The organism is Chryseobacterium sp. IT-36CA2 (assembly GCF_949767875.1).
Taxonomy (GTDB): Bacteria; Bacteroidota; Bacteroidia; order Flavobacteriales; family Weeksellaceae; genus Chryseobacterium.
This window is the reverse complement of record NZ_CATKPG010000020.1, coordinates 115,343-173,013: the sequence shown is the minus strand read 5'-3', so window position 1 is coordinate 173,013 and position 57,671 is coordinate 115,343. Positions and strand designations below refer to the sequence as shown.

The window sequence follows — 57,671 nt, the reverse complement described above, 5'->3', positions numbered from 1 at the left end:
GGCAAGTGCGTTAAACACATTATTCGCATTCACATTCAGTGTCAGATTATGTAACAGTCTGTATGAAATGTATGGATTTATAATGATATAGCCCGGCATAATTAATTTATTGCTGTCCTGAGTAAATGCTTTTGTAGATCCTACAGCAAAGAAACCAAAGCTCAGCTTTTCTATATTGACATTAGGATTGAATGAATACATCAGCTTGGGAGTTCTTCTCGGCATATTCCCGATTATTGTCGGATCGATTGCATTTTTAATTTCTGCATGAGTATAAGTAAGACCTGCTTTGATATCGAAATATTTATTGATTTTATAAAATCCATCAAACTCAATTCCCCAGGACTGGTATTTGTTTTCTGTTCTCAGCTGGGTGGTTGCTTCGTAATTGGCCTCAATGGTTTTTGCATAAAAGAAAGTAGTATTCAGAAAATAATTAGCACCTCTTAATTTATAACCGGCTTCAATCTGATTGAGTTTATTCACTTTTACAGCATCTAAAGCGGGATCATCATTATTGGTATAATTGTATCCTGCAAAAAGAATTCTATCAGCAGAAGCACTTCCCCCCTGGCTTACTCTGGCAAAGACTGCATGATGTGAATTTAGGGCATAATTTGCTCCAAATGAGTATCCGAAAATAGTATATTTATAGTCAACAGGAACCGTTCCGTCTACCACAGCCACTGAAAGTTCAGGAGTTTCAATAATTCCGTTTTGATTTACATCAATGATACGCGTAGTATTTTTTGTTCCGGAAAAACTTCCTGATACATTTCCAAAATCATATCGTACTCCAAGATCAAAGGTTAAGTTTGTGATGGGATTAATTTCCACTTGAGCATGAGGTGCAATCACAGAATACTTAGTGTCATAATTTCTATTCACGCCTCCCCAATCCGGAACACCATAGTGAAGCAGGCCGTTATCTGTAATTTTCGTTCCTGTATTGCTGATAATGTCTACCAATCTTGCATTATTATCGGAAACTTCCATCAGATAGGTATTCCAGTTCCAGGACAGATTGATGTTTTGTCTGCTGTTATAGACTCCGGCATTGAGCTTTACTTTATTCCATTTTTTACTGATATTCAAATCACTGAAAAAGTTGTTCAGATTATTCAGTTTGGTATTGAATAAAACTGTTTTCATATACTTTTTATCATTATCTACGGGAGTACTGGTTCCTGCATAGACTGCGCTTGCATATCCGGGAACCGATTCCAAAATTTCGGACTTACTGCCCACTGCAGCTGGAAAAGGTGCTAAAAACTGTCCGTCATTTGCTGCATATCTTGCCTTGGCATCCAATTTCCATCCGGCACCCAGATCATAATTAAATTCCAAACCTACCGTCTTGGATACAGAATGCATTCCATCTCGGATATCACTCTTAAGAATCTGTCCATTCCCTCCAAAAGTAAGATCATTTTTAAAATTAGAAGACTGAAGGGATCCTGTTAAGATATTATAATTGCTCAGAGAGCTGTAATCAGGATTGGAATCTGAGCCTGAAACTGTAATCGGCATCGGCATATAAGCGGCAGTTCTGTCATCGAGATATTTACCATAAATTCGGATACTTCCTTTTTCGAATTTCTTTAGTAAAGATAAACGAAACTGGCCTCCGTTATTAGAAGTATATCCTGTTTTTCTAGGACCGTCTCCACCTCTGTAAAAACCACCTACTCCGATATAAAAATCTTTTCCAAGAGGAGTTCCGTAGTCTACATCTGTTCTGAAGTTGTTATAATTCAAACCTACCTGCTGGGTAATGCTGCCTCCTCTCTTTTCTCCTGTTTTGGTAATAAAATTAATAATCCCTGCCGGAGAATTGGATGCAAAAACTGATGCAGACCCTCCTCTCAATGCTTCAACTCTGGATACAAAAGAATCAAATCTTGTAAACTGATCCTGCGTTCCAAAAGCAATATCTCCAAACTGCATTACGGGAAGACCATCTTCCTGAATCAGAAGATATCTGGACCCTCCTGCAGAAACAGGAACTCCTCTTACCGTAATATTTGAGTTTCCTTCACCACCTGAAGATTCACTGCGGATTCCCGGGATGGTTCTAAAAATTTCAGCGGTAGTTCTTGGTGCCGCATTGATGATATCAGCTTGTTTTAATGTTGAAATTGAAGTACTTGTCTTAATGGAAGATTTAGGGTTGGAATTACCTGTAATAACAACTTCATCTATGATCTTATTTCTAGCTGATATTGTATCATGAATCGTATCCTGCGAGAACATAAAAGCGGCTGTATTAATAGTACCTAAAATCAGCAATTTCTTTATCACTTGTGCTTCCATAGTATTTCTAATTTTTTGTTATGTCTCAAAAGTATTTTTTTTAGACTTTCGAAAAGGGATTTTGAACAGGGTATGAACACTATATTAATTTCAAACGATTGCGCAAACGATTGCGGTTGATAAGTTTTCTTCGAATTAACTTTTAATTAACAAATAACAAGTGTTTATTTAACAAATATTAACAAAATGTTTTACTACAATTATTCTTAATTTCTCCCAATAATTGACACGACCTTCTTAAAATGAAAAGAACGACCATAAAAGATCTTGCGAAGATGCTCAACATTAGTACTTCCACCGTTTCCAGAGCATTAAAGGATCATCCTGATATAAGCAGTTCTGTTAAGCTCAAAGTGAAGGAAGCCGCCGAGATGTTTAATTACGTTCCGAATGATTTTGCCATCAGTTTCAGGAAAAATTCTTCTAAGGTGATTGGTCTTATTGTTCCGGAAATTTCCATATTCTTTTTACCATCAATCATTAATGGTATTTCATCAGTTCTTAATAAAGAAGGATATCGCTTTTTCATATTATCATCCGATGATTCTTATGAGACAGAAAAAGAACATATAGAAACCTGCATCAATTCCAGAGTGGATGGCATTCTGATTTCATTAACAAAGGAGACAAAAGATGATGAACATTTGAAAAAACTGAAGGAAATGGAAATTCCGGTTATTATTTTCGACAAAACTGTTCCTCAGCAGAGTTTCGAATCTGTCATTTTTGATAATATAAAAACAGCCGAACGGTGTGCCGAAAAGCTAATTAATCAGGGCTGTAAAAATATACTGGCTATTTTTGGTGATGAAAATCTTGAAATTACCCAAAGCAGGCTCAGGTCATTTAAAAACAAAATCAGCCAATCTCCTGCTATCCGATTGGAAATTATATTCTGCAAATCTGCTGATATTGTAAAACAGAAACTTGATATTTTGTTAGATGATCATTCATTTGATGGTTTTTTTGCCATGAGTGATGAAACATTAATGGGGCTTCACAGCTCACTAATCAAAAGAAGCCTTAACAATACGAATAAAAAGGTGGTTGCGATAAGTGAAGGAACTCTTCCGAAATATCTGGATGAAACGTATGAATATCAAATCAATGATGGATACGAAATGGGAACATTTGCTGCCACAAAGCTAATGGAAACCATCAAAAAAATAAATACTGGTCGCCCAACAGAATCTGATAACTGCTATTATTTATAAATTTCGGGCTTAAAAAAGCTCTGTCTGCATTTTATCCGAAATCAAATCAATCCTTTCAAATTCGGAAAGAGGAAAATTACTTTATAAAAAATTATCCAATAGAAAAATCTCTGACCTAGAGACCCCAACTATTGGATAAATGAAAAACTTATTTCAAATCTAAGAAAAGATTTATCCGGCACTTTATGAGTATAATCATAATCAGACGTTTTCTTTATCATTGAAGAACTAATTGATAATTTTCCCTTCATTGTTATCTAATTTTTCACGAAATCTTTGAAGATCTTCAGAACTTGGTTTCGTCCATTCTGTAATCTCTCCAGTGATTTTCAGAGGCATTTCGGAGCGGTAAGAACGGGTGGGATTTCCGGGAAATTTTTTATCTGTCACATTGGGATCATTTTCAAAACTCCCTGTAGGTTCCACAATATATACATGTTCTGCTCCATCCCCTTTTGCCAGTGCTGCAGCAAGTCCTGCCCCATTGGGTAAAGCGGTGAAATAAATATGGTTCATTTTTAATTCCGATTGATAATTAGAATTTCCGCCTGCTGTCAACAGGTCTCCAATCTGTAAATTGGCTTTTGTACCGTGGTAAAAAGGACCTTTATCAGACGGATGATTTTTAAGTAACAATGATAACTCAGCATTCTTTTTTGATTTTTCCCTATCTCCCAAATCCTCATAGCATTTGGAAATATTCAGATAAAGAGAAGGCAAAGCACTTTTAACGGTGTCATCATTTATTTTCAAGGCAAATTCTAAAGAAGTTTCAAGCCATTTTAACTGACCAGCTGCTGTTTTCTGATGGCGTGATACATAATGAGCCGCCAAAAATTTTTCATGGTCATCTGAAGCTTCTTCCCAGGCTTGCAAAAATAGTTGAGCCGCTTCCTCAGGCATTCTTTTATCTTCAAAGCTCATTCCTTGCAGACAAAGTTTGATCACAGGATTAAATGGTGAAAATTCCATGTTTTATTTTTTTTCCAAATCTAGGGTATTCTTCTGGAATTCTTGGGGTTTAAAATTAAATAGAAAAACCTCCCGAAGGAGGCAAACATAAATTAAGTAGAACTGAATGTCCAAGATAGTAAATATAAAAAATCCCCGGATTTCTCCGAGGACACAACTAATAACCATGAAAACTCAATTAAACATGAGCTATATTTTAATATACGATACAAATGAAAGTACGGTTTTTATAAAGACCAAATAAAAAACCTTCCGAGCAACTGGAAGGTTTAAGTGAAAAATGAATTATAAGTTAAATGATGTAATGTTAAAAATTCTCTTAAAAACTCTCTTAAAAACTTGATTTATAATAAACAATGCATATGCCAATTACATCACCATTTGATGAAATCACTCTTTTTGTGGTATTATTTGTTTTTTACAGAAAATCCTTCCCGAAGGAAGGACATTAAAAAACTTCGTGTACTTGTCGTTTAAAAAAACTCCGTAAATATACGGTAGTGCCATAGTAATAACTCTACGGGAAACCGTAATTAATGTATTGGGATTGTTTGTATATTGAAAGTTTAACAAAAAATATTTTCCATGGACAACAAAAATGAATTATTGAGAATGATTTCTCAGGCTCTTCAGCAAAATCAGGCTATAAACCAAGAGCTTTTAAGACTGATTAATATGCAAGGTACAATACCTCCAACTCAACTTAAGGAAATTAATCATCTTTTATCATTACAAGCATCTACATTACGCTTTATTTCGGAAAACACTCCGACTGAATAAAACTATCTTATAGTACTTTAGTTTATTGTAAACCAGAATATTCTTTCTTGGCATCAAAACTAGGACAAGCTTTGTGAACGTTTGGAAAATCTCTATGTCCTTGAACTTTAGCTTTAGGAAATTTTGATTTCAATTCTCTTAACAGCTTCAAAATAGAAGCTTTTTGGTCTGGTGTCCTTGTATCCTTGGGATTGTTGTTTTTATCAATACCTCCGATATATGATATGTTGATAATTTGAGAATTCCACCCTGCAACTCCATTTGAAATTTGCTCAATTGGTAAAGTATTTACGACCACTCCATCTGCCTTGATCATGAAATGATAACCTGGATTTTTCCATTTCAAATTATCTCTCCAATATTTTTTAATGCTTTCTATTTTAGCATCTGGTTGTGTTGCTGTACAGTGTACAACTATATAATTGATTGTTCTCATTATATTAGTTTTAATTATTGTTGAGCAAAATTAAACTTGCAGCTCCCAAAATAACACAGGAAAAACCTCCTATTTTAATTCCATTCCATAATCCTTTTCTTTACTTTAAAAAGCAGTTTTTATTACTTAATTAAGCCCTATTTTTTTTTATTTTTATATTTTGAAATACAAATTAATACTATACTATGTTTGATCATGTAGAACTTACCAGCACAAGACCTGCAAAAAGTGGGTACTATTTTGTTAAATGGAGTGAAAATGAAGAAATGCTTCTATTGTACATCGATTATTTAATTCGAGATGGTATAGAATTTTGGTGTTGGAGATACACACAAAATGATGATTCTCCAAATGATATATTTTTTGATGCTCAAGAATCAGAATATCCTCTATTTTCAGAAGAAATTCCAGTCAAATAATAAATGAACTGCAGATAGATGTCTTTTTCTGCAAGAACTTTCTTATTCGAAATGTTTTCCGGATTGGGGTAAATGAACAGACCGGAGTAGATGCATCCGTTCGGGATTTGATTTTTAAACATAATTGTATTAATTTATTAGTACGTGATTAATACAATTACAAGAATAAAAAAATACGGCAAACCATTTATTGATAACGGTTTGCCGTAGTGGAGAATACGGGATTCGAACCCGTGACCTTTTGACTGCCAGTCAAACGCGCTAGCCAACTGCGCCAATCCCCCGACTTTTATTGTAAAGCGGTACAAAAGTAAGTATTTAAATGATATTTCCAAATATTTTATAGTTTTTATTGAATTAAAATTACAGGAAACAGGCTCAGTGATTATAAAAGCCACTATTCTCCATTGAATAACTTCACAATAAATCCTATTTTTGTCTGAAATAATAGTACAATCATGCAACTCTATACAGAAAGACTCCTGCTGCGGGATATTATAATGGATGACAAACAGGACATTTTCGATTACCGTTCAGATGCAGAAGCGAATAAATTTCAAGGATGGATTCCTGAAACTTTGGAAGATGTAGAACATTTTATCCAAAGAAACACTCAAGAATTCAATCAGCCTGAAAGCTGGTACCAGCTATTGATTACCGATAAAGAAACAAAAGCTGTCATTGGAGATATCGGAGTTCATTTTTTGGGAGATGAAAATATACAGGCAGAACTGGGAATCACATTAAGTTCATCATTTCAAGGTAAAGGCTATGCTTCTGAGGCTTTAAAAGGTATTATTGATTACCTTTTTAATGATGTACATAAACATAGAATTACAGCTTCCGTAGATCCTGACAACACAGCTTCTATTCAATTGATGGAAAGAATCGGTTTAAGAAAAGAAGGACATTTCGTGAAAAGCCTGTTCTGGAAAAACAACTGGGTAGATGATGTTATTTATGCTGTTTTACGTGAAGAGTGGCCTAAAAAATAAATATCATATTTAATAAACATTGATCTGAAAACCATGAACACAGACTATAAAAAAATGCTTTCGTTTGAGTTAGGAAATGACGAAAACTGGGTTGGCAATACAGTCAGTCTCCCCGAAGATGTAGTAGAATATATCAATATTACCTGTCTGGAAATTGGTTATAATAAGATAGAGCATTTACCTGTTGATATTTTCAGCAATTTTGGAAAATTGACAGAGGTTTATTTTAATCACAACAGGATCTCTGAAATTCCAACCTCCATAGGCTTTTTAAAAAAGCTTGAAATTCTTACCATTAATAGCAACCCTATAAAACATATTCCTGACGAACTTACTGAATGTTTCAGCTTAGAAAGTTTTGCAGCCAGTGATTGTGAATTGGAATCTATCCCGAAAGACCTGGGAAATTTAAAAAATCTTGAAGTGCTCCTCCTGAATGATAATCACCTTAGCGCGCTGCCTGAAACAATTGGTAAATTAAACCGATTATACAGATTAGAATTAAGAAACAATAAGTTGAAATATCTTCCCGATAGCTTTTTTAATCTGACTTCTCTGAAACTATTAGATCTGAGAGGAAATTATATTGATAAAATGTCTTTAGAAAAGTTGAAAAAAATGCTTCCAAAATGTGAAATTAAACAATAATAGAATGAATTGTTTCATGTTAGTTTTATTTAATTATAAAGCTTTTACCTATTCAAACTGGTATTTCAATAATCATTTCTAATTATTATATAGTTATATTTTATTCAGAAAGAAAAGTCCAAATCATTATCAGAAGGTCTGAAATTGGAATGCATAGCCGCAGTAAAATAGTCACAAAACACCTGATATACTGCAGAATTGGTATCAGTTGCCCGAATTCCCAGCTGTGTATAAACAGTAAGGATCTGATGGGATAATTTTTGAACCAGCTCTACTCCATATTGGTGAATTTCATTCTGTTGATCCTCCGAAATCTCTTTATTTTCACTCAAGATATTTTCTACTTCTCTGGCAATGGTTAAAACCTTTTCCAAATGTTTTTCAACAGATTCTTCAAAACTTTTAAAATTAATCTGAGGGCGAATAACCTCAGCTTCTTCAATAAAATGAGATGCTATTCCCAAATAATTGACCAAAAGCGTCAAATCCGCAAAAATCCGGAACGGAATGCTGTCCAGAATATCATTCGTGAAAAAAGTATCATAAACAAAACTGTAATCTTCGCTAACGAGAACATTTTCAACAGTGAATGAATAGGTTCCGCTGGCTTTCATCCCCATAGATTTCCAGTTGGGAATAACCTCAGCATGCTCTTTCGAAATAATAAATGATCGAATTATTTCATTGCCATTGCCATCCATTACAGGCTTTCCATTTTCTGTAATTTTAGCATTCAATGTAAAATGGGTCAGATGTGGTGCTCCTGTTGCAAAATTCCACAAACCATTAATCAGGTAAGTATAATCATTTTGTTTTTCTGCTGTGCCGCCAACCATTCCGCTTCCGCCAAAACAGGTTTCAGAATGAGTAAACAGGAATTGAGCCACTTCAGGTTTGATGTTTCTGGAAAAATAATTAGCTCCGGCACAAAGTGTCAGCATCCAGCCAAAGCTTCCATCAGTTTCAGCCCAACCGAATAATGCTTTCAACCCTTCTTCAAAACGATAACCCAATCCGCCGTATTTTTTGGGAACCCAGATCTTAAGTAATCCTTCTTCGTGAATATATTGCATCACCTCATCAGAAATGACAGAAGTTCCGTGAAATTGTTGCCTGATGTCTTTAGTACTGAGCATTCGCTTTAGATTTAATAATTTTCTGCCATTCTATATATCCGGAAATAGCCACTAAAAATAAAAATGATGTTAAAACAGCATATAGATATAACTCCTTATGAATCATTAAGGGGATTGAAATAATATTACTGACATTGAGTATCACCCAGTTTTCAATTTTCCGTCTTGCCATCAGCCACATTCCTGCCCAGGCAAAAGCACTTACCAGAGAATCCCAGACCGGAACATCCGAATCGGTAAAATGCGTAAGAAAAGACCAGAATAAAATAAAGGTTCCCAGAACAATTCCTCCGGTAATCCATTTTTCTGTGGTGGTGGTAACGGAGATTTCTATTTCAGATTTTTGCTTTCCGAATTTCCAATACAGCCATCCATAGATGCTCATGATCAGATAATAAAGATTTAAGGTAAATTCAGCATAAAGCTTTGAAATGAGCATCACATACAATGTAAGCAGAATCCCTGCTATTCCGAAAAGATAGTTGTTGACATTGTTTTTACGAGCCAGTAAAACCTGAATGACTGAAAATAAGACTCCGAACCATTCCGGTAAAGTAATTTGTTTTAAAATGTCCTGCATCATATTAATTATTAGAAATCAAATGATGAGATGATAAGTAAGCAATCCCTACGCCGGCATTATCCGGATCAGGTGTGGAAGTATATTCCTGGGTATCATCTCAGCCACTGTTATCTGTAGCACCCCATTGTGGGGCAAAGGTGCAGCTTTTTTGTGGAAAAAGAAAGGGCTTCAGGTTTTTATTTTGAAATACAATACTTCTGTTTATCCTTTAAAATAAATAATCTATGCTTCTTGCACCAACCGAAATGTAAGATTAATACGCTCTTTCATAGAAGTTACAGATTTAGCAATCCGATGTTCCCAGTTTTCCTGAAGATCTCCTTTCATAATCAATAAAGAACCGTGAGGAAGTGGCAGGCTGTATTTGCTCTGATGATGATCCTTTTTCCGGAAATCAAAGTTTCTGGTTTGTCCTAAACTTAAAGATGCAATCACAGGACGTTTTCCATATCTGCTCTCTTTATCCCGATGCCATGCAACCGAATCATTGTGATCCCTGTAAAGATTAAGCAGTACAGAATTGAAACGATAACCAAATGTATCTTCTATTCTTTGTTTTAAAGAAAACAGTTCAGGTGTCCAGAGGTTATTATCCACTTCCCCATTCCCCAATGGGTAATCTGTTTTCGGATCACCATACCAGGCTGTTAAACGGGGTGTCAAAACCATTTTATCATACATTTTCTGGGTTCGCTGTTTCCAGGGAGCTGTTTTAAGCAGATAATTTTTAAGATTATCTGCTTCATCCTTACTCAGAAAATGTTCTCTGTATTCCAAAAGGTCTTTTGGAAATTCATACAAATCTTCTGAATCGAACAAGCTTAGCTGGGTCATATTTTTAGTTTTTAAAATAATAGAAAACCTTATGTTCTCTGACAAAATGAATTTGATACAAATAATATCCACAAATATATTAATAATGATACAAAATAAATCAAACTACAAAGGCCATTAGAAAAAAATACACAATGATAGATTTTTAGAGAAGCAGCATCATTATTTTTATTCGTTAAAAACAACCCTGTTTTTTATATAATTCACTTTTATAACAAATTGTAAATTAAATATCTGAAATAATTAATACGTTCAAAAAAACGAGTAATAATGCGTTATATGAATACAATAGGATGTCACTTCAGGAAGATTTAATACTTAATTCAAAAATAATTATCCATCTTTGCAGCCTTAAAATCAAACACGCTAGTTTATTTCATGAGCATTACTTTTAAAAAGCGACTTATTATAGCGCTTGTATTACCTACGGCCGCCATATATTATGGACAGAGTACGAAGGATTCATTAGACAAATCAAAATCTATTGATGAGGTTATGTTGGTAGGTAGAAACCTTTCCCAAACAGCCAAAGAGAGAAAAACACCTGTTGCAGTTTCCAACATTAAAGCAGCAGAAATTCAGGAGAAACTGGGAAACAGAGAATTTCCTGAAATTATGAAGTCTACTCCATCCGTTTATGTGACCAAAGTAGGTGGAGGATTCGGAGACAGCAGAATCAACATGAGAGGTTTTGACGGGGCTAACATTGCAGTTATTATCAACGGACAGCCGGTGAATGATATGCAGGGAGGTACTGTATACTGGTCTAACTGGACTGGACTAGCTGACATTGCCAGCAATATCCAAATTCAGAGAGGATTGGGAGCTTCTAAATTCGTGGTTCCATCTGTAGGAGGAACCATTAATATTGTAACCAAAGCTACAGATTCTGAGCAGAAAGCAATGGTGAAAGGAGAAGTTGGTAACGACAACTACTCCAGAATATCTGCAATGTACTCTTCTGGGTTAAAAAACAAATGGGGAACAACCGTATTGCTTTCCCGTTGGCAAGGTGACGGTTATATCAATGGAACACAGGGAGAAGGTTATTCCTGGTTTTTCTCTACAGGATTTAAACCTAATGAAAAACATGCGTTCAATTTTATCGCAACCGGAGCACCACAGGTACACGACACAAGAAGATCTTCTGCAACCGGAGCGAATGTAGCTACTTTGCAGCAACTTGATATGTACGGAAGAAGATACAATCCACAAACAGGAATGTTGAACGGTTCACAATTCAATCTTGCACCTAACTTCTACCACAAGCCTATCGCTTCATTAAACTGGGACTGGAATATCAATGATAATCTGAAACTATCTACAGTTCTTTATGGTTCTTGGGGACGTGGCGGTGGAGGTACCGGACTTAACGGTTCTATCAAAAATGCGGCAGGACAAACTATGAATTTCATGAATTCTGGTGCAGGCGGAGATGGTACGATCAACTGGGATATGATTTATCGCTATAACAGAGGAGGTATGGTAACAGATTATAATGGAAACAGCTTCCAAAAATCAACCTTCACTGCACCTGCAGGCTCTCCTACTGATTATAACGGAAAATATGTAGCTACGCTGAACGGAACCAATGGTATTGTAAGAAAACAAAGTATCAATGCTCATGACTGGTATGGAGTAATCGCCGACCTTAATTATAAAAAGAATAACTGGACCTTTAACGGAGGTATTGATCTTAAAACATACAAAGGAGCACTATACGACATCGTAACCGATATGTTAGGATCAGATGCATTATATGTTCCTAGTACAGCCAATGCACCAAAGGGATATTTTATCAATCAAACCGTAAAACCGGAACCTCTTACTAAACTTAAAGATGCTCAAAAAGTATCTATCCACAATGAAGGTTTGGTAAAATGGGCTGGTATTTATGGAATGGTTGAATATAGCTCTGAAAAGCTAAGTGCATCTGTTCAGGGATCCGTTTCTGAGCAATACTATAAGAGAGTGGATTATATGCTGTATACTCCAGGAAATCAGGAAACAAAATGGTACCACAAAACCGGATATATCGTAAAAGGAGGTGCCAACTATAATATTGATGACCACCATAATATATTTTTCAATACAGGGATTATTTCAAGACAGCCATTATTCAACGCTTTATTCCCGTCTAACCAGAATATCTACAACGATGCAAAGAATGAAAGAATCTTCTCTGTAGAGTTAGGATATGGTTTCAAATCGCGTTATATAGATGTAAACATCAATGCTTACAGAACGCAGTGGGATGACAGATTTATTTCAAGAACATTCAATGCTACAGCAGCAGATGTTGCAAAATTCGCCCAGTTAAGCCTTGGAAACGCTTATTTCTATAATGCATTGAACGTAGGCCAGTTACACCAGGGACTTGAATTGGAGGCAAAGGCAAGACCGTTTGCTAACCTTAAGCTTAGAGGAATGGTTTCATTCGGTAATTGGAAGTACAAAGGAAACGCTAACTTCAACATCCTTGATGTTCAAACCAATCAGGAAATAGCTGGAGCTACAGGAGTAATCAACATCAAAGACCTGAAGGTAGGAGATGCTGCACAAACTACGGCAAGTATCGGAGCTGATTATAATATTACAAAAGCATTCAGTATTGATGCTAACTGGGAATATTATGATAAGCTTTATGCACAATTCAACCCGATCAACTTCCTTACTGAAGCAGCAAGAGAAAAAGGAATTGTAAAATTGCCAAGCTACCATTTATTTGATGTAGGAGCTTCTTACAAATTCACATTGGATGCAAAAAAATCTTTAACATTGAGAGCGAACGTATATAACTTATTCAACAAATATTATATTTCTGAATTAAGCTCTAATATTTTCGCTGGTGATAAAATTGCTAATGGTCCGGATGCTGGAAAAACCTATCAGGACGCAGGTAGAGTGTATCAGGGTGTTGCAGATGGTAATACAGGATTCCTTGGTTTTGGAAGAACCTGGTCTGTTGCAGCCACTTTGAGATTCTAAGATACTATATTTCAATAATGAATCAATTGAATAGGCTGTCCCATTTTAGGGACAGCCTATTCTTATTTTAATCAAAAGTGTCGAAAAACAGGGACGTTAGGATTTAAAAATTTTTAGGTTTCCTATTCTGAGCAGCCTGTATAGCAATTTCATCAATACGGTTTTTTCTGGTTTCGGGTCTTTTGGCAAGTACAATCCATTGAAGCAGTATTTTTCTTATGGATTTACTCAAACTTAGAAAATACGTTTCAGAACCTTTATGCTGCTTAAATGCTTCATTCAGATCTTCAGGAATAGTAAGATCTTCTACAGAATCCAAAATATTCCACGAGCCATTCTCTTTGGCAATTCGGATGGTTTCAAATCCTGCTGCTGTCATCAGATTATTTTCTATCAGCTTCTGAACCTTATCTTTATTAATTTTTGACCAGGTACTCTTCGGCTTTCGTCTGCTGAATAACTGCATAAATGAACCTTCATCAATAGTCTTCCTTGTACTGTCGATCCAGCCAAAACAAAGGGCTTCATCTACCAGCTCAGTCCAATGAACAATTGGTAAATTTGATTTTCTGGTATTACATATCAGCCATACGGACTGTTCTATATGATGATTCTCTGCCAGCCATTGTCGCCATTCTGCCTTTGTATTAACGTAGAAGGTTTGTTTCTCTGCAATTTTTCCCATAGCTTGTTTTTTTATTGATAGTGTAAAATTAAAATACTTTAGTGACAATAGTTTGTCAGTATTAAATTTCTATTTCTTAATTATCACATTCCATAATATAGGGCTATTGTGAAGAAATATATCATAAATTAGACAAGTTAAATCATTAAAAAGGTTTTACTTTTTTTAGTTGGATATGGACAGAGAAACTATAAATTATATTATCAGATATTTTGGGAAATTATTGACCAGGGACGAAGCGTTAGCACTGAATCATCATATGTATACTTTGAAGAGTTCTGAAAGTGAACATATAAGAAATGTAATGATAAAGCAGGGCTGGATAAATTCTGATCCTGAAGTCATAAAACTATTAGAACATGGATATGAAGTTTTTGAACAAAATGTTGTAACGCGGATATTGACTGAAACTCCTGAGAAAGTTTTTTTCAATAATTGCCCGAAATGTAATAAACTTGCCCGCACTCCCTATGCAAAGCAGTGCAGACATTGTGGATACAGCTGGCATGATGTTACTGCTAAATTTAGGATTGCCAGTGCTTTCCAACTTACCAACAGAAGCTTTTATCTGCTTGGGGAAATTATAGAAGGGGAAATAAATCCAGGTCAATTGATGGATTTAACGATACTAGAACTTCATAAAAAAATTAAAATTGGATCTATTGAATTGGCTGATGGAATGGATAACGGAAAACCCTGGAACAGGATTGGCCTTGGGACTAACGACCTAACGGAAGACGAAAAACAGCATTTAAAACAAAAATCTTTTCTTAATCCTATTATCAATATTTCCCAATCATAGTGTATGAGTCTTGAAAGAATTGATTGTTAGTACTATTTGTTTAAAGCTAATTATTTGCTATGTAAATCCATATCAATGAAATAAGCTAAATGTTCATGCATTTTTTCTACAAAGTGAAGTTCCGCGTTCAGGATCTTAGCTGTTGATTTTTCAAAATTGTATTTGGTTTTGATACTGAATTCAAACTCGTCAACAGAAAAATCTTTCTCCTTCTCATAAAGCTTTTTGATATGGCTTTTCATAAGTTCATCCTGGTTGTTCAGTACCGAATGAAACTGTACAAAAAGGTTGTTGTTTTCTTCTTCAAGTTTTACCAGTTTCAACTGATAGTGATATTCTACCCCATCAATCAGCCTGGAATGAATATTTGACAGGCTGAATAGAAAACTGTAATATTCATTAGGAGGAAATATAAGGTTATAAACTTCCGGCAGTAAAAGAATGTATTGCAGATTTTTCTTTAATTCAACATCAAAGTTTTTCAATCCCTTTTCATAATTTGTAATCAACTTATTTTGATCCTTTTCCTCCGGGAAAGCACTCGCCAGCTTATTCTCTTTCCATTCTTCCCAACTTTTCCAGAGATCAGGTTTATTCTCAATAGAAAGAATTTTCCCGCTAAGATTTCTTTTCAACTGAATATTACGGGAAATATCTGCAAGGGCAAGACTTTGCAACAAAAAAGGCTTCATCAAAGTATCATCAGTATCACCCGTGATTTCCTGTAGTTTTATGGTGGTATTTATATCATGATCTCTTTTTTCCTGTTCAATAATAATATCTGATGAGGTTTTTAATGAGATTGGTTTATTCTCTTTACCCATAATAAAAGTATTCTCTACCTTCAGGGTGTATTCCTGCGAGAACTTTTCCAGTTGAAAAAGAGGAATATTTTCCCCGAATAAAAAATTTGAAATACTCATTTCATTACTATTGTATACTCTGAATGCCTTTATTGCTGATAATGAATTTTATATATTTTATGATTCCAACTTTAGTCAGATCATCATTTTAAGCTGGTACTGATGGAAGCTGATTAAATAGATTCTCATAATCTAATAATACTTCATAATCTAAATAATCTTTAGGCGTATCAAACCAATGTTTAGATAAATCTGCAGTTCCAAATTGTTCGATGAGTACTGTTTTTTCATTTTCTTTTACAAATTCCTTCAAAAAAACATTGTCTTTCTTCTTATTTGAATAGAATAATAGTGTTTTTCCAAGATCACCATACCAGGAAATTTGTTTTAAAAAAATTTTATTGTTACTATATCCCTTAAAATCTCCTTTAACGATGTCACCTTTGGAAAAGACTATCATTAAATTATGCTTAAGTATATTGTTATCATAAAAATTTAATATTATACTCATAGAATCAATGGTAACCTGGCAATAAGGTTTTTCATCTTTATAATAGTTAATACTATATTCAAGTTCATTTTCAAAAGCATATCTGGCCCACTCATCAGGGGTATATTTTAGAAACTTCTTTGGAACATTCTGGCTAAACTCTGTAGATAAATGAACTTCTAATGTAGTTTGTTCATCCATTATCTTTTCCATAAGTCCATTATACTTCGAAAATTCTGTTTTATACATTTTTATAATAAATTTTTAATTAAATTAATCCAGAAATATTATCCACTATTTCTACTCCTTTTTTTCTTGCATGCTCAATAACTTCTTTACTTAAGTTACCAACTTTTTCAACATGTAATATTACTTTACCTCCAGCTGAATTTATTACTTGGCCAGTCTGTGTCATAGGTTTACCATTATATTTTGCTGCATCATCAATATAACTTTTGATTGTTTTATCTGAAATTTGACTTAGATCACTAGCTTTACGTTCAATAATTTTAAAAGTTCCGTCAGCATTTTCTATTAATCCATCTATTTTTCCAACTTTCCCTTTCTTTAATAAGACTTCAACTTCATGAGAATATTTAAAACCTTTTTCTAATGCTTGTTTTCTTAATTCGCTATTCCATACTAAATTAAAAAAATATCCACGTCTAACTTTCTGAAACCATTTCTGAGATTCCAAAATCATTTGGGACAAGCATCTGCCAGAATTATGAACCAGTAAAGCCAGCAGGCCTACAAAATAGGTATGAAAATGAGCTACCGTAAAGTTATAAACTTTTTTAGGTTCATAGCTATATTCTATCCTTTCAATGACAACTTTCGTATCATTTTTCGTTAGAATATTTTTGCCTATTTCTAATTCTGAAGCATCTTTCCAGCCTTCCTCAGTATAAAAAGGATGTATCGCAGTTGTTTCAATCACTTCAGCTTCAGTATAAATACTAATGGTATGGTCACTTTCATTGACGATAAGATCAATCACCGGCTGAAGGGCTACGATATCCGTATCTTCATCATAAGCCCACACCTGATCTCCGATTTGGACATCTTCAATATTTTTAATTCCGTGTTCGGTATGCACAGGTGTTCCGGCTGGAAAACAGGCAAAAACACAGGTCTTAAGCAGTTTTTTGGCTACATCATCCACACTTTTCTTTAAAGCTTCTTTGCTCAACTTTTTTAGTGCCGCTTTTCCCATCTGTTGCAGAGCTTCTTTAGATATGGCTTTTGCCCCTGCTTTTATAGCTCCTTTTACTCCTGCTTTTGCTCCCTGCATGGCTACTGTTCCGGTTCCGAAAGAAACTACACCTACGGCTATAGAAGCGACATCCCAGATTAAAAATCCGGCATTCATAAGACCACCGCCAACATCTCCGGTTTGTATATCATTGATGAGGTCACGACCGCTTCCCCAAACCGGGATCATACCTTCTACAAAACCTGCCTCACCTACACTATCGCCATGTCCACTATCGTCAAGTTCACGCTGTGCCTGATCCTGCATATCTTTTACCTCCTTGGCCGCATCATCCGGAAGTGGAACCTGTCCACTGGTCATAAACTCTATCTTCCCGCCTATAGGACATTGACAGGTACTTTTCCCTATCAAAGAACGGATCCCGTTAATTTTTACCTGCCAGGTATCCTGCCATGTCATAGGAACAGTAGTAGGTGTACAAGGTCCTCCACTGATCTTACACACTTTAAAGGAAGGGATATTAATAAGAGGAGTAGCATCCTGATTGGTCGCTACAAGACAGCCATGGATCTTCACCTTCGTATTGAACGTAGGTTTAAAGAAATCCGGAGCTGCCCCCTGGTCACACATCATCAGGGCATTGAGGGTTATGTATTCTAACTCATCCATGATTTCGGTTTTAGAATTACATAATATTGGTATCTCCTGAAGACATCACAGCGCTTGGTCCGCCGGTAATAGTAAGTGGCGAATCTGTGCTGATATCCATAGGGCCGCCTTTACTTGACAATCCTAGAGCTCCGGTAAGTGCCGTGATATCAATTATTCCTTTTCCTGCTGAAGCCATAATACCTTCTTCGGATATGGTGATAGAATTATCTCCTACCTGTAGGGTAATACTTGTTTTTCCGTCAAGGGTAATATTTCCGCCAGCATCCATTTTCAGCAATGATTGTGGCGGAGCATCTTTTTTGCCCCCCACATTGATGACATTGGAACTTCCTGCATTCACAGTATGGTTGCTATTTGCATTGGTAGTTGCGTTTCCGGTTCCGTCAAAATTCATATTGGCACCGCCCTGATCTTTAAGATTCATAGATCCGGCTCCATTGTCATATTTTAATTCTGCGCCGCTTCGTCCACTGAAACTCATAACATTATTTCCAGTGCCACCACCAGCTCCAATTCCGCCATGATACATTCCACCCATCACAAAAGGACGATCGGGATGAAGATGTACAAAATTGATAATGACCTGATCTCCCACTTCAGGAATAGACATAAATCCTCTGTTCTTACCTACCTTCTCACTGCTTCCGGCATCAGGAGACATTACACGGATAAATTCTGTGGTGTCCTGACCGGTTTGCCAGTCAAGCTGAACCTGCACGCGGCCTTGATTTTCAGGATCGGTATTGGAAACTACTTTTCCAAACTGGGGTTCCGCCACAGGAACTGTAAATTCTGGTCTTGGAATAAATCCGGTATCAGAAGCTATGGCCTGGAAAGATCCATCATAGTATCCACGGGCATCCACTTGATGGGTTACCTCTATAAGCATTAATTTAGTGAAATAAGAGGTTTCGTTAGTATCCGTTTTACGCATCTGGATATCTGCAATACATCCCGGATAAAGAAAAGGAACGGTTGTATTACCGGAAGTTACAAAAACTTCTGAAGCTTTACTTCCTGCAGTTCCCTTTTGAGAAGCATCAATATCCATAAAAGATGATGCTTTGATAGGAGCTACTCTTAAAGATGGGGTTTGAAAAGTTTTTTCTGAAATTTCATAAGCCCTCTTCGCAATATCTGAGGTATGTGTTATTTTTGAGCTTCCGCCTTTAAATTTTTCGTTTTTACTACTGTTATATCCATAAAATGAAGGATTCACATGTTGAGCTTTCATTTTAATTTTAACATCCGTCAGATTACTGCCATAGGTTAACAACACAGGCTTTTCCTGTGGTGGCAATTGTCCGAAATGTAAAACTTCTCCATCATAGAAAAATTGTTCTCCATAAGCTTCAGCAATTCTAGCCAGATAGTTATAATGGGTTTCTCCGTATTGAGAACTGTAAGATACATTGCCATGGCGGGCATCTATTCTAAAGTCAAATTTCCCCAGCCCTAATCCTTCTTTAATCACTTCATTGGCGATACTGTTCAAGCTAATGGGTTGTGCTCCACCGAAGCTTTGAATATGTGGGGCAGCATCTAACAAAATTGTTGGACTGAAACCTGACAGCACAAGATTACCCAGGCTTCCTTGTTCCTGGCTGAATCCAACTTCCGTGATAACTCCTATAAAATTCCGCTCAGCTCCGCCTTCCACATCTTTATATTTGAAAATCACCGTAATCCTTTTTCCCAGGAAATTCTGTATTTCTTCAAGATTATGGTTTTCTGCACTTCCTAACGTATCATGAGCAAGAATAAGCTCAAACTCGTGATGTTTAGTAGCACTTTGAGTAAGGCTAAAATGTTTGAAATACTTTATAGATTTACCTTCCACATGGATATCAAGCTTTACTACCCGGTTGATTCCTACGATGGCACTCTCCGGAATACTGTCAGCATTGAATATTTTAGAAGTAGGCTGTTTGACCCAAAGCTTATCCTTACTTATGGATGGTTCATTGGGCAGTAAAGGCTGGTTTAGGAATTGCTTTCCTGTATTCACCATATTGACTGCGTTATTCACTTTTGAAACAGCTTTCTTTACTTCTTTAACTTTTTTATTGTCTTTGATTTTGCTTACAAAATCTGTCTTGTCTGAATCTGTTTCCGGTTTGGGAAGATTATTCTGTTCCTTAAACATGACATCTTTTTTTTGGTGTATGACTTAATTGAATAAGGTGAGACCCTTCGGTTCAAGGAATCAATCTACAAGCATGTAACGGTCTCTTGAACAAGCTTTTCAATGATTGACCTGAGATGGGTACAGTGGGAATTTTCAGAAAAAAAATTCCGCTTTAGATACTTAGTAACACTGTAAAAAGTGGTTGATTTCGATATTTTTTCATAAGTTTTTTTAGTGATTTTGGTATTGCAATATATAACCTTAAATATTCACTCCAAAATGAATTACCTATTATTTGGAAAATTGTCGTAGTTCTACGACAATGAGTTTTCAATAAAGCTTTTTCACATCTTGAACAAAAAGACTTATTATGATTGGATGATCAGTGAGAAGGAATTAATTTTTTTATTTTTTATACATTATTATTTACTAACATAAGTAGAAGAAAACGCTCTGATATTTACTTGGAATTTTTACGTTGCAGCGCCCTCTGATAAAAAGACTGGCTGGCAATTTTCTCTTCTGCTTCATCAATAGCGGTCAGCAGGTTATTTTTGTTGTCTGAAATATCGCCTAAAATCTGTGACATCAGTTCCCATACCGGCTGCATTTTCCCAATGAGCTCTTTTCCTTTGGAGGTCAGCATAAACATCCTTTTCCGCTCGTCCTGCTTGTCTTTTTCCCATTGGATCAATTCCTGTTTTTCGAGTTCTTTGAGAAGGGTGATGGTAGAGGGATGAGTATACCCTATTTCATTAGCTATTTCTACTACGCTTGCTATTTCTTTTTTATAAATGGTAAAAATTACCGGAAACCATTTCAGCTCGAAATCAATTCCAAATGCTTTATAGATAAGCGCTCCATCTTTCCTCAGTTGTTCACTAAGGCGGTGTAGTCTTGTTGATATTGCAAGAATTCCTGCTTCGTTGATTACATTCATATTCAGTCCATATTTAAATGATAAAAAACATCGTCAGCACTCATTAAAGGAAATTTCACAGGAAGACTTCCTTTTTCAATCTTTACAAAATAATTCCTTTCGTAGAAGCGCTGTGCTGCTTTCAGTACCGTTATGGTTCCCAAATATAGATCATCAATTCCGTTTTCACGACAGAAAGAAATTAAAACTTCTAATAGTTCCTGAGCAATGTTCAATTCTTTTCCTCGAAATTCTTTCTTGACAAACATTTTCCTGATTGCTCCTGCCCTTTCATCAAATTTAACCAAAGCAATAGAACCTACCAGTTCTCCCTCCACAAAAGCTCCCCAGAAGTTACCTCCCGCTTCCGTATAAAAACTGTCAATCTGCAAAAGGTCAGGTTGATCCTGTATCGTAATCGGAATATTAAACTCCTTCTGCTGAATCATTAAAATTAAATCAATAGCCTGTTCTGAATAAGAATTTCCTATGGGCTGTATCTGCAATTTCATAGTGCTTAAATTTTAAAGTATAAAACTACGTAGTTAAATACATATATACAAATTGATTTTACCTATTACATAATTTTAACATGATCAATAATAAAAAAAACGTATGCCAATACTGACATACGTTTTATGATATTAAATTATGGAATACAATTATTTCCAGCCTCCGCCTAAAGCCTGATAAAGCTCTACAGCTGCTTTCATTTTACTGTATCTTGCATTCGAAATGTTAAGTTCTGCATTCAATGAATTCACACTCGCATTCAATACTTCAAGATAGTTGGCCATACCGTAGTTTACTAATTCCTGAGAATAGTCAACCGATTTTTTATAGGCATCCAACTCTTTTTGTTTTAATTCAATGAATGAATCCTGAACGGAGAAAACTCTGATGGCATCGGAAACTTCTTTCCCAGCAGTAAGAACTGTCTTTCTGAAGTTTAAATAAGCCGTTTCCTGATTTGCAAGGCTCACATCATAGTTGGTCTTGATCTGTCTTTTGTTCAGAATCGGCTGGGCCAATCCTGCCACTACATTCGCAAACAATGAATTCACACTAAACAAATGGTCAATATCCACAGACTGAAGCCCTCCGCTCCCTGTCAGTTTTAACGTAGGATAAAACTGAGCCTTTGCTGAATTTGTCAATTCAAAAGCATTCATCAGGCTGTATTCCGCTCTCATTACATCCGGACGGTTAGCCAGAAGTTGGGAAGGATACCCTAATTTCAAATCAATCGGAAGGTTCTGCCCTTCTAATGTAGATCTTGCAATAGAATGAGAAGGCTCACCCATCAGAAGACTCATGGTATTTTCCAGTAACTGGATCTGTGTATCAATATCAATCAGTAATGATTTGGCATTGAAAACAAGTGCTTCACTCTGCTGTACAGCTACTTCAGTAACGGTTCCGGAAATTTTCAAAGCTTTTGTTGCTTCCAGATTTTTCTCTCTTACCGCAATAGTTTCTGTAATAATTCTCTTCTGTGCATCAAAAGTCAATAATTGATAATACGCAGAAGCGATAGAAGACACAAGGCTGCTTTTTACCGCTTTATGAGCAGCAACAGTTCCTAAATAAGTAGCTAACTGTGCTTTCTCCTGAGCTCTTAGTTTCCCCCAGATATCGGCTTCCCAACCGATACTTGCCGTAATATCAAACTGATTTACATAACGTCTTTCTCCAATAATCTGTCCAAACTGAGTATTGATAGACTGGGTCTGAAACGTATAGTTAGGCCCGATGGAAAGGGTCGGTTGATACGCTGCTTTGCTTTGTTTCAAATAAGCCTCCGCAGAATTGATACTTTCTAAGGCAATTCTGATATCCAGATTGTTTTCCAGTGCTTTAGAAATGTGCCCCTGCAATATCGGATCTGTAAAGATCTCTTTCCATGAAATATTCGCGATGCTGGCACTGTCTGAAGGAAGCATATCTGTACGGAACAGCTTTTCGTCTACAACGTTCTTCGGTCTTTCATACTCTTTTCTTGCCATACAAGATGAAATGGCTCCGAGTATGAAAACTGAAAAAGTGATTCCTTTTATGATGTTTAATAAACTCTTCATTATTTTTAATTAGAAGTTAGAGTTTAGAAGTTAGAAGTTAGTTTTTAGATTCATCTCTAATTTCTAACTTCTAATTTCTTAAATCTTAATTTTATTCTGCTAAATTGATTTCTTCTTTTTTGATAGGCTTAATTTTTTCCTGCAGTGTTTCGAAAATCACATACAGTACAGGAATTACAAATAATCCTAAAATAGTTCCTATCAATAGTCCGATAGCTGCACCCGTAGCAATAGATCTGTTACCTACTGCACCAATTCCACTTGCCAGTACTAATGGTAATAAACCGAAGATAAAGGCGAACGATGTCATTAGGATAGGTCTTACCCTCGCTTTAGCTGCATTGATGGCTGACATGACAATGGTTTCACCGTGATGCCTTCTCTGGACAGCAAATTCAACGATAAGGATCGCATTTTTCGCCAGTAATCCCACAAGCATGATCAGGGCAATCTGGAAATAAATATTATTCTCCAAGCCCATAATCTTCTGTCCGAAGTAAGCTCCCATTACCCCTAAAGGAAGAGAAATTACAACAACCAGCGGAAGAATATAACTTTCATACTGTGCAGAAAGAATAAAGTATACAAAAACTAAACTTAATCCAAAGATTAAAAGTGTCTGAGATCCTGAATTTAATTCTTCTCTCGTCAACCCTGTAAATTCTACTGCATAGTTTTGATTCAGGGTTTCATTAGCCACTTGCTGTACAGCTGTGATGGCATCCCCGGAACTGTATCCTTCAGAGTTTGCTCCTGTCACTTTCACGGATGTAAACAAGTTATAACGGCTTACAGATTGTGGTCCATATGCTTTTTTCAATGTTACAAACTGTGAAATCGGAGACATGATACCTGAACCTGTTCTGATATAAAGCTCATTCAGATTTTCAATATTCTTTCTGTTTTCAGGAAGTGCCTGAACCATCACTCTAAACTGTTTACCGTACTTGGTAAAGTCGGCAGTATAAACACCCCCAATATACCCTTGCATCGTAGCCAGAATGTCATTTACAGAAACCCCAAGCTGTTTGCTCAGTGGAACATTAATTTCCATCTGATACTGAGGATATTTGGTATTGAATGATGTCTGCGCAAATTGAATTTCCGGTCTTTCCATCAGTTTACCGATGAATTCATTGGTTTTAGCATCTAAATCTGCATATTCACCTCCCGACTTATCCAGCAGTACCATCTCAAAACCGGCACTGTTACCAAATCCCGGTACACTTGGCGGTTGGAAGAATACCACTTTGGCATCAGGAACAGCTCCTACAATTCCAAATAATTGTTTGGTGATATCTTCAGAAGTCTGCCCGTCTTTTTTTCTTTCGTCAAACGGTTTTAGCTTTATAAAGGCAAGACCGTTGTTACTACCGTTTCCTGATAAGAATCCTCTACCTGTAGAAATCGTTACATTCTGTACTCCCGGAACTTTCAATGCTTTAGCCTGAAGGGTTTTCAAAGCGTTGTATGTTCTTTCCATAGAAGCTCCCGGAGGAAGCTGAACATCTGTAAAGATAATCCCTCTGTCTTCTGTAGGTACAAAACCTTTCTTCATAGTGCTGCTTGCCCAGAATAAAATTCCTCCGGTAACAGCAAAAATAATTAAGGTAACCCATTTATGTCTTAAAAGGAAAACAAATCCTCTTCCGTAACGCTCAGTAGTTGTTTTAAAAGCAATATTAAACTTATAAAAAAACTTCTGTAGAATGTTTAAGTTTTTATACTCTGCATGATGTGCTTCGTGAGGTTTTAGGAATAATGAACATAAAACCGGACTTAACGTTAATGCATTAATAGCAGAGATGATGATGGCAATGATCAGTGTAATACCAAACTGTTGGTAGAATACCCCTGTAGGTCCTGTAATGAATGTCACAGGGATGAATACCGCCGCCATTACTAAGGTAATAGAAATAATAGCCCCTGTAATCTCATCCATTGCTTCTACTGTAGCTTTTTTTGCATCAGAAATACCGTGCTCCATCTTCGCATGAACAGCTTCCACGACCACAATGGCGTCATCCACCACAATACCAATCGCTAGTACCAATGCAAATAGTGTTAAAAGGTTCAAGGAATATCCGAAGAGATTCAGGAAAAAGAACGCCCCTACAATAGATACCGGAACCGCAATGGCCGGAATCAGGGTAGATCTGAAATCCTGAAGGAAAATATACACTACAATAAATACCAGGATGAAGGCTTCAATCAGGGTATGCACTACCTTTTCAATAGAAGCTTCAAGGAATTCATTGGTATCAAAGTTAAAAGTATATTTGATTCCCTTAGGGAAAGTTCCCTCCGCTGATTTCAGATACGTTTTAATATTTTTAATGATCTCCTGTGCGTTGGATCCCGGTGTCTGGAAGATCCCCATACTGATGGAAGGGTTGTTTCCATTCTCCCCAATTCCTGTGTAAGACTGACCTGCCAGTTCTACTTTGGCAACGTCTTTCAGCATCAGGTTCTGTCCATTTGTAAGAGATTTGATGATGATATTATCGTACTGTTCTTTATCGTTGAATTTACCTACATATTTGATGATATATTCAAAAGAACTCCCACTGTTTTGTCCGATAGATCCCGCTGCAGCTTCCCTACTTTGCTCATTGATAGCATTGGTAACATCCGTAGGAGTTACACTGTAGGCTGCCATTTTTGCAGGATCCAGCCAGATTCTCATCGAGTAGTTTTTACCCCCGAAAACGTTGGCATCCCCTACACCATTTACCCTTTTAAGGTTTGGAATAATGTTGATGTTCAAAAAGTTCTGAAGGTATACATCATCAAGGTCTTTATTTTCAGAATAGAAAGACATATACATCAGGGCACTGGTCTGCTGTTTCTGGGTTACAACCCCTGAACGCGTTACTTCGGATGGCAAAAGAGGTGTTGCTCTGGCCACACGGTTCTGTACGTTTACTGCTGCAATATCCGGATCAATTCCTTGTTTGAAAAAAACCTGGATTTGGGCAGAACCGTCGTTCCCTGCACTGGAAGTGATATAATCCATACCTTCCACCCCGTTGATCTGTTCCTCCAAAGGTACTACAACACTCTTCATTACCGTCTCAGCATTGGCTCCCGTATAGTTTGCGGAAACACTCACCGTAGGCGGTGCAATATCCGGATACTGCGTAACCGGTAACGAGATCAGCCCTAACACACCGAGAATCACAATCAAGATTGAGATTACGGTAGATAAAACCGGTCTGTTAATAAAGTTTTTTATCATTAGAATTTCGGTTTTATTGATTGAACAAGACTATCCATTTTGATTGGTTTCGGCTTCACAGCTGTTCCCGGTTTCAAACCTCCGATACCGGCTGCAATAACTGTTTCCCCTTTATTAACTCCTGATTTGATAAGAGCCATATTGTCGATTCTGTCAATAACATTTACCACAACATTTCTGGCAGTATCTCCTTTTTCTACTTTGTACACGTAAACAATACCTTGTTGTTCGTAAGTAGCACTTTCAGGAACTACCAATACATTATCATAATTCTGAGGGAATCTGATGGTTCCACTGTTACCATTGCTCAATAATTTCTGAGCATTGGAGAATGCCACTCTGAACTGAATGGTTCCTGTTGTAGGATCAATCTGACCGGTAATCGCTTCAATTTTTCCTTTTTCAGGATAAAGACTTCCATTAGCCAGCTGAAGTTCTACCATTGGTAAGTTTTTGATTTTCTCTGGCATAGAAGCACCCGGAGCCTTTTCAAGGAAATTGAAGTATTCCTTTTCATTCATAGCAAAGTAAGCATAGATCTCAGAAGTATCGGAAATCGTTGTCAGAGGAGTCTGATCAGACGGTCCTACTAAACTTCCCACTTTCAATGGAAGTCTTCCGATCACCCCTGAAATAGGCGCACGAATAATGGAATATTCAATGTTCGCTTCTACTCCTTTGTAATTGGCTTCTGCCTGTCTTTTGGCAGCATTGGCCTGCTGTAACTGGGCTTGTGCCTGAGCCAGCTGAGCCTGAGCGGTTTGCAGCTGTACATTGCTGATGATATTTTTCTGAACCAGAGGTTTTAGTTTGTTCACTTCAACCTGTGCTGCATTTACAGAAGCCTGAGCCGCTGCAACGCTGGATGCTGCTGCCCCGATTCCTGCTTTGGAAGCGGCTGCATTTTCATTTAGAATATTGGTTTCCAGACGGAATAAAGGCTGTCCTTTGGTAACATATTGTCCTTCATCTACCAATACCTGGGTAATATATCCCTGTATCTTTGCACGTACATCATTGTTTACCCTACCCTGGATGGTAGCCGGAAACGTCTGATAACCCACTATATTTTTAGACTCCACAGAAACAACCGGATAGGGCTTGGCTCCATCCTGTTTCGGGGCTTCTTTTTTGCAGGCAGTCAGTGAAAGCGCTGCAATGGAAAGTATAACTAGCTTATTATTCATTTTATAGTTTATTAAGAGATTCCTGAATATTTTCTATGTTTTTATTTAAGAGTGCTTTGTAAACTTCTATTCTTTCATTGTAACCATCGTCTTTACTTTTTTTAAAATTGTTTAAATCATCTAATAGTTTTAGTTCGTCCTGCATTTTCTGGACAATTTTTTCGAATCTTATTTTCTTGTATTCGTCGTTGATGAAAAAATATCGTTTCCGCTCATCCATTTTATTATGATCTACGATAAGCTGTGCATTGAGCAGCAGTGAAATACTTGTAGATACAGAGCTTTTGCTCGCAGAAAGTACTTCAACAAACTCGTCAAAAGTAATTCCTACTTTCTCATAGTCGAAAAGAAGGTAGGAATAAATTTTAGATGCTAAAGGGGGTAAGCTAAACACGGTGCCATAAAATTTTACGGCATCCTGAAAAATTTTCTCATCAATTTCTATACTTTGATGCATAATATAAAAATTTGAACAAATGTAAAAATTAGTTCAGAACCAAACGAACAAACTTGATAGAGTTTATAAATAAAGGGCGGTTTAAAAATTCAATGAAAGAGGATTTAACTTTTTGCTTAAATTATAATCTTCTCAAAAGCTTTCCTCATTCCTCCTGCGAGAAGGACTTCTCCACAATAAGAATATCCTTTGCTTTCAAGAATCTTCAGCATGGCAATATTATCATAGTTGGTATCTACTTTAACACTCTGAATTCCATGAGATTTCGTAAATTCTTCTATGTGATCAAAAAGTTTTTTTACCATACCCTGCCCGGCGAACTTTTCATCTACAGCCACTCTGTGAACCACTACAAATTCTCCGTTACTCAGCCATGCACCTTCAATGGTGCTGTAAGCCGGTTCGTCGTTCAAAATAAGAGCTGCATATACTGCGATCTCTCCGTCTACAGTCAATACATATCCAAATCCTTTCGCAATATCACTTTCTACTGTTCCAAGATTAGGATATCCATCCTGCCATTGGGTACTACCATCCTGTCTTCTTCTTTCAATGGATTGCTGAATAATTTCCCAAATAATGTTTCTGTCTTCAATTTCAGCCTGTCTTAGTTTAATCTCTGGATTCATGTTGTAAAATTTGATTAAAAGATTGAATATTAAAAAAATCAGAATAGGTTTTTTGATCTTTCTATCTTTTAATAGTTTGTAATTAATTAAAAAACCGAAAATTAATGTAGATTAATTTTCGGTTCGAAGTAGTAAAATTTAAAATTATGAAATTGTTTATTGATTTTCACTTTGTTGAAGGTAAGCATCAATAACATCAAATGCTTTTTTTTCATCTTCCAAGTCTACCATTACCTTCAGCGAAGTAGCTGTTGGCGTTGTAGTAAACGTAAGATAGTTATTTTCAACGGTATTTGTAATTTGTGCATCATCCAATTTAGACTTAACCAACTGAATTTCTGAAGGGTTATCACTTACATACACTGATACTCTCGTACTTCTTTCCATATTCTAATTGTTTCAGTATCTAAATATACGATATTTTTTTTACAATTACAAATCCCGGGTTTTAAATTTTATTAATATTGTTTTCAATTTTGTCTAAAGCAAGCTGGATTTCTTCTTTAGTAACGTTCAGGTGAGGTCTGAAACGAAGAGACTGATCTCCACATGGAAGAATAATTAATCCGTCCTTGTAAAGCTCACTCATCAGGTGGTTTCTCTGTTCTGCGGATGGCAGATCAACAGCACACATTAAGCCTCTACCTCTTGCATTTGAAATTTTTTCAGGATATTTTTCTGCCAGGGTTTTCAAATTTTCCAATAAGAAATCTCCAACAACTCTTGCATTTTCTACAAGGTTTTCTTTTTCGATCACTTCCATTACCAATTGGAAACGAAGCATATCTATAAAGTTTCCTCCAAAGGTAGAATTGATTCTCGAACTTTCTCTGAAAACGTTATTCGGAACTTCATCAAACTTTTCTTTATTGGCTAAAACACCACAAACCTGAGCTTTTTTCCCGAAAGAAATAATATCCGGTTTTGCTGTAAAATGCTGGAATGCCCACATTTTCCCTGTAATGGCGATCCCTGTCTGAACTTCATCAAAAATAAGTAAGATTTCGTTGTCATCACAGATTCTTCTTAATCCTAACAGGAATTCGTCTCTGAAATGATTGTCACCTCCTTCTGCCTGAATAGGCTCTATGATGATACATGCCACTTTATTGGGGTTCATCAAGATAGCTTCTTCAATCTGAAGTAAAGCAAGGTTTTCGTTTTTGATGGTTTCTTCCAGGTTCTCATCTGTAATTGGGAATTTTAATTTTGGATTTAAAATTCTCGGCCAGTTGAACATTGGAAAATATTGGTACTTTCTTGGATCTGAAGTATTGGTTAAGCTCAAAGTATAACCGCTTCTTCCGTGGAAAGCCTGTTTGAAGTGGATGCAGATTCCTGCTTCCGTGTCTAGTCCTTTTGCAAAGTTTTTGCGGGTTTTCCAGTCGAAGCATGCTTTCATAGCATTTTCAACGCCAAGAGTTCCGCCTTCGATAAAGAAAGCATATTGTAATTCTTCAGGAATCACTACTCTTTCGAATACTTCAAGAAAATGAGCATATTCTTCAGAGTAAACATCGGCCAAAGTAGGTTTGTTCACAGCCATTTTCCCCAACCATTCTGATCTTTCTACAAGATAGGGGTGGTTGTATCCAACGGATGCTGAAGCGAACATAGAGAACATATCCAGATATTCTCTGTTTGTCAATTTATCATAAAGCCATGATCCGTGTGACTTTTCAATATCCATCACAAAATCGAAACCGTCTGCAAGAACGTGTCTTCCTACTGTTTCTTTTACTTTATTTGCTTTTATATCTAATGTTTGTTCCATAATAAATTTGTAGTGTGATTTAATAAGTGAGTGATTAAATGTTCCCCAACAAGAAAACATTTAACCATTCAGGTTATTAAGTTTTAAGTTTTTTGGGTGCTATAAGTAAAGCTTTTATAAATCAAATTTAATTCCTTGTGCTAAAGGAAGTTGCGCGGTGTAATTGATCGTATTGGTTTGTCTTCTCATATAGTACTTCCAGGCATCAGAACCAGATTCTCTTCCGCCTCCGGTTTCTTTTTCTCCACCAAAAGCTCCACCAATTTCAGCACCTGAAGTTCCAATATTAACGTTGGCAATACCACAGTCTGAACCTGCATGAGAAAGGAATAATTCTGCTTCTCTTAAGTTCTGGGTCATGATTGCGGAAGATAATCCCTGAGGAACATCATTCTGAATAGCAATAGCTTCTTCTAATGTTTTGTATTTGATCAGATATAAGATCGGTGCAAATGTTTCATGCTGAACGATCTCGTAAGAGTTTTTTACTTCTGCCACACAAGGCTTCACGTAGCATCCTGATTCGTAATCTTTTCCGGTTAAAACTCCACCTTCAACAACGAATTTCCCACCTTCTTTTTTACATTTCTTGATGGCTTCTTCGTATTGGTTTACGGCATCAGTATCGATAAGTGGTCCTACATGGTTGTTTTCATCCAATGGATTTCCAATTTTCAGCTGGCCATATGCTTTTGTCAGTCTGCTTTTTACTTCATTATATACGCTTTCGTGGATGATCAGCCTTCTTGTCGAAGTACATCTCTGCCCCGCCGTTCCTACAGCTCCGAAAACAGCTCCGATGATTGACATATCGATATCAGCTTCTTTCGTAATAATGATAGCATTGTTTCCGCCTAATTCAAGGATAGATTTCCCGAATCTTTCTGCTACTTTAGAAGAAACCATTCTTCCTACTCTTGTAGACCCTGTGAAAGATACAAGCGCTACTCTTTTATCATCTACTAATTTCTGTCCGATTTCGTGGTCTGATACCAATACACTTGAAACTCCTTCCGGAAGATTATTTTCCTTGATAACCTCCATCATGATATTCTGGCATGCAATAGCACAAAGTGGTGTTTTTTCAGACGGTTTCCAGATGGTAACGTTACCACAGATCCATGCCAATGCTGTATTCCAAGACCAAACAGCTACCGGGAAGTTGAATGCAGTAATCACTCCTACTACTCCCAGCGGATGGTATTGCTCATACATTCTGTGTCCTGGTCTTTCAGAGTGCATCGTATACCCCTGAAGCTGCCTTGAAAGCCCTACTGCAAAATCACAGATATCGATCATTTCCTGAACTTCACCAAGACCTTCCTGTAATGATTTACCCATTTCATAAGAAACAAGTTTACCAAGATCATCTTTATATTCTCTTAATTTTAAGCCCAGCTGTCTTACGATCTCTCCTCTTTTGGGAGCCGGAATCAGCCTGAATTCCTGAAATGCTTTTTGAGCAGTTTCAATTACTTTGTCATAATCACTTTCTCCGGAAGTTTTTACTTTAGCGATCAACTTTCCGTCTACAGGAGAAATGCTTTCTATCACCTTTCCTGAAGCGAAATATTTTCCGCCCACTGAAGTCCCTTTGTTCTCTTCTTTGATACCAAGATTTCTAAGTGTTTTTTCAATTCCGAAATCCTTTACTTTTTTTGACATAAAATCTTACTTTTCGTTCTCTCTAAAGATAAAAATATTATGTGAACCTCAAAACTTTAATTTTTAATATGCTTTTTATTTGGACTAATTATAAACATGCTTATCTTTGCAGGGTAATCATTTTGATAATCACCGATGGAAAATTCACAAGAAAATAACTCAAAGCTTAAAAAGTGGTTCAAGCGTGTGGGATGGGCAGGATTAGCTTTCTTTACCATAAAAGGCTTGATTTGGCTCGTCATATTCTACGTTGGAGCAGATAGTCTTCAGAGTTGCATAAAATAAAAAAGCAGAGAAAATTTCTCTGCTTTCTTTTTAGTATAAGGTTAACTGAATTGTTATTTATACATTGAAGTGTTCAAAAAATGGGTCTTTTTTACATTTTCTCTAATGTAAAATCCTAAATAAACAGAGGCTTCTTATGAATAAATTCCCCCAAAAGCACCATTATTCCTTAAAAATTCATTTCTTCAAAATCACTCTTTCTTTTTTCTTCCTGAATCTACTAGGTTCTGATGCAGTAAGTATTCAATCTGACCATTCACACTTCTGAACTCATCATTGGCCCACTTTTCAAGGAGTTTATAAGTAGACTCATCTATTCTTATCACAAAGGACTTTTTACCTTTGCTTTCTGAAGAGTTTTGAGCTTTTTCTGATTTCATTTTTCTAAAATTCTCTTACATTATTTCTGACTGTTCCAGTGTAGAAATCATCTGCACTAAAATCTAACTGTTAATTTTCCACTTCTTAATTATAAAGTGTTCCGGCATTTAATATGGGTGTTGCAGCTTTTTCCCCGCAAAGAACCACCATTAAATTGCTTACCATTGCCGCTTTTCTTTCATCATCAAGCTCAACGATATTCTCTTCTGAAAGTTTTTTCAAAGCAAGATCCACCATTCCTACAGCTCCTTCTACAATCTTCGTTCTAGCTGCAACAATAGCTGTCGCCTGTTGTCTCTGAAGCATTGCCCCTGCAATTTCTGAAGCATATGCCAAGTGTGAAATTCTTGCCTCCTGAATCACAATTCCTGCTTTTGAAAGACGGTCTGTAAGTTCCTGCTCCAAAATAGAATTGATTTTATCTCCTCCTTCTCTCAACGTAATCGGAGCATGATCATCTTCTAAATTATCATAAGGAAAGCTCATCGCCAGGTGTCTTACTGCCGCTTCACTCTGCATTTTCACAAAATCTGAATAACGCTCTACGTCAAAAGCAGCTTTGTAGGTATCTCCTACTTTCCATACGATTACCACTGCTATTTCAATAGGGTTACCCATTTTATCATTCACTTTCAAGGTCTGACCTTGTAAATTCTCTGAACGTAACGACATTTTCTGTGATGAATACAAAGGGTTGATAAAAAACAATCCGTTCTCTTTTACACTTCCTACATATTTTCCAAAGAAGTTTAATACTCTTGAATGGTTAGGCTGAATAATCATTAAACCTTTTAAGAAAAAGCACGAAAGAAGAAAGCAAAGCATAGAGATAACCACATAGGCTATACTTTGATCTACTCCAGTAACAAAGAAGTAAACTGCTGCAATAAACAATGCAAGGCAGATCACTAAGGTAAGATAACCCGACATGGGTTTTAATGTTTTTTCCATGATTGAAATTTTAGTTTGATATTATTTTGATATCATAAAGATACTAATCAATTTTGAATTATAAATGAAGAATTTTGTTTTTTTTAAGGTGCGGGGTCGGGGTTCGAGTTCCGAGGTTCGGGTATTTTAATTAAACGCAAGATTCGCGAGGGCAATTATTTTATAATGCGTTTTATTTTTTGTTCGCAAAGCCACTTCGTTTAGCTAAGATCAATACTTTCTTTGCTGAGTGAAACGCCTTTGCAAACAATATTTATCACAATATATATTCATTGCGAACATAGCGTTGGAACAGTTCAATCTAAAGTCAGAAACAATATGAATAAAAAAATCCCGGAAAGTGAATTCCGGGATTTTAATTTATATGTACAAAAGTCTATTTCTTTGTTAGAGTTTTAAACTTCCAATAAGAAACAGCTGATAAAATAATCATTGTTGAGATTCCAATGTATACCCAAGCTGGTACTGGTACCGGATCTCCTGCTGCATATGAGTGAAGTCCGCTTAGATAGTAGTTTACCCCAAAATACGTCATTACCATTGAACAGAAAGCAAACATCGTTGCTACGTGGAACGCCCATCTGCTTCTCAATCCTGGTACTAATCTCATGTGCAGTACAAATGCATAGACCATGATGGAAATGAAAGCCCATGTTTCTTTCGGATCCCAGCTCCAGTATCTTCCCCATGATTCGTTTGCCCAGATTCCTCCTAAGAAGTTTCCTACTGTTAGTGCAAACAATCCGATTGTTAATGACATTTCAGAAACGATTACCAATTCCTTCAATGTAGTATCGTGGTGAATTTTATAGGTTTCTTTGTTTGAAATAATATAGAACACCAATGAGATTACAGCAATGATCATCGATAGTGCGAAGAACCCGTAACTGGAGGTAATAATAGCAACGTGAACAATTAACCAGTAAGATTTCAATACAGGAACCAACGGCGTGATCTGCGGATCAAGAGCAGAACCTCCGTGAGCAAATCCCATCATAATAACTGCCACCATAAATCCGGCTGCTGGAATTAATGCATTTGAATTTCTGTATAATAATAAACCTGCCGTAATACCTACCCAAGAGATAAAGATAATGGCTTCATAACCGTTACTCCAAGGAGCGTGTCCTGAGATATACCATCTTGCAACAAGTCCTAAGAAATGTAATAGGTATCCAACTAAACCAAGTGCAATGATTACTTTAATTACTTTGTTTAGTACTTTATTTGATTTGAATAGCTCAACAAATCCTAAGATCAGAAGAAGACCACCAACAAGCGTATAGAAGATCAACAATTTGAAGTTGATGTCTGCTTTGTTCATAAACACCTCAAGATCCACTTTAGATTTAGCAGGAACTACTGCTTTACCCCACTTCTGCTGGTATTCTGAAAGCTTTGCCAATTCTGTATCTGCTTTGCTCCAGTTTCCGGTTTTTTGCGCAGTAAGAGCTTCTGCAAAGTAAGGTCCCATTACCTGCTGAGATTCCATATCCGGTTCGAATTTCTGATCCAGCCATGAATGCCATGTGTGATTAGCATCATTTTTCACAGGAACAATTCTCATAAACTGACCACTGAAGAATTCATTGAAGATCTGTACCCTTTCGTTTACAGCAATTACTTCTTTATCATAATTGGTCTGCTCAGCCGGTTTTTTACGGAATGCAGCGTTGTAATCATGCTCCAGAATATAATTTAAATTTCCGTTGGCATCTGCCGGGAAAAGGTTCATCAGTGAAGTATAGCCATCTTCATCTGCCTTTGTTTTATTTTTCAGTTCATCACCACCTTTAGGCCCCACTTTAATCATAGGCACCATTGTCCAGCTTGGTGTGTCTGTATTGATTGAAAGGAACCATTGGTTAGCAGTAAGAGATTTTCCGTCTGTTCCTTTGAATTCGTCTTTTTTGTATAATTTTCTTAAAACATCTAATGCTTCTGTGTTGATAGGAACAATTCTTCCTTCAAAACTTTGCACCAAAAGGTATCCGAATTTATCCGCATGCTCTTTGCTGATTTTGTTTCTCGCAATGATTTCATCCGGAGAGATTGATCTCATTTTACCCATTGGCGTTGCCAGAGAGTTCTGCTTTGGAGCAGCGCCATCAAGCGGCTGAGCAGATGGAGCCGGAGCATGAGAATGATTATCTCCTTCCACATGAATGTGTTCTCTGCTTCCGTCAGTGGTTCCGTGAGTCTCAATTTTCTGAGCATTCAAACCTAAGCTTAAGAATATTAAAAGAACTGCTGCAGCTTTCTTTTTGTTGACATCAGTCAGCATTTTATTCAGTTTCCAGAAGTGAGTTCCTTTCCAGAAGAAGATCACAAACATTCCTAAGAATAAAAGGGTATATCCGATATAAGAAATCAAAGTTCCCCAGTAATCATGGTTTACAGAAAGTACTGTTCCCATTCTGTCCGGATCAAAACTTGACTGGAAAAAACGGTATCCACCATGATTTAGAACGTGGTTCATATAAATTTTATAAGGAGTTTCTTTACCTTCATCAATGATTTTCACATGACTTTCGTAGGCACTTGGAGATGAACTTCCTGGATAAGTTTCCATTACGAAGTCATCCAGCTTCAATGCGAAAGGGGTATTGTATACTTTAGGTCCGAACCCTACCATGATGTTTAAACCATCCATAGTAACCTGTTTGTACGCATTCGGGTTACCTTTTTCAACAGAAAGATCTACAATCTGTTTTGTTTTTGGCCCCTGAAGCTCAATCTGAAGCATATCAGGAACATTAGCATCCTTCTTTCTGTCACCTTCAATCGCCATCAGCCTTCCTTTTTTAAGGCCTTCAGGAACTACAAGCTTCAGTTCGTTGATTGTATATAAACTTCTTAATACCAAAGGCTGGAATTCATCTTTCACGGTAGTTCCTGTTGCCTGAGTTGCCATTGTCATATAGTTGGCATCTACAGGAGTTTTGATGAATAATTTTCCGCCTTCATTTTTGAATTCAACAGCCCCTTCAATAGCTCTGTTGAATGTCACCAAAGTTCCGTTGATCGATTTTGTTTCACCCGGTTTGATGTAAATGTTTTGTCTTCCGGTATTTCCGGTAGAAACCAAATGAAGATATTCTGCTCCGTTTGGCTCAGCTACAAGGCTGTCTTTTTTTCTTTGAATGTATTCCTTCGCAAAAACTTTCACTTCCTTTCCGTGGAAATCATACGTTGCATTAAAATCTTTGTGCAATGGAGACATCAGATAAGGAACATCCTGATAATTAAGAACGTCACCTTTTTCTTCTATCTGAATTTTAAAGAAATTTTTATCCGTTACGATTTCATTTGAAGTTTCACCTTCTCTGATGTGCATCGTTCCTTCGAAACTGATGTATCTTGTGATAGCACCACCGATAAAAATAAAAATAAAGGCAAGGTGGAAAACAAGAACCGGCCACTTGTCTTTTTTCCACAGTCTGTATCTTCCGATATTTCCTATGAAGTTAAGAATAAGCAGGACCATGATCAGTTCGAACCACTTGGCCTCATAAATTAATGCTTTTGCTGTAGGAGTTCCGTAGTCGTTTTCTAAGAACGTTGCATAGGCCATCGCGAATGCGTAAACCAGCAGCAATACAGCCATTGTCCTGGTTGAGATAAGAATATCTTGGAGCTTCTTCATGATTTATTGTACTTGACATGCAAAAATAAGCATGATAAACCACAAAGAGCTTAAAAAAAGCTGTTTTTTGTCACTTTGGCCTCGGTTTTGCTTATTTTGAAACGTTCTTAATAAGCCTGAAAACATTAGGGAAAATTCAATTCCTAATTCCGAAAAAAATTGGATTTATAAAAACTATTTCCGCGATTGAACCCTTCTATCCATAAACCGAATAAAATTCTATAAAACACCGATTTATAATTAAAACAGAAACATAAAAATCAATCCATTTATCTTATCACCAGTTTCTTTCTGATTTTACTTAAAAATTCATGAGTAATTCCTAAATAAGAAGCTACTTGCTGTTGGGTAATTCTCTGTTCCAGTCCCGGATACTTTTCAAGAAATTCGAGATAACGTTTATCAGCCGTTTTACCCGTTAAGGAAAGAATTCTTCTTTGCAGTGCTACCGAAGATTTCTGATTCATTATCCTGAAAAGCTTTTCTATCTGAGGCATTAATTCATACAGATGCTCCTTATCTTTTTTGGAGATCATCAATACTTCACTGTCTTCAAGGGCTTCAATATTCAGAATGCTTGAAACATTATTGATAAGACTGTCTATATCTGTAATCCACCACCCTTCTACTGCGAAATATAACGTCTGTTCAAATCCATTTTCATTCAGATAATAAATTTTGAAACAGCCACTCAGAACAAACCCTTCAAATAGACAGTGATCTCCTTCTTTGAGAATAACCTCTTTCTTTTTAACCTTTCTATATTCAAATGGCTTTACAAACTGTTGAAAATCCTCTTCTGAAAGATTGATGTATTGACTGATATTTTTTAAAAGTAAATCGGACATGGGTTTATTTAAGCAAAATAAAGGTATCAAAATTATTGACACCTTTATCTACTATGTTATGTTAAGTTATTTTCGATTAAAAAAATCATCAGTACTCATTACATTAGCGTAGAGATTTCCAAGAGCAGAAATCCCTGCTAAAATAGATCTTTGCACTTCTGCGGCTTTTACCACTTCCCCGTTCAGTTCTCGGTTTCTTGTTGCAGTAGCATCTCCAATGATTGTATTCTGAAATCCAAAATCGAAAGCGGCTCTGGTAGTAGCTTCCACACAAACATCGGTCATCATTCCAGTAATCACAAGATTTTTAATTTTGTTTGACTGCAGATAGTTCAAAAGATCAGTCTCTCTAAAACTATTGGGAAAGTGCTTAACCATTACTTTTTCATTCTCCTTAGGCAAAACAAGAGAGTGTATTTTAGCACCCTCCGTATTTGGAAGGAAAAAAGTAGCCTCTTCATTGGTAGAAATATGCTGGATATGAATAACTGGAAGGTTATTTTTTCTGAAATATTCCAAAACTTTTTTTGCATTTTCTCCAGCTTGCTCAGCATTTTCCAGAGTCATTTTTCCTCCTGGAAAATAATCATTTTGTACGTCGATAATTAATAATGCGGTGTTTTCCATTTTTTGTTTTTGTTGTGCGTTCATTCTAATCAGTGAAATAAATACCAGACCAAGGGTCAGAACTGTTTTAAAAGTATTTTTCATATGTGAAGTTTTACAGGACAAAATTACAGAGGCTTCAATTCCTGACCTTTGAACTAGTTCAAAAAATGTTATTGACACATCATAATATCAACCAATTTTTAAATATTATTATTTTTTTTCATTTATATAGATTTAAATAAGAAATTTTATTATCTTTTTTAAGAAATATGAAGATGTAATCGGAGAATATAATTTAACGGTATCAGATTTGGATAAACAAAATGAACGCATAATTTTATTTCATAATTGCTGAAAATATTTTTTAATTAAATTTTAAATAATCGTTGTAAAAAGCGGGATTTCCAAAATATTTTTTGGAGAAAAAAGATTCTTTTAGTGTTGAAAAAACATTAAATTTGTGACATTGATATTATGGACAAAAAGACACAAAAAAAACCGACTGAAATGCCTGAAAAAGGCAGAATTTTATCTAAGCCACGTATTTTTTTCGGGCTTACTCTTATCCTTTTCTCAGCTGTCATGGCACTTTCATTCATTTCCTATTTAATGAACTGGAAAGCAGATCAAAGCCAGGCAGGAACTATGCTGGACAAGACTATAAAATCTTCAAATATCTTTGGTAAGATAGGTGATTGGTTGGGCAATATTTTTATTTTCGAAAGTATTGGTATTGCTTCATTTATTATCGCCTTTTTATTTCTGGTAGTGGGTACACTGATTCTTAAGAAGAAAATATTCAAACCTTGGAAAACCATTGGACACTCTTTATTTTTCATTTGTTGGCTTCCTATTTTTATGGGAGCACTTACTAAAGGACAGGGTGTTTTAGGTGGAGTTTATGGATATCAGATTATGGATTACCTTAATTCTATTATTGGAGCAGTAGGTTTATGGACTGTTTTAGCAGCGAGTATTCTTTTATATTTTATTCTTGAATTTAATCTTCGTCCAAGTTCTATCAAATCAAAACTGGACAAGATCAATGAAAATACGATTGGAAAAGTAAAATCTATGATGCCTGATTCTAATGATGATTTCGAGGCAGATGAAGAATTGAAGGAAGAAGCAGAGGAAGCAGAAGAAGATACTGCATCCAGAGTTACGGTAAGTGATGTTAGCAATCATTCTCCAAATACTCCAATCAATACAGTAAGAGAACCAGAACCGGTAAATGTGCCGAAAGGATTCCCTGAAGTTCCGGTTTCTGCCGATATAGAAACGATTACCACTCCCAACCACACTTCCTTTGAAGCAGAGCCACGAGAGGTTTCTCAACCAGTAAGTTTAAATATTTCTTCAAAACCAATTGTTCCGGTTTCCAGTCCTGAAGAAGCTTTTGATATCAGACCTTCTACACCGTCTCCGGCTGTAACCGCTGCACCTGCACAAGAGAACATTAAATTCAATGTAGAGGTGGCTCCGGTAATTGATGTTTTGGATGATTCTGAGAAACAATCACAGGAATTGGTAGAGAAGCATGGCTTGTATGACCACAAACTTGATCTGGCTAAATTTCAAATGCCGCCTGTAGAATTACTGAAAGACTATGGTAGCGAAGAAATTTCCATCAACAAAGAAGAATTAGAAGAAAATAAAAACAAGATTGTTGGACTTCTGAAAAATTTCAACGTAGGAATCGCAGAGATCAAAGCAACAATCGGTCCTACAGTGACACTATACGAGATTGTTCCGGAAGCAGGAATCAGAGTAGCAGCGATTAAGAAACTGCAGGATGACATTGCACTAAACCTTTCTGCATTAGGAATCAGAATTATTGCTCCAATGCCGGGGAAAGGGACAATTGGTATTGAGGTACCAAGAAAAAATCCTACTATGGTTTCTATGCGTTCTGTGATTGCTTCTCAGAAATTCCAGAATACAGATATGGATCTTCCGGTAGTTTTCGGAAAGACCATTTCTAATGAAGTCTTCATGGCTGACCTTTCAAAAATGCCACACTTGCTGATGGCGGGAGCAACGGGTCAGGGTAAATCTGTAGGGATTAATGCTATCCTTACTTCCCTACTCTACAAGAAGCATCCAAGCGAACTGAAGTTCGTCATGGTGGATCCTAAAAAAGTGGAGCTTTCATTATATTCAAAAATCGAAAGACATTATTTAGCAAAACTGCCGGATGCAGAAGAAGCGATCATTACAGATACCAATAAAGTAATCAACACACTGAACTCTCTTTGTGTTGAAATGGATACCCGATATGATCTTCTTAAAAATGCTTTCTGTAAAAACTTAAAGGAATACAATAAGAAATTTGCTGAAAGAAAATTAAATCCTGAAAACGGACACCGTTACTTACCTTATATCGTATTGGTAGTAGATGAGTTTGCAGATTTGATCATGACCGCAGGAAAAGAGGTTGAATTACCAATCGCCAGACTTGCACAGCTTGCAAGAGCCGTAGGAATCCACTTAATTGTAGCAACACAAAGACCATCTGTAAACGTAATTACAGGGATGATTAAAGCTAACTTCCCTGCAAGAGCAGCTTTCAGAGTAATATCCAGTGTAGACTCCAGAACTATCCTTGACTCTCCAGGAGCAGATCAGCTGATTGGTAAAGGAGATATGCTTTATTTCAACGGAAATGAGATCTTAAGACTTCAGTGTGCTTTCGTAGATACTCCGGAAGTGGAAAGATTGGCAGAGTTCATCGGAGAACAGAAAGGATATGCATCAGCATTCTTACTTCCTGAATATGTTTCCGAAGACTCTACAAGTACAGTAGGTGCTTTTGATCCGAACGAAAAGGATGCTTTATTTGAAGAAGCAGCAAGAATTATCGTTTCTACTCAGCAGGGTTCTACCTCTATGCTTCAGAGACAATTGAAGCTGGGATATAACAGAGCCGGAAGAATTATGGATCAGCTTGAAGCTAGCGGTATTGTAGGAGGTTTCAACGGAGCTAAAGCAAGAGAAGTCATCATCAGTGACCTTCATTCTTTGGAACAGTTTTTGGAAGATCTGCGTAGTTAAAGGGAAATTCGAATGATTGAACCTTTCAAAATTGAAAATGTCTAAAGATTATTAAATAAAAAAATGAAAAATATTATTTCAAAAGTTATATTAGGAAGTTTTGTTGTAAGTGCAGTAGGTATGGCAAATGCTCAGAAGATTGATGCTAAAGCTAAAAAGATATTGGATGATATTACAGCCAACTACAATTCTAAAAAGAATTCTTACTTCAAATTTTCTTTTGGAAGAGGACTGAACGGACAGGTGACGAAAACTGAACCAGGTATTTATTATGCTGCCGGAGAAAAATACAAACTTAAGATCATGGATACAGAACAGATCTTTGACGGAAGCAAAATTTACAATATCAACGCTGATGATATGGAAGTAACGATTGCTAAACCTAACGGAAGCAGCACCATGTTCTCCCCTATCAACTATCTTACGACTTATAGAAACAATTACAACGTAACGTATAACGGTAAGAAAATGGTCAACGGCGTGAATGCTGATTTTATTAAGCTTACTCCTGTAAAGGCAAACGGAATACAGTTCGTGTATCTTTTTGTAGATTCTGCAAAAAAGCAGATGGTAAAACTGGAACAGCACGGAAACAACAAAGACGTAGCAGTAATTGCCATTAAAGAATACAAAGAAAATCAGGAACTGGATCCAAATATGTTTGTTTTTGACAAGAATAAGTTTAAAAACTACGTAATTACAGAACTTTAAAAAGCTGAAAGTGAATTCGCAACTCAGCAAATTTGCTTTTTAAGTTAAAAAAATAACAAAATATAAAAAGCCACAAGTAAACTTTGTGGCTTTTTGATTAATTTTGGCGCATGTTAAAAATACTAGACCGATATATCATAAAAACCTTCTTTGGACCGTTTTTCTTTATATTCAGCGTATTGTTTTTCATTTTTATTGTAAACATTATCTGGGTTCAGTTAGGACAGTTTATGGGAAAAGGATTAAGCTACTGGCAGATCCTCAAACTTCTTTTTTACCTTGGGGTAAATGTTATCAGTATGGTTCTTCCGCTTACGATTCTCCTTGCGAGCATCATGTCATTCGGGGAATTTGGAGAACGTTACGAGCTTGCGGCAATGAAAGCAGCGGGGATTCCTTTGACCAGAGTCATGACTCCTCTGTTGGGAATTTCAACCGCACTTGCTATCATGTTGTTTTTCTTTTCCAATAATATTATCCCGGATTTTCAGAAGAAAGCCAAAAACATGCTTTTCAATATTGCCCAGACAAAACCGGCTATTAACTTTACCCCAGGTCAGTTTATCGACCAGATCCCGGGTTATATGGTAAAGTTTGATAAGATATATGGTGAAAACGGAGAAAATATTGAAGGCGTTTTCGTACATAAAAAAGCCAATGCTTATGAAAACCAACAATCTGTTGTAGCAGAAAAAGGGAAATTTGTTCCTGCTGTGAATAAGAATTTCCTGAAACTTGTACTATATAATGGATATGTATTTGAAGATGCTTTCGCAGGAAAAGGTGACAATGTAAGACAAAAACAGCCTGATCAGGCTATTAAGTTTGATACACTTGTTTCCCATTTCGATATCAGTGAAATCATTAACAAAGCCATCGAAAAAGAACAGATCACGGATGACTACCGTTTCCAGACGTATAACCAGCTTAATGAAACGGTCAGCAAAAGTAAAAAAGACAACAAACAGTTTTTTGATAATATCGGATCTGAGGTTCTTAATCAGACCAATTCCGTTGTTGGTTATATGGATAAAGGTAACAAACATAAAGTAACCCCAAAAACCCAGATAAAACTGGATACGGTAAAAGGTGACAAAAAACTGGAAATCATTTACAACTCTTACAACAGACTAGATAATCTTAAATCTACTTTAGAGTCTAAAAAGAATGAATACAGCTCCAATGTAAAATACTTCAGCAAGGTGGTTATTTACCAGCAGAGAATTGTAGCCTATTCAGTGACCTGTATTATCTTCTTCCTGATTGGAGCCAGCTTAGGTTCTATCATCAGAAAAGGAGGAATGGGACTTCCAGTAATCATTGCCATTGTTATCTTCATTGTCTTTTATGTCATGAATGTAGGGGTAGAAAACCTTTCATGGAGTGGAAAAATGAACCCATATCTTGCAGCCTGGCTTCCTAACCTGATCCTTCTTCCATTTGGAGTATGGATGACGTATAAAGCGCTTACAGACTCTCAATTATTTGATGCTGAAAAATACAAAGCATTATTCAAACCGATTACCAAAAGGTTTTCAAAAAGTAAAGAACATCAGAGGTATCAATAATGCTGATTTTAAAATAAAAACAAAAAAGCTCCGGAAAAATTCGGAGCTTTTTTGTGAATTAAAGTAAAATATTTTGTTTTATACTATTTTGGATTTAAAAAATTATATTTGCTGAAATTTAAAACAAAACCATGAAAAAACTACTACTTATTGGCCTGTTTGGTCTTCTTTCTCTGAATACCTACGCTCAGGATCAGGATGACAACGGAACTTACAATGGCGAAAAATACGGTTATATTATTGACAAATCCGGAAAGAAAATTGAAGGTGTTGTACAATTGCACGGAGGGTATTCCAGCCCATGGCAAAATCAGTTAAAAGTAAAATTTGCAGCCATTGCAGATATTGATAAAGTAAAGAATAAGATTAAATTCAAAACCTACGATGCGGACGATATCAAAGAATATATGCTGTATCAGGGTGATACTCCAAGGATTTTTAAGTCTGTAAAATATTCGAATATGAGAGAAGCTTTAAACAGCTCTGAAAGTTCTACAGGATTGGCAGCAGGTTTTAAGGCAATCAACAACCTTTCAAGAACGGAACAGTTTGCAGAAGTAGTGGTAGAAGGAAAAGTAACGGTTTATAAACTTTACGGCTATCCTACTGCTCTTTCAGCTAATAGTACACAGGCTATTTCCCAGGCGGAAACCGACAGATTAAGAGAAAACCCGAATTATATTTTCTCTAAAAAAGGAGGAAAAGTAGAAGAATTGACTCCGGCAAAAGCAAAAATTATCCTTGCAGACTGTCCTTATGTAAAAGCAAAAATTGCAAAAGGAGAATATGGCTCTCTTAAAAATGAAGAAAAGAAAAGGTCTGGTTTTGGAAAATTTATCAGAGATGAAATCAGCAATGCAACCGTAGATAAACTTTCCATAATTAATGAAGTGATCTACGATTATAATGAAAACTGTAAATAAAATACACAAAAAGAGGTTCCCAGTTGGAAACCTCTTTTTTATTTTTAATTTCTTATTTACAACTTTAAAACTTATAGATAAAGGCATTGATATTCATTCCTGCCCCTACAGAAGCAAATAAAACCACATCATTTTTTTCAATCTTATGATGCTCCAGTTCATCCTTTAAAATCATTGTCAACAAAGTTGGAATGGTTGCTACACTGCTGTTTCCTAGTTTATGAATAACCATAGGCATTATATTTTCCGGAGTTGGCATATCATACAGCTGATAAAACCTGTTAACAATAGCTTCATCCATTTTTTCATTAGCCTGATGAATGATAATTTTATTCAACTGACTGATGGAGTATCCGCTGCTATCCAGACATCTTTTCATGGCATCAGGAACGTTTACCAAGGCAAACTCATAGATCTTTCTGCCATCCATTTTGATGTATCTTGTATCCTGGCATCCTTCATTATTATAGGACTTTCCGAAATACAGGTAATCTTTTTCCTCAAATGTATAAGAAGCTGATAAATGAGACTTAATTCCGGAATCATCATCATTATTCACCTCCAATACAGCCGCTCCAGCACCATCAGCATAGATCATACTATCCCTGTCATGAATATCCACCACACGGGAAAGAGTTTCTCCTCCAATCACCAAACATCTTTTTGCAATCCCCGATTTAATAAACGCATTAGCCTGTATCACTCCTTCAATCCATCCGGGACATCCGAAAAGAACATCATAGGCAACACAGAAATTATTTTTGATTCCTAATAAATGTTTTACTCTGGCAGCAAGGCTGGGTACCGCATCAGACTGAACTGTCCCAAACCGGACATCCCCGAAATTATGGGCAAATATAATATAGTCTAATGTTTCCGGATCTATACCGGCATCCTCAATGGCTGAACGGGCTGCAATAAGCCCAAGATCTGAAGTAACCTCTGTACTGTGAGCATACCTCCTCTCTTCAATCCCTGTAATTTTTTTTAACTTATCTGTAATGGAAGCATTATCGTCCTTCAATAATACACCTTGTTCATTAAGAAAAATATGTTTATCAAAAAATAGATTGGTTATTGTTTCCGACGGGATGTAGTTACCTACACCAATAATTTTAGTCATCGCTTTAGCATTTTGATTTCCAGATCATTATATAATAAATCGGAATAATTCTGTAAATATAACGATTAAAAGCTAATAATACGCATTTCTTTTTATGCAAAGAATAAAGATAATCAATGATAAAAACACAACATTCTAGGATTCAACAACTTTAATTTTCAATAAAAAATCAAAAAAGATGCTGCTTAAAAAACATACATAAAAACAACCATTCACTTTGATGGATTCTGTACATCATTAAATGAAGCCAAACCATGTATTAATCAATTTTTATCACAAAAAAAAAGAGGCTTCCCAACGGAAACCTCTTTTCTATTTTCAAAAACTGAAAATTATACTTTCATAATTTCAGCCTCTTTTGTCTTAAGATGCTCATCACAAAGCTTCACATATTTATCTGTATAAGTCTGGATTTCTTCTTCCACTCCTTTTACAACATCTTCAGAAACTCCTTCCAGCTTTTTAAGTTCTTTCAAACCATCCTGTCTAGCGTTTCTTACAGTTACTTTAGTGTTCTCAGCTTCTACTTTAGCCTGTTTTGCAAGCTCTTTTCTTCTTTCTTCTGTCAAAGGCGGAACATTCAGAATGATATTTTCCCCGTTATTAGAAGGTGCAAAACCTAAGTTTGAGTTGATAATTGCTTTTTCAATTGCATTGATTGCAGTTCTGTCCCAAGGTTGAATAGAGATTGTCATTGCATCCGGAACAGAAACATTCGCAACCTGGTTGATAGGAGTCATTGCTCCGTAATATTCTACCATTACATCCTGAACCATTGATGTAGAAGCACGTCCTGCTCTAATTCTTTGAAATGCGTGATCCAGGTGCTTTACAGCTGCATCCATGTCTTGTTTTACAGATTCTAATATAAGATCTAATTCTTCCATTATTATATTAAAGTTTGATAAATTACACATCTATTAATTACACTGAATATCAATTAATTAAATCCAAAAAACTCTGTAAACATCAGTGTTTCTTTACCGTTTTAAATTATTTTTTACTATTCAGTGGTGCAAAAATAATGATTGTTTTCGAATAATAGCTATTTCCATAGATGGATTTTGTGCAGTTACCTTTTCTTTGATAAAAGAATACTGTTTTTAATATAAAAATTCATCATATAGAGAAATAATATATGTATAAATACTTACCAGATATTTTGGTCATTTCTACTTACTCGCAAGCCATTTTTTATGGCTTATTTTACTCAATCATTTTATAAACTAATTTAAACCCATCACATTATGACAAATCCATCTTTAGATGCCTATCAACAAGTATTTGGTATGGCAGGTCTTGCAAACCGTGCGGGAGGCTACAACGGTTTTGGTATCCAGCTACAACAACAGCTTCAGTATGATTTATCTTATTATTTTAACAATGTTCCTCCGGTTAAAATAATGCATCAGAAAACACCATCAACAGCCGATCCAGCGGTTCTATCGGAATTAGGAAGCTGGGATCTTGTCTGGGGGCCTGCCCTGATCGAAGAGAAAAATGAAAAGGGAGTTTTTACCGGTGTCGCAGATAATGCATTATATGTCGTTAAGTCTAATGCTGTCGCATTTCCGGGAGGTCCTACATTACCTACTTATGTTGTGGCTATTGCAGCCACTAACCCTTCGTCACTTTATGATTGGGAAACAGAAGATTTCTCCGTTTCTGAGGTGGTAAACTGGACAACTTATAATCCTTCCGACTTCGCTCCTTCAGCTTATAATGGTACAGATCCTTACATTTCAAAAGGGACTGCCACCGGTATAAGTATTCTTCTCGGACTCGAAAGCCCTAATTCTGCAGCTTCACCCAATACTACCCTGCAGCAGTTTCTTGCAGGTTTGAATCCAGAGCCTGGAACAGCTATTATATTTTGCGGGCACAGTCTTGCCGGAGCACTATCGCCTACTCTTGCGCTCTATCTGAAAGAAAATAAATATCTAAATGCTTTCGGGGTAACTCTTGTATATCCTACAGCCGGACCAACTCCGGGTGAAGCGGCATTCGCCAATCTTTTCAACAGTAAATTTCCACCGCTGCCTCCGGGATGGCAGCCACAAACTGGTACTTACCAAAGCTGGAATACGATGCATTGGAATGATCTGGACGTAGTGCCTCATGCATGGCCAGTATCAGAACTGGAAAAGATAGCAACTATATATGGGCAGGCTACTACGAATATGACGCCTTATATATTACAAACTTTACAAAAGGTAGCTGTTGATGATTCTTCAAAATCAGGAGCCAGCTATACAAGAATACAAAACCAATCGCTTCCAGGCCAGCTTCAACATTCAAGTGGCTCATCAGCTACCATCAAAACACCTCCTGAAAGTTTACAGGACTATATGCTTCAGCTTGCCGTACAACATGTGGCCATGTATAATGGTATTCCAGCAGCAGGATCCAATCCCCAGGTAAATGGCCTCATTTTACCACAGCCATTGCCCAAACCAGATGTTATAAATTTAGTGCCGGGCGTAACTCCTGTCACCGAATCTGAGATGATTATCAAAATAATAAGTCAGATCCTTGACTGGATTTTCTCCCATTACACTTTAGTTGAAAAAGAAAGTGTCTCGCAAAATATTGTGGCAGATAAATAATTTTTAATAATTATAAAAGCAAAAACACCTGCCACGATAATCGTGACAGGTGTTTTTTATATTGTTTACTGAAGTTGATTATAAATTAACCAAAGTACCTACATTTTCTCCGTCTACAATTTTTTCCAAATTCCCATCTTTATTCATATCAAATACAATGATTGGCAATTTGTTTTCGTGGCTTAAAGTAAATGCTGTCATATCCATTACTTTAAGGTTTTTCTCGAATACTTCATCGAAAGATAATGAATTGTATTTTACAGCATCAGCATTTTTCTCAGGGTCACTGTCGTAGATTCCGTCTACTCTTGTTCCTTTTAGGATCACATCAGCTCCAATTTCGATTGCTCTTAATGTAGCTGCTGTATCTGTAGTAAAATAAGGGTTTCCTGTACCAGCTCCGAAGATTACGACTCTCCCTTTTTCAAGGTGTCTTACCGCTCTTCTTTTGATGAAAGGTTCAGCCACTTTATCCATTTCGATAGCAGACTGAAGTCTTGTTTTGATTCCTGCATCTTCCAATGCTCCCTGTAGCGCCATACCATTGATGACAGTGGCAAGCATCCCCATATAATCACCCTGTACCCTGTCCATACCTTTTGCAGCTCCTGCTACACCACGGAAGATATTTCCTCCTCCAATCACGATCGCTACTTCACAGCCTTTTTCAACTACTTTTTTGATCTCAGATGCATATTCCTGCAGTCTTTCAGTATCAATACCGTATTGTCTGTTTCCCATTAAGGCCTCACCGCTTAGTTTCAGAAGGATTCTTTTATATTTCATCTTTTATTTTTAGTAACTTTTTATTAGTAAGGGTTTCCCCAGAATTTGATTTTGCAAATATAATCATTAATGATATTGATAAAAGAAAAATATTTAAATAGAAATAATGTAAGAAATATTTTGAAAAGTACGAAAAAGGATTATTTTTGCATTAATTATAAATTGAGTTGAAGAAAATTATCATTTTTTCATTATTTCTATCAGGAATTGTTTCTTATGCGCAAACAGGAACAAATGTTTATCCGTTCTTAAATGTACCTGTATCTGCAAGACAGGCTGCTTTGGGTGGAGATGCAATTTCGGTAAGAGATTATGATGTTTCCTTTGCTATTGCAAACCCTGCCCTTTTAAATAAAGATTCAGACAAACAGCTTTCCGTAAACGCAACGGCTTATCTTGCCGACTCGAAATACGGTACTATTGCTTATGCCAAAGACTTTGAAAATGGCCATATGGCTACCATCAATGCAAGGTATATGAGCTATGGTAGTATTCCGAGAACGGATGAAAGCGGTTTTGAAAACGGAGAATTCAAAGCTTCGGATGTAGCCATTGGAGCAGGCTATGCCTACCAGTTTGAAGAAGACTGGACAATTGGTGGAGGACTTAATTTTGTTACCTCAAAAATTGACAACTATACGTCCTCTGCAATCTCAGGAACAGCAGGGGTTACCTATCATAATAAAAAGAACAAAGAAGTACTTTCTCTTGTAATGAGGAATTTTGGTTTCCAGCTGAAATCATTTAACGGAACAAGGGAGAATCTTCCTTTCAGAATAGATCTGGGATATACCAAAATAATCAAAAACTTCCCTCTTGCGATCACCATTACGGCGCACGACCTTCAGAAGTTTGATATTTCTTCAGAATACAATCTGGATGGACAGGAGGTGAAAACCGGCAGAAAAATTGCCGATCACTTTTCATTGGGGGCAGAACTGTTTCCGGAAAAGAATTTCAATATCAGACTGGGTTATAATGTAAAAAGAGGAAATGAATTGGCTGTTGCAGATCAGAGAAACTTCTCAGGACTTTCTGCAGGATTTGGAGTTAAAGTATCCAGATTCCGTATTGATTACGCCCATGTAAGATACCACAACTCTTCGAATGTCAATCAGATAGGAATTTCTATGGATCTTTCCAGCCACAGAGGAGAGTAATCTTTTCAGCTGAATTTTTCTTAATTATTCCGAAAATTTTATACTTCCTCTTGATTTTTAAGAAAAAATCTTGAAATTTGCAGTATGAAAAAACCTGTAATTGCTATTGATGGGTACTCGTCTACCGGAAAAAGTTCTATCTCTAAAATCATTGCTGATCAATTGGGACTTATTCATATGGACACAGGGGCTCTTTACAGAGGAGTTACCTGGTATGCGTTGCAGCACTGCCTTAACACAAATGGTGAGATTGATCTGAATACATTATTCAATTCTTTTGACAAGATCAATCTCGAGTTCAAAAACAATGAAGGAACCCTTATTCTCTTCCTGAATGACACTGATATCTCTAAAGAAATCCGTACTAATATTGTATCTGACAATGTAAGCCTTGTGGCCAAACAGAAAGAAGTAAGAGATTTCTTGCTACAGTCACAGCGCACTTTGGCAGAAAAAGGAGGTGTAATTATGGACGGACGTGACATTGGGACAGTAGTTCTGCCAAATGCAGACTATAAATTCTTCCTTACTGCCAGTATTGATGAAAGAACCAACAGAAGATTTCTGGAACTGAAAGGACTGGGAATAGAAGCAGATAAAGAACAGGTGAAGCAAAACCTTATAGAACGTGACAAGATCGACAGTGAGCGTGAAATAGCCCCATTAAAGCAGGCTGACGATGCTATCGTGATTGATAATTCTGAATTAACCAAAGAAGAAACCATACATCTTATTTTATCTCACATCAAAAAGATTTAACAATTTTTAATAGGCTTCAAGCCCCCTTTGGTATACAAATTGTAAGTTTTATTACCGTAAAAACTAATTTATTATTAATTATTAAAAAACTTAAAATGTCTAGAAAAGGAAATAATACAGCAGGTATATTGGCAGGACTTCTTGCAGGTGCTGCAGCAGGTGTAATCTTAGGAATGCTATATGCACCGGAAGAAGGTAAAGAAACCAGAAAAAAAATCAAAACTAAAGCAAATGATCTTAAAGATCAGGCTAAAAATAAATACGGAGAGGTTTCTGAAAAAGTAAAAGACCAATATGGCAATATTTCTTCTACTTTCAAAGAAACGGCAAGCAGCGTAGCACATACTGTGAAAGACGGATATGATAAATACAAAGATCAGATTGTTTCTAAAACTGCAGATTTGGCAAAAGATGTAGAAACGGAACTGAATGATCTTAAAAAATAAGTAATTTATCTTTTTTAAGTAAATTACAGAAAGGAACTTTTGTGCAAAAGTTCCTTTTTTTGTAACTTTAAAAAAAAACAATGATAGAAACTATTAAAGAATACGCCTCCAAGAGAATAGATCTTCTGAAAATTGAAGCGACTGAAAAGTCGTCTCTTTCTGCCGGGCTCATTACTTACTTTGTAGTACTGCTTGTTGCTTTTGCTTTTTTTATTATCCTTTTCAATTTTGGAATTGCTTTCCTTATTGGTAAAGCTCTGGATAATTACTCTTACGGGTTCTTAATTGTGGCTGCATTTTATGCACTGGTAATGGCATTCGTCATCGCCTTCAAAAATAAGATTGTCAATACTGTTGCAGATCAGGTTATTAAATTTTTAAATCATTAAACTATGGGCAGAAAATACGAGAGCATAGAAGAATTAAGAAGAAAGAAAAAACTGCTTCAGGGTGAAATAAGTGATCTTGAAAATCTTCTTACCTTCAAAAATACGAAAGAAAGCTTAAGTGCCTTTACCAATGGTTTAAGTGATCAGTATCTTCAGGAAAAGATAGATGAAGATGGCGATGAAAAAGTAGTCCTTAGAAAAGATGTCATTGCCAAACAGCTTACTTCAGAGGTGAAAGACCTTCTGATCAACAAAAATACAGCTGTAGGACTTGCCAGTTCTGCTTTCAAAGGAGGAAATATTACAGACAGTCTCGTTAAACTTGGCGTTACAGCTATCGTAGGAAACTACGCTAAAAAGAATATGAAAAGCTCCAACTGGAAGAAAAAACTTATTGGTGCAGCATTGATCTATCTTGCTCCTATTGCATTGAAATATGTAAGAAAAAAGATGGAAGTATATCAGAAAAACAAAAGTGTTTCAAGTTTGGAACAATTGATATAGAAATAAAATATTAGAAACTAGACGCTAGATCATATTCAGTAATATTTTACAATAATTCTAACCTCTAGTTTCTAATTTTCTATTTTGAAAATAACTGTCCTAAAATAATCCCTGCAGCCATTGATACATTCAGGCTTTCTGTAGACTGAGATTTTCCAAACCTAGGAATGCTGATACTTTTTTGTAAAAGCTTTTCAGTTTCCGGTCTCATGCCGTTTCCTTCGTTTCCTAAAATAAGATTGATCTTTTCCGGCTTCTCAAAAGTATAAATGTTCTCCCCTTCCATATCCGTTCCTATATTTATATTTTCTGTTGCAGAAAGATACTCCACAAGATCAGTATAAACCACATTCACTCTGGTAAAGGAACCCATTGTCGCCTGAATCACTTTTGGGTTATAAACATCCACGGTATCTTCACTGCAAATAATCTGTTCAATTCCAAACCAGTCTGCCAATCGGATAATCGTTCCCAAATTTCCCGGATCCTGTATTCCATCCAAAACCAACTGTATCCTCTTATCTTCCCATTTTTCTTCTTCGGCAAGATAACATACCGCTACAGAATCTTTTGGAGTTTTAAGAAAACTAATTTTTTTTAATTCATTTTCAGAGATATGGGTAACAGGAATATCAGTCCGGTCCAATTTTTGTGGATCGGTTGAGAATATTTCTTTAACTTTAATGTTAGAATTAGAAAGTTCACAAATGATTTTATTACCTTCAACCAAAAACAAATTGTATTTTTGTCTGAACTTCTTTTTATCTAAAGATTGTAAAACTTTTATTGTATGAGCTGTAAGCATTATAAGAATTCTCCTCAAAAATATTATAAAATTATCTCATTTGCAACATTTGTTGGTCTCCTTTATGCTTGTAGTACGACAAAAAAAGTTCCTGAAGGCGAATACCTGCTTACCAAGAACACTTTAGGGTTCGAGGATAAGAGAGAATTTTTCGATGAAGAACTGAAAGATTATATTCAGCAAAAGCCCAATAAAAAGCAATTTCTTTTCATGCCATTAAGTTTACTTCTGTACAATATGGCTGATACGAAATATGATACGATACTTAACGAGTATATGACCTATCCGGGTGAAATGAGAAATCAGAAACTGAGAGACTCTTTATTCCTTAAATATAATATGAAAAGCAGTGTAGGAAAAAGCCTGCTTTTTGACCGTTTATTGCATAATTGGGGAACAGCACCGGTAATTCTTGATCAAACGAGAAGTGAAAAAAGTGCTGAATCTATTAAGAAAAGACTTACCTACAGAGGATACTGGGATGCTGATGTAACGTTTAAGCATACATTGGATTCTGCCTCTAAAAAAGCTGCTGTAAGCTATTCTATTAAGCACAACGAACCTACCCGCATCAAGGATTATTTTTACAATATTCCGGATCAGGGAATTAAAGGTTATTACAATTCTTTCCTGAATAAAAGTCTTGTGAGATCGGGACAGATTCTTGATCAGACTGTTCTGGAAAGAGAAGTAACCAGAATTACAGAACAAATGAGAGAATTTGGGTTCTACAGGTTCAATGCTTTGAATGATGAGGTTTATTTTGTGGCAGATTCTCTTAAAAGCAGAAAACAGGTTCCTTTAACTCTTGAAATTCATAAAGATTCTTTGGATACGCCTTATAAAATTTCAACCTTTGGAAATATAGATGTTGCCATTGTGGATGAACCTAGTGATTATCCTAAAAATACAAAGAAAGACAGCCTAAGGAGAATCAGATTCCATACTATGAATAATAAATATAAGCTTCCATCCATATGGCGAGCAATTATTCCTGATAGTAAAAAGGTTTTTGACCAAAGCAAACTAGACTTAACCAAGAGAAATATTCTGGCGATGAACAATTTCAGTATCGTCAAAGCAAGAGACTCTCTGAGACAAGGCGGAATCACTTCTCCTAATGACAGTATTGTAGATGTTTTGTATGTATTAAAGCCACTTCCAAAATATGAGTTTAAACTGGGAACAGATATTAATTATTCTCAGCTTCTCAATCTGGGAATCTCTCCTTCTGTAGATCTTACTACCCGAAATGTTTTCAGAGGGGCAGAAAACCTTTCTACAAGCCTTTCAGGAACGTTTGGATCTATCAGAAGTACAAAGGATATTGATAAAAGAGTTGCCGCTTACGAAATATCAGCTCAGGCATCCTTGAATTTCCCTAGACTTTTACTTCCTTTTAATTATTATAAACTTATTCCAAAACGATACACCCCTACATCTTCTATCCTGTTAGGAGCGTCTATACAAAACAACATCGGTTTGGGAAGACTTATTTTCAATACCGGATTAAACTATCAAGCCAGTGTAAATGATCAGGTATATCATAAACTTACTTTATTCAACACACAGGTCAGCCTGACAAAAAATAAAGATGCTTACTATGATTACTTTGTGAATGACGGAAAGGTAAAAGATGAAGTTTTCGGGAATTATTTTATGTTTAACCCGGAAACTCAACAAACCGGAAAAGATTACAGGGATGGAAAACTTACTGTAGATGAGGTTTCAAAAAAGATTATTGAGAACGATGCTTATCGTGGAAGTCTTAATCAACAGGGAACTGATCTTTTAACAGCCTTCACAGGAACTTTGGTGAATAAAGACAGACAAACACAGGACGTTCTTATTTCTTCCATGATTTACAACTTTGTATACAGCGAAATTGGAAAAAAAGAATATCCTAATGCATTTTACTTCAACGGAAAAGTTGAGTTAGCTGGTAACATTCTAAGCTTATTCAACAAAAAAGATAATGACGGAGGAGTTGTCACCAGCCCTCAAAAAACTATTTTCGGGTTACCTTATGCACAGTTTGTCAAATTTGATATTGATGCCAGAAAATATTTCAGGTTCAATGGAAACCAGACATTGGTTTTACGTCAATTTATTGGGGTTGGAATTCCGTATGGAAACTCTCAGGATATGCCTATTATCAAGTCTTATTTCAATGGAGGTTCCAATGATATCAGAGCCTGGGTAGCATTTGGAGGATTAGGTCCTGCAGATTCTCAGGTAGACGAAAGGGTACGTACTTATATGACAGACAACTTAAAACTTACCACCAATATTGAATACCGTATCCCATTCAATAAAACCTATGAAGGAGCTTTATTTACTGATATCGGAAATACGTGGAGTCTTCGTAATTACAACGATGGATATGGAGATGAGTTTAAGTTCAATAAATTCCTGAAACAGGTAGGTATCGGTAGCGGATTCGGATTAAGATTAAATATTGCCTATATAACAGCCAGAATTGACCTTGCTTATAAGATCTACGACCCGAATAAACCTGATGGTGACCGATGGAGAGTCAAATATATTCAGCCTTTCAAACCTACGGTTAATATCGCGTTCGGATATCCTTTCTAATCCGGAGAAACGCCTAAAATAAAATATACTACAGCAATTACCCGGGCGAGGATTTCCCTCGTCTGGTTTCTGTAGAAACTTTCTGGTTTTGAGACATCCTGTGCATCAAATCCTAATGCATTCATATCATTGTTTCTTGCAAAAAAAAGTGCTCTCAGATTGTGAAATCCCTGGGATACAATAATGACATTTTTCTTTTTGTAAACATCTTTACAGCGGAGAATACTTTTATAGGTGTTGAAGCCTTTAGGATCTTCCACAATAATATCTTCCGGAACACCTTCCTGATTGATCAGATAGTTTTTCATTGCTGCAGGTTCATTGTAGCCTTTACTCTTCTCCCCGCTTACTATAATTTTCTTGATTTTTCCATGATGGTAAAGAAGAGCCGCAGCATCCATTCTTTTGGTGAAATAAGGATTTGATTTTCCGGATCTCATTTTCGGAGATGTTCCCAGAACCAATGCAATTTCCCTTGGTGGAATTTTTGAGATTTTGGTATACGTTCTTCCGTTAGTAAGCCCGAAAACCCACACATTACAGAAGCATATCATCAGAATTCCCAATTCCAATGATATAAAGCCCAGGTTAAATATGTTCCGTATAATTCTCAACTAAGATCAAAGTTAAGCTTTATTTTTTTACTTTTCACAATAGACATGCAAGCCAATATATGTCCTTGTGATTCTTCTTTTTCTGTAAGATACTCATTCTCCAGCAGTTCTACTTCGCCTTCCTCTAAAGAACATTCGCAGCTTCCACAAATCCCTGACTTACATGAATAAGGAACCGGAAATTTCTGGATAAGAAGCTGTTGTAGCAATTTATCCTTATTATCAGCAAGCTGGGTAGTATATTTTTTTCCCAACATGGTAAATTCCACATCAATATTTTCAATCAGAGGAAATTCTTTTTCTATAGGATAAATATCATCATTAAATTCTTCAAAAAGTTCAAAATGAATATTCTTTTTGGGGATTCCATGGTGATAGCACGCATTAGCCAATGTTTTAATCATCTCTCCTTTTCCACAGATCAGCACTTCGTCTACAGCATCCCAAATGGTAGACTCTTCATCCGTATCATCCAGATGAAGGATCTGATTGATAATAAGAGCTAATTTCTTTTCATCCAGTCTGCCGTAAAAAAACTGGTCTGCTGTTTTTTCCTGTGAAAAAAAATAAAATATCTGTAGTCTGTCACCATAAGTTCTGGCAAGATTATCCAGCTGTTCGCGATAAACAAGCTCATCCGAGCTTTTATTTCCAAAGAATAAAAACAGCCGGGTTCGGGGTTCGTTGTGAAGAATATTTTTGAAGTGGCTCAAAATAGGTGTAATCCCTATTCCAGCAGCAAAGGCCACAATAGTCCTGAATTCACTGGGTTTAGACACAATGGTAA

50 protein-coding genes, 1 tRNA gene and 1 riboswitch (2 of these 52 running past the window's edge) are annotated in these 57,671 nt (G+C 36.3%); of the genes, 17 read left to right on the top strand and 34 right to left on the bottom strand.

Annotated features, from left to right (window positions below; translation table 11 throughout):
- A protein-coding gene (locus ACM6F9_RS08145) for a TonB-dependent receptor (RefSeq protein ID WP_414845246.1) crosses the window boundary here: on the bottom strand, positions 1-2,313 show its 5' portion. 105 nt of this gene lie to the left of the window's left edge; the window shows 2,313 of its 2,418 coding nt (coding positions 1-2,313); it begins with the start codon at positions 2,311-2,313; its stop codon lies beyond the left edge, outside the window.
- Between the two features lie 242 nt (positions 2,314-2,555).
- Here ACM6F9_RS08145 and ACM6F9_RS08140 point away from each other — a divergent pair, with 242 nt between their 5' ends.
- The gene (locus ACM6F9_RS08140) at positions 2,556-3,527 is read left to right on the top strand and encodes a LacI family DNA-binding transcriptional regulator (RefSeq protein ID WP_414845245.1); all 972 of its coding nucleotides are present in this window, start codon (positions 2,556-2,558) and stop codon (positions 3,525-3,527) included.
- Positions 3,528-3,755: 228 nt separating this feature from the next.
- Here ACM6F9_RS08140 and arr read toward each other — a convergent pair whose 3' ends face one another.
- Positions 3,756-4,163: an NAD(+)--rifampin ADP-ribosyltransferase gene (gene arr / locus ACM6F9_RS08135; protein WP_414845854.1), complete on the bottom strand. Its 408-nt coding sequence runs from the start codon at positions 4,161-4,163 to the stop codon at positions 3,756-3,758.
- Between the two features lie 921 nt (positions 4,164-5,084).
- Between arr and ACM6F9_RS08130 the strand changes: the two genes are divergently transcribed.
- Positions 5,085-5,279: a hypothetical protein gene (locus ACM6F9_RS08130; protein ID WP_414845244.1), complete on the top strand. Its 195-nt coding sequence runs from the start codon at positions 5,085-5,087 to the stop codon at positions 5,277-5,279.
- A 22-nt stretch (positions 5,280-5,301) separates the two neighbouring features.
- Here the strand turns inward: ACM6F9_RS08130 and ACM6F9_RS08125 are convergent, their stop codons facing one another.
- From ACM6F9_RS08125 to ACM6F9_RS08115, 3 genes are all read right to left on the bottom strand, one after another.
- A complete protein-coding gene (locus tag ACM6F9_RS08125; RefSeq protein WP_414845243.1) occupies positions 5,302-5,715 on the bottom strand; it encodes an N-acetylmuramoyl-L-alanine amidase in 414 nt (137 codons plus the stop codon).
- A 370-nt stretch (positions 5,716-6,085) separates the two neighbouring features.
- Positions 6,086-6,256 carry a hypothetical protein gene (locus tag ACM6F9_RS08120; RefSeq protein WP_414845242.1) on the bottom strand — a complete coding sequence of 57 codons (171 nt, stop codon included), beginning with the start codon at positions 6,254-6,256 and terminating at the stop codon, positions 6,086-6,088.
- Between the two features lie 88 nt (positions 6,257-6,344).
- A tRNA-Ala gene (locus ACM6F9_RS08115) sits at positions 6,345-6,418 on the bottom strand.
- Positions 6,419-6,592: 174 nt separating this feature from the next.
- On the opposite strand from ACM6F9_RS08115, the gene ACM6F9_RS08110 reads away from it, so the two are divergent.
- On the top strand, positions 6,593-7,129 hold the full coding sequence (locus ACM6F9_RS08110) for a GNAT family N-acetyltransferase (protein WP_414845241.1): 537 nt from the start codon (positions 6,593-6,595) through the stop codon (positions 7,127-7,129).
- A gap of 33 nt (positions 7,130-7,162) precedes the next feature.
- Entirely contained in the window at positions 7,163-7,777 is a 615-nt protein-coding gene (locus ACM6F9_RS08105; protein WP_414845240.1) for a leucine-rich repeat domain-containing protein, read from the top strand.
- 104 nt (positions 7,778-7,881) lie between these two features.
- Here ACM6F9_RS08105 and ACM6F9_RS08100 read toward each other — a convergent pair whose 3' ends face one another.
- From ACM6F9_RS08100 to ACM6F9_RS08090, 3 genes are all read right to left on the bottom strand, one after another.
- The gene (locus ACM6F9_RS08100; protein ID WP_414845239.1) at positions 7,882-8,913 is read right to left on the bottom strand and encodes a hypothetical protein; all 1,032 of its coding nucleotides are present in this window, start codon (positions 8,911-8,913) and stop codon (positions 7,882-7,884) included.
- Positions 8,900-9,496: a nicotinamide riboside transporter PnuC gene (pnuC, locus tag ACM6F9_RS08095; protein ID WP_414845238.1), complete on the bottom strand. Its 597-nt coding sequence runs from the start codon at positions 9,494-9,496 to the stop codon at positions 8,900-8,902. The genes ACM6F9_RS08100 and pnuC overlap by 14 nt, the downstream gene beginning before the upstream one ends.
- 25 nt (positions 9,497-9,521) lie before the next feature.
- Positions 9,522-9,630: riboswitch (TPP riboswitch) on the bottom strand.
- 88 nt (positions 9,631-9,718) lie between these two features.
- The gene (locus ACM6F9_RS08090; protein ID WP_414845237.1) at positions 9,719-10,330 is read right to left on the bottom strand and encodes an alpha-ketoglutarate-dependent dioxygenase AlkB family protein; all 612 of its coding nucleotides are present in this window, start codon (positions 10,328-10,330) and stop codon (positions 9,719-9,721) included.
- A gap of 378 nt (positions 10,331-10,708) precedes the next feature.
- On the opposite strand from ACM6F9_RS08090, the gene ACM6F9_RS08085 reads away from it, so the two are divergent.
- On the top strand, positions 10,709-13,318 hold the full coding sequence (locus tag ACM6F9_RS08085; RefSeq protein WP_414845236.1) for a TonB-dependent receptor: 2,610 nt from the start codon (positions 10,709-10,711) through the stop codon (positions 13,316-13,318).
- 103 nt (positions 13,319-13,421) lie between these two features.
- Here ACM6F9_RS08085 and ACM6F9_RS08080 read toward each other — a convergent pair whose 3' ends face one another.
- Complete coding sequence (locus ACM6F9_RS08080; protein WP_414845235.1) at positions 13,422-14,003, bottom strand: YdeI/OmpD-associated family protein; 582 nt, start codon at positions 14,001-14,003, stop codon at positions 13,422-13,424.
- Positions 14,004-14,178: 175 nt separating this feature from the next.
- On the opposite strand from ACM6F9_RS08080, the gene ACM6F9_RS08075 reads away from it, so the two are divergent.
- Positions 14,179-14,805 (top strand): hypothetical protein, encoded by a 627-nt coding sequence (locus ACM6F9_RS08075; RefSeq protein ID WP_414845234.1) that lies wholly within the window; start codon positions 14,179-14,181, stop codon positions 14,803-14,805.
- Positions 14,806-14,855: 50 nt separating this feature from the next.
- Here the strand turns inward: ACM6F9_RS08075 and ACM6F9_RS08070 are convergent, their stop codons facing one another.
- The 19 genes from ACM6F9_RS08070 to ACM6F9_RS07980 all read right to left on the bottom strand — a co-directional run bounded on the left by ACM6F9_RS08070 (position 14,856) and on the right by ACM6F9_RS07980 (position 38,943).
- The gene (locus ACM6F9_RS08070; RefSeq protein WP_414845233.1) at positions 14,856-15,728 is read right to left on the bottom strand and encodes a hypothetical protein; all 873 of its coding nucleotides are present in this window, start codon (positions 15,726-15,728) and stop codon (positions 14,856-14,858) included.
- Positions 15,729-15,816: 88 nt separating this feature from the next.
- Entirely contained in the window at positions 15,817-16,407 is a 591-nt protein-coding gene (locus ACM6F9_RS08065; RefSeq protein ID WP_414845232.1) for a hypothetical protein, read from the bottom strand.
- Between the two features lie 19 nt (positions 16,408-16,426).
- Complete coding sequence (locus ACM6F9_RS08060) at positions 16,427-18,043, bottom strand: polymorphic toxin-type HINT domain-containing protein (RefSeq protein ID WP_414845231.1); 1,617 nt, start codon at positions 18,041-18,043, stop codon at positions 16,427-16,429.
- A 16-nt stretch (positions 18,044-18,059) separates the two neighbouring features.
- Positions 18,060-20,192, bottom strand: coding sequence for a type VI secretion system Vgr family protein (locus tag ACM6F9_RS08055; protein WP_414845230.1), 2,133 nt, complete (start codon positions 20,190-20,192; stop codon positions 18,060-18,062).
- Positions 20,193-20,634: 442 nt separating this feature from the next.
- Complete coding sequence (locus tag ACM6F9_RS08050; protein WP_414845229.1) at positions 20,635-21,114, bottom strand: MarR family winged helix-turn-helix transcriptional regulator; 480 nt, start codon at positions 21,112-21,114, stop codon at positions 20,635-20,637.
- A gap of 2 nt (positions 21,115-21,116) precedes the next feature.
- Positions 21,117-21,605: a GNAT family N-acetyltransferase gene (locus tag ACM6F9_RS08045; RefSeq protein ID WP_414845228.1), complete on the bottom strand. Its 489-nt coding sequence runs from the start codon at positions 21,603-21,605 to the stop codon at positions 21,117-21,119.
- 150 nt (positions 21,606-21,755) lie between these two features.
- Complete coding sequence (locus ACM6F9_RS08040; RefSeq protein WP_414845227.1) at positions 21,756-23,171, bottom strand: efflux transporter outer membrane subunit; 1,416 nt, start codon at positions 23,169-23,171, stop codon at positions 21,756-21,758.
- A 91-nt stretch (positions 23,172-23,262) separates the two neighbouring features.
- Positions 23,263-26,409 carry an efflux RND transporter permease subunit gene (locus ACM6F9_RS08035; protein ID WP_414845226.1) on the bottom strand — a complete coding sequence of 1,049 codons (3,147 nt, stop codon included), beginning with the start codon at positions 26,407-26,409 and terminating at the stop codon, positions 23,263-23,265.
- Positions 26,409-27,596, bottom strand: a complete 1,188-nt coding sequence (locus ACM6F9_RS08030; protein WP_414845225.1) for an efflux RND transporter periplasmic adaptor subunit — start codon at positions 27,594-27,596, stop codon at positions 26,409-26,411. Before ACM6F9_RS08030 ends, ACM6F9_RS08035 begins: the two co-directional genes overlap by 1 nt.
- A gap of 1 nt (position 27,597) precedes the next feature.
- Complete coding sequence (locus ACM6F9_RS08025) at positions 27,598-28,053, bottom strand: transcriptional regulator (protein WP_065394571.1); 456 nt, start codon at positions 28,051-28,053, stop codon at positions 27,598-27,600.
- 116 nt (positions 28,054-28,169) lie between these two features.
- Positions 28,170-28,682 (bottom strand): GNAT family N-acetyltransferase, encoded by a 513-nt coding sequence (locus ACM6F9_RS08020; protein WP_414845224.1) that lies wholly within the window; start codon positions 28,680-28,682, stop codon positions 28,170-28,172.
- A 156-nt stretch (positions 28,683-28,838) separates the two neighbouring features.
- The gene (locus tag ACM6F9_RS08015) at positions 28,839-29,069 is read right to left on the bottom strand and encodes a DUF2007 domain-containing protein (protein ID WP_105701957.1); all 231 of its coding nucleotides are present in this window, start codon (positions 29,067-29,069) and stop codon (positions 28,839-28,841) included.
- Between the two features lie 61 nt (positions 29,070-29,130).
- Complete coding sequence (lat, locus tag ACM6F9_RS08010) at positions 29,131-30,456, bottom strand: L-lysine 6-transaminase (RefSeq protein ID WP_414845223.1); 1,326 nt, start codon at positions 30,454-30,456, stop codon at positions 29,131-29,133.
- A 114-nt stretch (positions 30,457-30,570) separates the two neighbouring features.
- Positions 30,571-32,121: an aldehyde dehydrogenase family protein gene (locus tag ACM6F9_RS08005; RefSeq protein ID WP_414845222.1), complete on the bottom strand. Its 1,551-nt coding sequence runs from the start codon at positions 32,119-32,121 to the stop codon at positions 30,571-30,573.
- A 476-nt stretch (positions 32,122-32,597) separates the two neighbouring features.
- The gene (locus ACM6F9_RS08000) at positions 32,598-32,786 is read right to left on the bottom strand and encodes an Arc family DNA binding domain-containing protein (RefSeq protein ID WP_414845221.1); all 189 of its coding nucleotides are present in this window, start codon (positions 32,784-32,786) and stop codon (positions 32,598-32,600) included.
- 85 nt (positions 32,787-32,871) lie between these two features.
- Positions 32,872-33,738 (bottom strand): SPFH domain-containing protein, encoded by an 867-nt coding sequence (locus tag ACM6F9_RS07995; protein WP_414845220.1) that lies wholly within the window; start codon positions 33,736-33,738, stop codon positions 32,872-32,874.
- A 376-nt stretch (positions 33,739-34,114) separates the two neighbouring features.
- The gene (gene ccsA, locus ACM6F9_RS07990) at positions 34,115-37,384 is read right to left on the bottom strand and encodes a cytochrome c biogenesis protein CcsA (RefSeq protein ID WP_414845219.1); all 3,270 of its coding nucleotides are present in this window, start codon (positions 37,382-37,384) and stop codon (positions 34,115-34,117) included.
- Between the two features lie 269 nt (positions 37,385-37,653).
- The gene (locus tag ACM6F9_RS07985) at positions 37,654-38,232 is read right to left on the bottom strand and encodes a Crp/Fnr family transcriptional regulator (protein WP_414845218.1); all 579 of its coding nucleotides are present in this window, start codon (positions 38,230-38,232) and stop codon (positions 37,654-37,656) included.
- Between the two features lie 66 nt (positions 38,233-38,298).
- Entirely contained in the window at positions 38,299-38,943 is a 645-nt protein-coding gene (locus ACM6F9_RS07980) for a cysteine hydrolase family protein (protein ID WP_414845217.1), read from the bottom strand.
- A gap of 372 nt (positions 38,944-39,315) precedes the next feature.
- Between ACM6F9_RS07980 and ACM6F9_RS07975 the strand changes: the two genes are divergently transcribed.
- The 4 genes from ACM6F9_RS07975 to ACM6F9_RS07960 all read left to right on the top strand — a co-directional run bounded on the left by ACM6F9_RS07975 (position 39,316) and on the right by ACM6F9_RS07960 (position 45,097).
- Positions 39,316-41,895 (top strand): DNA translocase FtsK 4TM domain-containing protein, encoded by a 2,580-nt coding sequence (locus ACM6F9_RS07975; protein ID WP_414845216.1) that lies wholly within the window; start codon positions 39,316-39,318, stop codon positions 41,893-41,895.
- A gap of 63 nt (positions 41,896-41,958) precedes the next feature.
- Positions 41,959-42,606, top strand: a complete 648-nt coding sequence (locus ACM6F9_RS07970; protein WP_414845215.1) for a LolA family protein — start codon at positions 41,959-41,961, stop codon at positions 42,604-42,606.
- A gap of 110 nt (positions 42,607-42,716) precedes the next feature.
- Positions 42,717-44,174 (top strand): LptF/LptG family permease, encoded by a 1,458-nt coding sequence (locus tag ACM6F9_RS07965; protein WP_414845214.1) that lies wholly within the window; start codon positions 42,717-42,719, stop codon positions 44,172-44,174.
- A gap of 131 nt (positions 44,175-44,305) precedes the next feature.
- Entirely contained in the window at positions 44,306-45,097 is a 792-nt protein-coding gene (locus ACM6F9_RS07960) for a hypothetical protein (RefSeq protein WP_414845213.1), read from the top strand.
- 64 nt (positions 45,098-45,161) lie between these two features.
- Here ACM6F9_RS07960 and ACM6F9_RS07955 read toward each other — a convergent pair whose 3' ends face one another.
- A complete protein-coding gene (locus ACM6F9_RS07955; protein WP_414845212.1) occupies positions 45,162-46,220 on the bottom strand; it encodes a 3-oxoacyl-ACP synthase III family protein in 1,059 nt (352 codons plus the stop codon).
- Positions 46,221-46,552: 332 nt separating this feature from the next.
- A complete protein-coding gene (gene frr / locus ACM6F9_RS07950) occupies positions 46,553-47,107 on the bottom strand; it encodes a ribosome recycling factor (RefSeq protein ID WP_414845211.1) in 555 nt (184 codons plus the stop codon).
- Positions 47,108-47,467: 360 nt separating this feature from the next.
- On the opposite strand from frr, the gene ACM6F9_RS07945 reads away from it, so the two are divergent.
- Positions 47,468-48,826: a lipase family protein gene (locus tag ACM6F9_RS07945; RefSeq protein WP_414845210.1), complete on the top strand. Its 1,359-nt coding sequence runs from the start codon at positions 47,468-47,470 to the stop codon at positions 48,824-48,826.
- A gap of 78 nt (positions 48,827-48,904) precedes the next feature.
- On the opposite strand, the gene pyrH is transcribed toward ACM6F9_RS07945, so the two are convergent.
- Positions 48,905-49,612 carry a UMP kinase gene (gene pyrH / locus ACM6F9_RS07940; protein ID WP_114822145.1) on the bottom strand — a complete coding sequence of 236 codons (708 nt, stop codon included), beginning with the start codon at positions 49,610-49,612 and terminating at the stop codon, positions 48,905-48,907.
- A 167-nt stretch (positions 49,613-49,779) separates the two neighbouring features.
- Between pyrH and porQ the strand changes: the two genes are divergently transcribed.
- From porQ to ACM6F9_RS07915, 5 genes are all read left to right on the top strand, one after another.
- On the top strand, positions 49,780-50,772 hold the full coding sequence (gene porQ, locus ACM6F9_RS07935) for a type IX secretion system protein PorQ (protein WP_414845209.1): 993 nt from the start codon (positions 49,780-49,782) through the stop codon (positions 50,770-50,772).
- Positions 50,773-50,856: 84 nt separating this feature from the next.
- The gene (gene cmk / locus ACM6F9_RS07930; protein ID WP_414845208.1) at positions 50,857-51,531 is read left to right on the top strand and encodes a (d)CMP kinase; all 675 of its coding nucleotides are present in this window, start codon (positions 50,857-50,859) and stop codon (positions 51,529-51,531) included.
- A gap of 95 nt (positions 51,532-51,626) precedes the next feature.
- Positions 51,627-51,977, top strand: a complete 351-nt coding sequence (locus ACM6F9_RS07925; protein WP_414845207.1) for a YtxH domain-containing protein — start codon at positions 51,627-51,629, stop codon at positions 51,975-51,977.
- A gap of 80 nt (positions 51,978-52,057) precedes the next feature.
- Complete coding sequence (locus tag ACM6F9_RS07920) at positions 52,058-52,366, top strand: phage holin family protein (protein ID WP_047496002.1); 309 nt, start codon at positions 52,058-52,060, stop codon at positions 52,364-52,366.
- Positions 52,367-52,369: 3 nt separating this feature from the next.
- Positions 52,370-52,870 (top strand): phosphoribosyl-ATP pyrophosphatase, encoded by a 501-nt coding sequence (locus tag ACM6F9_RS07915; protein ID WP_414845206.1) that lies wholly within the window; start codon positions 52,370-52,372, stop codon positions 52,868-52,870.
- A 79-nt stretch (positions 52,871-52,949) separates the two neighbouring features.
- Here ACM6F9_RS07915 and ACM6F9_RS07910 read toward each other — a convergent pair whose 3' ends face one another.
- The gene (locus tag ACM6F9_RS07910; RefSeq protein ID WP_414845205.1) at positions 52,950-53,675 is read right to left on the bottom strand and encodes a TrmH family RNA methyltransferase; all 726 of its coding nucleotides are present in this window, start codon (positions 53,673-53,675) and stop codon (positions 52,950-52,952) included.
- Here ACM6F9_RS07910 and ACM6F9_RS07905 point away from each other — a divergent pair.
- Positions 53,661-56,270 (top strand): BamA/TamA family outer membrane protein, encoded by a 2,610-nt coding sequence (locus ACM6F9_RS07905; protein WP_414845204.1) that lies wholly within the window; start codon positions 53,661-53,663, stop codon positions 56,268-56,270. The genes ACM6F9_RS07910 and ACM6F9_RS07905 overlap by 15 nt on opposite strands.
- On the opposite strand, the gene ACM6F9_RS07900 is transcribed toward ACM6F9_RS07905, so the two are convergent.
- Entirely contained in the window at positions 56,267-56,824 is a 558-nt protein-coding gene (locus ACM6F9_RS07900) for a vancomycin high temperature exclusion protein (protein WP_410493421.1), read from the bottom strand. The two genes, ACM6F9_RS07905 and ACM6F9_RS07900, sit on opposite strands and share 4 nt — an antisense overlap.
- A 56-nt stretch (positions 56,825-56,880) precedes the next feature.
- Positions 56,881-57,671, bottom strand: the 3' portion of a protein-coding gene (locus ACM6F9_RS07895) for a 2Fe-2S iron-sulfur cluster-binding protein (protein WP_414845203.1). It continues 334 nt past the right edge of the window; the window shows 791 of its 1,125 coding nt (coding positions 335-1,125); its start codon lies beyond the right edge, outside the window; the stop codon is at positions 56,881-56,883.

Excerpts from the sequence above, each read along its gene's own strand:
- ACM6F9_RS07910 (WP_414845205.1), bottom strand. The coding sequence starts at position 53,675 with ATGCTTACAGCTCATACAATAAAAGTTTTACAATCTTTAGATAAAAAG.
- ACM6F9_RS08105 (WP_414845240.1), top strand. The coding sequence starts at position 7,163 with ATGAACACAGACTATAAAAAAATGCTTTCGTTTGAGTTAGGAAATGAC.
- ACM6F9_RS08080 (WP_414845235.1), bottom strand. The coding sequence starts at position 14,003 with ATGGGAAAAATTGCAGAGAAACAAACCTTCTACGTTAATACAAAGGCA.
- ACM6F9_RS08050 (WP_414845229.1), bottom strand. The coding sequence starts at position 21,114 with ATGAATGTAATCAACGAAGCAGGAATTCTTGCAATATCAACAAGACTA.
- ACM6F9_RS08035 (WP_414845226.1), bottom strand. The coding sequence starts at position 26,409 with ATGATAAAAAACTTTATTAACAGACCGGTTTTATCTACCGTAATCTCA.
- pyrH (WP_114822145.1), bottom strand. The coding sequence starts at position 49,612 with ATGAAATATAAAAGAATCCTTCTGAAACTAAGCGGTGAGGCCTTAATG.
- ACM6F9_RS07955 (WP_414845212.1), bottom strand. The coding sequence starts at position 46,220 with ATGACTAAAATTATTGGTGTAGGTAACTACATCCCGTCGGAAACAATA.
- ACM6F9_RS08100 (WP_414845239.1), bottom strand. The coding sequence starts at position 8,913 with ATGCTCAGTACTAAAGACATCAGGCAACAATTTCACGGAACTTCTGTC.
- ACM6F9_RS08140 (WP_414845245.1), top strand. The coding sequence starts at position 2,556 with ATGAAAAGAACGACCATAAAAGATCTTGCGAAGATGCTCAACATTAGT.
- ACM6F9_RS08000 (WP_414845221.1), bottom strand. The coding sequence starts at position 32,786 with ATGAAATCAGAAAAAGCTCAAAACTCTTCAGAAAGCAAAGGTAAAAAG.
- ACM6F9_RS08005 (WP_414845222.1), bottom strand. The coding sequence starts at position 32,121 with ATGTCAAAAAAAGTAAAGGATTTCGGAATTGAAAAAACACTTAGAAAT.
- ACM6F9_RS08125 (WP_414845243.1), bottom strand. The coding sequence starts at position 5,715 with ATGAGAACAATCAATTATATAGTTGTACACTGTACAGCAACACAACCA.
- ACM6F9_RS08055 (WP_414845230.1), bottom strand. The coding sequence starts at position 20,192 with ATGTTTAAGGAACAGAATAATCTTCCCAAACCGGAAACAGATTCAGAC.
- ACM6F9_RS08015 (WP_105701957.1), bottom strand. The coding sequence starts at position 29,069 with ATGGAAAGAAGTACGAGAGTATCAGTGTATGTAAGTGATAACCCTTCA.
- ACM6F9_RS07980 (WP_414845217.1), bottom strand. The coding sequence starts at position 38,943 with ATGAAAAATACTTTTAAAACAGTTCTGACCCTTGGTCTGGTATTTATT.
- ACM6F9_RS07985 (WP_414845218.1), bottom strand. The coding sequence starts at position 38,232 with ATGTCCGATTTACTTTTAAAAAATATCAGTCAATACATCAATCTTTCA.
- ACM6F9_RS08085 (WP_414845236.1), top strand. The coding sequence starts at position 10,709 with ATGAGCATTACTTTTAAAAAGCGACTTATTATAGCGCTTGTATTACCT.
- ACM6F9_RS08030 (WP_414845225.1), bottom strand. The coding sequence starts at position 27,596 with ATGAATAATAAGCTAGTTATACTTTCCATTGCAGCGCTTTCACTGACT.
- ACM6F9_RS07960 (WP_414845213.1), top strand. The coding sequence starts at position 44,306 with ATGAAAAAACTACTACTTATTGGCCTGTTTGGTCTTCTTTCTCTGAAT.
- ACM6F9_RS07920 (WP_047496002.1), top strand. The coding sequence starts at position 52,058 with ATGATAGAAACTATTAAAGAATACGCCTCCAAGAGAATAGATCTTCTG.
- ACM6F9_RS08130 (WP_414845244.1), top strand. The coding sequence starts at position 5,085 with ATGGACAACAAAAATGAATTATTGAGAATGATTTCTCAGGCTCTTCAG.
- ACM6F9_RS08040 (WP_414845227.1), bottom strand. The coding sequence starts at position 23,171 with ATGAAGAGTTTATTAAACATCATAAAAGGAATCACTTTTTCAGTTTTC.
- ACM6F9_RS08025 (WP_065394571.1), bottom strand. The coding sequence starts at position 28,053 with ATGCATCAAAGTATAGAAATTGATGAGAAAATTTTTCAGGATGCCGTA.
- ACM6F9_RS07900 (WP_410493421.1), bottom strand. The coding sequence starts at position 56,824 with ATGATATGCTTCTGTAATGTGTGGGTTTTCGGGCTTACTAACGGAAGA.
- ACM6F9_RS07970 (WP_414845215.1), top strand. The coding sequence starts at position 41,959 with ATGAAAAATATTATTTCAAAAGTTATATTAGGAAGTTTTGTTGTAAGT.
- ACM6F9_RS07975 (WP_414845216.1), top strand. The coding sequence starts at position 39,316 with ATGGACAAAAAGACACAAAAAAAACCGACTGAAATGCCTGAAAAAGGC.
- pnuC (WP_414845238.1), bottom strand. The coding sequence starts at position 9,496 with ATGATGCAGGACATTTTAAAACAAATTACTTTACCGGAATGGTTCGGA.
- ACM6F9_RS07965 (WP_414845214.1), top strand. The coding sequence starts at position 42,717 with ATGTTAAAAATACTAGACCGATATATCATAAAAACCTTCTTTGGACCG.
- ACM6F9_RS08090 (WP_414845237.1), bottom strand. The coding sequence starts at position 10,330 with ATGACCCAGCTAAGCTTGTTCGATTCAGAAGATTTGTATGAATTTCCA.
- ACM6F9_RS08070 (WP_414845233.1), bottom strand. The coding sequence starts at position 15,728 with ATGAGTATTTCAAATTTTTTATTCGGGGAAAATATTCCTCTTTTTCAA.
- ACM6F9_RS08110 (WP_414845241.1), top strand. The coding sequence starts at position 6,593 with ATGCAACTCTATACAGAAAGACTCCTGCTGCGGGATATTATAATGGAT.
- ACM6F9_RS08065 (WP_414845232.1), bottom strand. The coding sequence starts at position 16,407 with ATGTATAAAACAGAATTTTCGAAGTATAATGGACTTATGGAAAAGATA.
- ccsA (WP_414845219.1), bottom strand. The coding sequence starts at position 37,384 with ATGAAGAAGCTCCAAGATATTCTTATCTCAACCAGGACAATGGCTGTA.
- frr (WP_414845211.1), bottom strand. The coding sequence starts at position 47,107 with ATGGAAGAATTAGATCTTATATTAGAATCTGTAAAACAAGACATGGAT.
- ACM6F9_RS08075 (WP_414845234.1), top strand. The coding sequence starts at position 14,179 with ATGGACAGAGAAACTATAAATTATATTATCAGATATTTTGGGAAATTA.
- ACM6F9_RS08020 (WP_414845224.1), bottom strand. The coding sequence starts at position 28,682 with ATGAATCCAGAGATTAAACTAAGACAGGCTGAAATTGAAGACAGAAAC.
- ACM6F9_RS07915 (WP_414845206.1), top strand. The coding sequence starts at position 52,370 with ATGGGCAGAAAATACGAGAGCATAGAAGAATTAAGAAGAAAGAAAAAA.
- lat (WP_414845223.1), bottom strand. The coding sequence starts at position 30,456 with ATGGAACAAACATTAGATATAAAAGCAAATAAAGTAAAAGAAACAGTA.
- ACM6F9_RS08045 (WP_414845228.1), bottom strand. The coding sequence starts at position 21,605 with ATGAAATTGCAGATACAGCCCATAGGAAATTCTTATTCAGAACAGGCT.
- ACM6F9_RS07925 (WP_414845207.1), top strand. The coding sequence starts at position 51,627 with ATGTCTAGAAAAGGAAATAATACAGCAGGTATATTGGCAGGACTTCTT.
- ACM6F9_RS07945 (WP_414845210.1), top strand. The coding sequence starts at position 47,468 with ATGACAAATCCATCTTTAGATGCCTATCAACAAGTATTTGGTATGGCA.
- ACM6F9_RS08060 (WP_414845231.1), bottom strand. The coding sequence starts at position 18,043 with ATGGATGAGTTAGAATACATAACCCTCAATGCCCTGATGATGTGTGAC.
- ACM6F9_RS07905 (WP_414845204.1), top strand. The coding sequence starts at position 53,661 with ATGAGCTGTAAGCATTATAAGAATTCTCCTCAAAAATATTATAAAATT.
- ACM6F9_RS08120 (WP_414845242.1), bottom strand. The coding sequence starts at position 6,256 with ATGTTTAAAAATCAAATCCCGAACGGATGCATCTACTCCGGTCTGTTC.
- ACM6F9_RS07995 (WP_414845220.1), bottom strand. The coding sequence starts at position 33,738 with ATGGAAAAAACATTAAAACCCATGTCGGGTTATCTTACCTTAGTGATC.
- cmk (WP_414845208.1), top strand. The coding sequence starts at position 50,857 with ATGAAAAAACCTGTAATTGCTATTGATGGGTACTCGTCTACCGGAAAA.